Genomic DNA, 57,671 nt, shown 5'->3' with positions numbered 1-57,671 from the left:
ATCTGCACAAATGTCTGAGTATTTAGGCGGAGAAGCAGAAGTGCGCTTTTCCCAAGGGACTCAGTTAGAAGTGTGGATCCGTCCACCTCAAGCCACCTCGGTGTGGATTAAAGTACCGCTGACTGGCATAAACGAAAATGATTTATCGCCACTGACCTTATATTTATTGGTTATTGGCGCCTTAAGTGTCGCTGGAGGCTGGTTATTTGCTCGGCGTCTTAATAAACCACTTAAACGCCTACAGCGAGCGGCCTTTACAGTATCAAAAGGGGAATTTCCTGCGCCATTGCCCTTAAGCGGCTCTTCTGAAATCGTTGAAGTGACTCACGCCTTTAATCAAATGTCTCACAGCATGAAGCAGTTGGAGCAAGATCGCGCGCTATTGATGGCGGGGATTTCCCACGATTTACGCACACCACTGACTCGTATTCGCCTAGCATCTGAAATGATGGTGGAAGAAGATCAATATCTAAAAGATGGCATCATCACCGATATTGAAGACATGGACGACATCATTAATCAGTTTATTGCCTATGTGCGCCATGACCAAGAAAGCGCCCGGGAACCCAATGATATCAACCGCCTTATTCGCGAAATCGCCCAACAAGAAATGCATCGACAAGGTGATATCGAGCTGCAATTGCAAGAAGGCCCTATGGTGTCCTTTCAAAGTGTGGCCATTAAACGGGTATTAAGTAATCTTGTTGAAAACGGCTTTCGCTACGGTGGCGGCTGGATAAAAATTAGCTCAATCCATAAAGCCAAATACGTCAGCTTTATTGTTGAAGATAATGGCCCTGGTATTAATGAAACTAAAATTGATGAACTATTCCAGCCATTTACCCAAGGCGATAGCGCTAGAGGCTCTGTGGGTTCAGGGTTAGGGTTAGCGATAGTTAAACGTATTATCGATAGGCATCACGGTAAAATCCTCCTTAAAAACCGCCCAGAAGGCGGGCTGCATGCCCAAGTGTGGCTGCCTATTAGCCGTCATTAATACCCAAAAATAAGCATAAAAAAAAGCGACTCATAGAGTCGCTTTTTTAGTTAAGCCTCAGCCATTATAAATCAGCATGAGGGCCAAATACTTCATAATGCAGTTGTGATTCTGGCACATTAAGCGCTAATAATTGCTGCTTAACGGCTTTCATAAAACCAATAGGACCACAGAAGTAATATTGCCCATTGGGTAACATATGCTCAGCGATTTTTTCGAGTTCTACAGTACCTTCAAAATCAAAATCTTCTGCTGGTAAATCCTGTGCTGCTGGCTCACGATACCAAACATAGCTTTGCAGCTGCTCATTAGCGATTGTCTTTGCCTTAATTACCTCTTTAAAGCCATGTACTGCGCCATTATCACAAGCATGTATCCAAGTGATGTTATTTGCGTATTTTTGAGCAATAAGCTGGTTTAACATGCTCATCATCGGCGTTTGACCCACACCTGCTGAAATCAGTATCACAGGGCTTTCTTCTGCTATCAGCGAAAAATCGCCCGCTGGCGCAACCACCTCAATGACATCACCTTGCTGATAATGATCATGGAGCAGATTAGATACTTTACCGCCCGCTTCTCGCTTCACACTGATGCGATAAGTATTGCGATTAGGCGCATCTGATAACGAGTACTGACGAATTTCTTTAAATTCAAGTTCATCATGCTCAAGCGATACACTCAAGTATTGACCAGCAATAAAGTCGATCACTTCTTTACCATCTTCAGGCACTAACAAAAACGAAGTGATCAGCGTTGACTCTGGGGTTTTCGACTTTATGACAAAACGGCGAGTCCCTTCCCAGCCACCTTGAGCCTGTGCTGTTTGCAGGTAAAGCTGAGCTTCACGGTTGATGAAGATGTCGGCAAGAAAACTATAAGCCTTGCCCCAGGCCGTGAGTACTTCTTCTGTAACCGCTTCACCACCTAGCTCTTCTAAGGTAGCTAACAGGTGACCACCAACAATGGCATATTGCTCAGGTTTAATTAAAAAACCCGTATGCTTATGGGCAATGCGCTCCACTGCTGAGCCTAGCACAGCAAGATTATCGATATTTTTTGCGTATGCGGCCACCGCACTGAATAAGGCAAGCGGTTGTCCGCCAGAATGCTGATGGGTCAAGTTAAATACATCTTTTAACTCGGGATTATGTTCAAACATACGTTGATAAAAATGCGTCGTCAGCGCAGGACCAGCTGACTCTAATAAGGGAATGGTGCTTTTAACAACGTCAATCGTATGTTGATCTAACATAAACAACCTCTAATATGTATTTATAATGCATGTTTTGATAGATGTTAAACATGCATTTGATTTAGATCAATGTTTTTCGACTCTTTTATCCTTGAGTGATTAGAAAAATAGCAATTCAGTATAAGCCAAATAAAAAAACCAGCGACATCAGCGCTGGCTTCATTAATTGACGACTCATAGCTACAACTCAGGCATACAAATCAGCCAAGCTGATAGAAGCATTCTTACATGCAGTTTTACAGAGCGCTCAATATCGCTTCTGCAGTACTGACTTCAAAAGACTTTGGCGCTTCCACATTTAAGCTGGTTACCACACCATTATCGACAATCATCGCATAACGCTGGGAGCGAATACCGCCAAAGCCTGCGGTATCCATATCTAAACCTAATGCTTTGGTAAAACTTGCATCGCCATCTGCTAGCATCATGAGTTCACTGGCATTTTGCGCATCCCCCCAGGCTTTCATTACAAAGGCATCATTGACAGATACACAAGCAATGGCATCAACCCCTTTAGCTTTAAGTTGATCAGCAAGCACCACAAAACCCGGTAAATGCGCTTCTGAGCAAGTGGGTGTAAAAGCACCCGGTACAGCAAATAACACCACCTTTTTACCAGAAAATAACGCACTAACATCATGACTTACCATGCCTGTTGCGGTTAATTCGCCTAAGGTGCCTGCAGGTAACGTGTGTCCTTGTTCAATCATGGTAAATCCTTATTTATTGAATAATGTGCTCAACAGCATAGCGCTAAAGCAGCATTACAAACACTGAGTAACTGTATGGGCTTTAGCTGTTGTTCGCGTTGAGCTTATTGTGAGTTCACTTTAACCGATGTCGGTTTTAGTGCTCGATATGCATGTCGACAGCCTTTGCCACAACCCAGCAAACAAAGTTCACATATCAGTGATAATAAAAAACCGAGCACTAAACCTATGGTTATCGCCCGTGTATCGAGCATGATGGTATGGCTAAAGTTGTGCCATACCTCTTGGCGTATATCTTTCATTGGCTCAAATGCCACCTGTTCAAAACCACTAAAAGCCGTTTGATTGAACTGCATAAGTGCCCCATTTAGCAACTGATAACGTTGATAAATGGCTTGAATACTGTCGCCACCTGCACTAAAAACTTGGTCAGGGTTATGCTGATAATGGGCTATGAGCTGTTGAATATCACCAGCAAAAAATCGATCTGCATCTTGCTCAAACTCGGCTAAACTCAATTTTGCTTCTTGGGTATGAGCTTGCAATCGCTGACCATACTGATCAACAAAAGCAGGCACTTGCACGCCAAGTAATACCCCTGAGACAAATAGTATTAAGCGTAAATAATCGAATACAGATTTCATAATAGATCACGGCCTTTAAATGAGTATGACGGCTAAAACACTACAGTAAGTCGTTCGCGCTTCTATGTAGCAAACAGTAAGCTAAAAACTATATCTACCAGATTAGCCACAAATAGAAAGCGCTTTATCATTAAAAGCAGTTTACAGCCGCAAGCTTACCCGTGAAGGCACCTGCTCATGATCTTTGTTTAACCCGTAGGATTAATACGTCACTCAAAGCAAACCAACATTACATAATTTTATTGTTCCTATAAATATTGATAATTTTTCATTAAAACCTTGTCTGTATACAATTCGCTCATCAAATTTACACCAGTTAATGAGGAATGCACCATGAGCAACCACGATGACAGCAGCAATGCTAAAAGTAACGACTTAAACCTAGGCCGCAGAAACATGCTAAAAACAATGGGCGTGGGCGTTGCAGCCGCTGTTGCCGCCACTACTGCCGCATCGGTTATGGCAGCCACAGGCACTGAGCCAACCAAGCTTGCTGGCGCTATGGGTAATGATAAATTCAATACCAATAATCCCTACCCACGTACTTTTTCTCATATCGGGGTGTCAGTACCTAATCTAGAGGAAGCGGTTAAGTTTTATAGTGAAGTCCTCGGCTGGTACGTGATCATGGAACCTACCGAAGTAAAAGAAGATGACAGTGCAATCGGGGTTATGTGTACCGACGTATTTGGCGCAGGCTGGGAACGCTTCAGAATCGCTCACATGTCTACGGGCGATCGCATTGGCCTTGAACTGTTTGAATTTAAAAATCAGCAAAACCCTGAAGATAATTTTGAATATTGGAAAACTGGTATTTTCCACTTTTCAGTTCAAGATCCAAACGTTGAAGAATTAGCGGAAAAAATTGTTGCTGCTGGCGGTAAAAAACGTATGAAAGCACCACGTTATTACTTCCCGGGTGAAAAACCATACCGCATGATTTACATGGAAGATCCATTCGGAAATATCATCGAAATTTATAGCCACAGCTATGAACTACAATATTCTAGCGGTGCTTATAGCTAAATCGAGCTAAAAGCCAAAGCTCGGTAAAGGCTAAATCTAGGTAAAAGACAAAGGAGGCATTATATGCCTCCTTTTTTGATTTTTAGCTCACCGCTAAAGCTTAGCTTAGCTTAACAACAAGCCTGACTGTGACGATGAAAATCGATTACAGAAAACAGCATTTTGGTAGCTTTACTTTAAGTAAGCTTACTCGTGCTTTAAGCAATGCTCTATGGCTTTACCCATGGTTGACATTATGCAGTACAAATGAGCACCCCTAGTGACAGCAATGTTAACCATTAGATTGTGTCGATGTTTTTATAGTCAAGCAATTGCGTAACCTTGTAGCAATATCACACCTTTAGCAGCCCCATTGGCTAATTAACACCTTAATTTAGTTTAATAATACTAATGCCTGCCCACTTTTACTTTAATAACAACGACCCCTATGAAATCTTATTCATTAAAGCACAAAATACTTATACCTGTACTAATCGCATTATCGATGGTGATAACGCTGCTATCTTGGCTTAGTTACTCCAATCAAAAAACCATGCTTATGCAGACTAATCTTGAGCAAGTTCAGCGCTTAAGTGCTCAGCAAGCCCAAAGGATCAGTGAGTGGTTAGACAGCAGAAAAGATATCGTCAATGCGATGGGCGACAAAGCCAACAGCAACACACTTGATGCTTTGCTTCAGGCGAAGCAATCTGGTCGTTTTGAATCAACCTACTTCGGTAAAGCTTCAGGCGAAATGATAGATTCAGATCAAAGTATTGATTTCAGCGATTACGACCCACGTCAACGCCCTTGGTATCAGCAAGCTAACTCAGAACAACAATTAATAATAACCACGCCTTACCTTGATGCTTTTTATAATACTTTGGTTGTAACCCTTGCCACACCAACGATCAATGGTGTGGTAGCTGGGGATCTATCCATTAATGACTTGGTTAATGATGTCAAGCAAATGAAACTACCTTCGAACGGTTTTGCCATCATGATCCACCGAGACGGTACGGTTATCGCCTATAAAGACTCAAGTAAAACCATGGGCCATATCCGCGCCATTGATAACGACCTTGATTACAGCCTTTTGCAGCAAAATCGTCGCGCAAATGAACTCATGTCGATTCACTTCGCTCCTGAAGACAAAGATAAACTTATCTGGCTAGAAGCAATCCCTAATACTGACTGGGAACTTATCCTCGTACTTGACCAAGCAACCTTGGAAGCGCCACTTAAATCATTACTCCTGACCCAGCTCGGTATTGCTGCCATTATTTTACTGGTAAGCATGGTGTCTATTTCTTTGATGATGAGTCGCTTACTTGCGCCTTTATCAAAAGTGTCACAAGCATTAGCCCACATAGCTCAAGGCAATGGCGACTTAACCCAGCGTATTGAAATTGAGAGTAAAGATGAAGTAGGAACACTGGCTGAAAATTTCAACTTATTTGTACATAGTCAGCATCAGCTGATTACTCAAATCCGTCAGGTAGCTCATGAACTTGACCAAAAAGCGGATCAAAGCTTGGGCAATTCACATGAAGCAGCAAAAGAGCTACAAGTGCAGCAACAAGAAGTCACTATGGTTGCCACTGCCGTAACCCAAATGGCCAGTGCCACCAACGAAATTGCTTCAAATGCGGAAAATACTGCAGCTGCAGCGCAGCAATCAAGCACAAGTAGTTTACAAGGGCAAATTTTGGTTGATAACACTCGCCAGTCAATCAATTTGCTGGCAGATGAAGTCACTCAAGCCACTGATGTGATTGGCGATTTAAGCCGCCATGCTCATTCAATTTCAAGTATTTTGTCGACGATTCAAGGCATTGCTGAACAAACAAACTTACTGGCATTAAATGCCGCCATTGAAGCTGCCCGTGCAGGCGAACAAGGCCGAGGCTTTGCAGTGGTGGCTGATGAGGTCAGAGTACTATCTCGACGCACCCAAGATTCAACCCAAGAGATACATCAAACTATTGAAACCTTGCAAAAAACCACTTCAAGAGCAGTAAGCTTGATGCAAACCAGTCAATCCTTAGCCGCTAACAGTGTTACCGATGTTAATGAGGCCACTAACGCGATTGGTGAGATCACCCAAGCAGTAGCGTTAATTTCAGACATGGCGAGTCAGATTGCCACTGCTGCTGAAGAGCAAACCCAAGTCACCAATGAAATCACCCAAAATACGGTAGCGATTAAAGACGTCACCGATGAAATTAGCCTTGCTGCTGCAGAAAGCTTACAGCAAGCGCAAGATTTGAAGCTGCAAGCAAAGTCGTTAAATAATTTGGTGGCAACATTCATCCTGTAACAAGCCATTTGAGGATTAACACCAATACCTATAATGCTTGGTTATAGGTATTGGTCGGCGCCAATATTGGAGGCATTGATAAGTATTACTGACTAGACATATGCTCCACCAGCAAGTCGATAAAGCTGCGAACTTTTGGGGATAAATGCTTACGGCTGGGATAAACCGCATATATGTCGATTTGAGGTTGAATGTAATCTTCAAACAGTATGCTGAGCTGTTGCTTTTCAAGCGCTGCAGTTAAGTAAAATGAGGGTAATCGGCAAATACCGTGATGTTCGAGCACCATCGCCAGTTCCATATCGGCATTATTACAACCAATCACTTGCGCCACAGTTACCGTTTCAGAGCGACCATCAGCATGTTCAAACAGCCAGCGATCTGGCTGCTTTAAATTGCTATAGCAAATGCACTGATGCCTTGCTAACTCGCTGGGCACTTGCGGGGTTCCGTGTGTTGCAAGGTATTGCGGTGTTGCCACAACATGCGCATGAAATTGACCAATACGTTTACAGATTAAACTCGAATCAGTTAATTGCCCAGTGGCTCGAATCGCTAAATCATAGCCCTCTTGCACTAAGTCCACATGGCGATCGCTAAAATCAATGTCTAGCTTTACCTCGGGATACATGCGCATATACAAAGACAAAATGGGTTGTAAATATTGCAAGCCAAAGGTCACTGGGCAGCTAATCTTTAGAGTGCCGTTGGGGGTCATTAAGCTGCTATCGATCATATTAATTGCCGCTTGGGCATCGGCGACCATTTGCTGACATTGCTGATAAAACAGCTTGCCCTCGGCGGTTAAACTCAGCGAACGCGTGCTGCGATGCAATAATCGAGTATTAAGCCGCTGCTCTAATTTTGTGACAGTTTTACTGACATAAGAAGTGGAATGGCCGGTTTTTTCTGCCGCTAACGAAAAGCTCCCAAGCTCGATCACTTGGGTAAAAATCACCACACCATCAAATAGCTTTGTACCTTGATCCATCACGCTCGGCCATTGTTACTGCATTTGAGCCACTATAACGGCGTAATTCATTCCAATAAAGATTAAAATAGCTTAAAAAACCACTATTACGAGTCATTTGGAAACAATAAATATCCAACAACTAACTTAATCAATCCGCAAAAAAGCCGTACAGTAGCTGCATAAGTTAATAGCAAACACACTTTAGTCATCCATCGCTTTGGTTTTAGGTGTTTAAAATATCAGCGATTTAAATAAGGCAATAACATGAAAATATTAGCATTTGCAGCAAGCAGCAGTCGTCATTCAATCAACAAAACATTGGCACATTATGCCGCTAACTTAGCCGCTAACTTAGTCGATGGCGCGGAAGTAGAATTGTTAGATATTAACGATTATGAAATAGCATTATTTAGCGAAGATAGAGAAAAAGAGTTAGGCAAGCCTGCATTGGCACAAGCCTTTTTTGATAAAATCACCCAGGCAGATGCTTTAGTGATTTCATTTGCAGAGCATAATGGCTCTTACACTGCAGCCTACAAAAACCTGTTTGACTGGACATCACGTATTGATCAAAAACTATTTCAATACAAACCAACGCTATTATTAGCCACTTCACCAGGCCCTGGCGGCGCTAACACGGTATTAACCGCCGCAACCACATCAGCGCCCTACTTTGCCGCTGATGTAAAAGGCACTTTGTCGGTACCCAGCTTTTATCAAAATTTTGATGTAGAAACAGGTACATTAACGAACCCAGAACTTGCCGAAAAACTCACTCAAGCCGTCAGCCAGCTCGCGAGTTAACTCTAATTCAAGATACTCGATAGCGCTGTATTATTGCCGCAGCGTTATCTTGCTGATTTTTCTCATTGCTTTGAGTATCTAATTCAATTTCAGAATCAAGCACCCCACCATTGGCGATGATCATTTTTGCCGAGGCAAGATTGTGCTTATAACAATGAATATGCAGCTCATTGATGCCTTTACCCTTTGCCAATGCGATAGTTTGCGCCAGCAATTCAACCCCTAAGCCTTTACCTCGAAAACGCGGTCGAATACCGAGTCCAATATGGCCGCCACAATAACGAATATTATCATTGAGAGTTAAGCGTAAATTGGCGACACCTAAGAGCTCATCACCTTCCACTAACCAATAAGTTTCACTGGCCACATAACCTGCAGGTAAATTCTGCCCGCGGGCAAAGTCACTGATTTTTTCGAGCATTGCGCCAAAATCACTGTGGTCAAAATCAAGCGGAAACGGGTAGCGCTCTTCATCCCCTAGCTCGGTAATATAATCAATATAGCTTTGCTGGTAGTAGCCACTTGGCTTTACGAGTTGCAACAGGCTTCTCCTTGGATGATCTGACTGACACCAACAGCGCCTTATGGCTCTGTTGGTGTCGCCTTACTCGATTTTACTTACGACCCAGAATACGCAAAATTCTAAGGAACAAGTTAATGATATCCATATACAGGGCTGCAGCACTATCAATAGCATTATCTACTGTTTTCGGAATTTGATTGGCACGGCCCCAGTCATAGCCTATGTAGCCACAAAAAATCAGCACCACAATCCAATCTAATATGCCGTGATGAATACCAAACACGTATATTTCAATCAGCTCAACGATAATTACTAACAATAAAGCAATAGTTAGCGCACCAGCGATTTTGCTAAAAAACGCCGGAAATAACGTTCCTAGACACATCATGCCGATAGTCACTAGCCCTGTAATCCGAATGGCTTCTGATACTAATGCGGCATCATATTGGCTCACCACTAAATTAATAATGAAGCCAAATGGCACCACCACAAAGTTGTAGCCAGCAAAACTAACAATGGGTTTATCAGATGAGGAAAATAGATAAACACCCAAAAAGCATGACGCAAAATACCCGATAAAAAACACCCACGAATTAATATCTGCAATTGCTTGCGGTGAAATATTTGTCACCATCCACCAATTAACGCCAAAGCCCCAGCAGAGTGTTAAGCCAATAACAAGATTATAAAAAGTGGGACTGATCAGGGTGTCGTCTGTATTGCGACGGTCAAAAACATTACTTTCCACAACAATATCCTTTCGTTGTTAATAGACGTTATTGAGCCATTAATGGCTCAATAACTGACAGCAGATTTACTTAATTAATCGCAAAGTATATGGCACGCGAAAGTTATCACCTTTTGATGTGGCAATCGCGCCCATAATGCAAAAGACCAAATGACAAACGCCCAATACCAAGGTAAATAACACCCCAATTAAAATGAAAGTAAGAATGAACGAAATGAAATAACCAATGGTGGCAGTAATTGACCAGTTCAGCGCCTCTTTAGACTGCTCTCTAAGGTATGCATCATCTTCTTTGACTAGATACAACACCAACGAGGGGATAAACCCAAAAAAGATGGTACCAATCCAGCACAACAGCGCCATATTTTTACTATCTTGTGAAATTTCATTTATCACTACGTCGGTATTTTCGCTCATTATTCATTCCTTTATAGACACCCAATGAACCCACTAAAACTGGGTGCAAGACTTTAGCGGTATTTAGTATTTAGTATTTAGTATTTAGTTCGTAGCAAATAGAAAAAGTAATAAACACTATCCAGCAGATCTGAAAGGATATGATTGATATCCATATCAGGGCTTAAAATAGTTGTCCTTTACTATCTATATTGATACTTAATGCCCAATAACAGCTTGATTAAAGCATCACAGTGGCACTCAAGGTTTAAAATATAACCACGATTGATATTAGCAAGTCAAATTAACCTTTTAAAACAGAACGATATAAACCATATTATCGCTTTATGAGTTAATAATTTCAGCCTAGGTCATCGATACTGGGTAATTGATACTGGGCATTTAATACTACTGGGCATTGGATAACAGCATCATAGTTTGGCTTTTTACTATAAAAAGCTGGCGAAAAAAAATAAATATATTTCATTGATGCAAAAGGGAATACCGCCTAAAACGCTTGCTTTGCTCCTCCGCACAAAATAAACAAGATGTGATGTTAAAGTCTGCATAATTCAATTAATGTATCATCACTTATACCAAGTTATTTACCCCACTAAAAATAAAAAAGGTAAACAATAACAACGTGACCAATAATCAAATCAATAATAATAAAATCCACAATAATAACGTCGCAAAATCAGCGGCTTTAATGGACACGCCAACAGCACAACTATCCGCATTACGGCTCATTTATTGGCTATTAAAAATAGGCTTGATCTTATTTGCGACTCAGTTATTTGGCTTAACCGCCCCACCAATGGAACTCAACTTTATTCTTGCTGTTGAAGCTGTCTATGTCGCTATTGGCTTTCGCGTTCGTTACGCCATTAACCAAAACCAATTATTGTTTGCCACCTTATTGCTAGATACCCTATTTTGGATTATATGGCTGTATTGTACTGGTGGCTCAGCTAATGCCTTTATTTCATTGCTTTTATTGCCTATCGCCATCGCTGCTGTCATGTTGCCACAATGGGCCCCTTGGTGTTTGGCGCTTATTTCTACCGCCGCCTACAGTGCGATGATTTTTACTCAACCCGATCACAACATGCACCATGGTATGGACATGAGTTCCCACTACTTAGGCATGTGGTTTAACTTTGTTATTTCAGCATTAGTACTCACCACCACGGTGGCGTTTATTGCTAAAAAAATTCGCCAAAAAAACGCCCAATTACATTACTTGCGCGAAGCGCAAATGCGCCAAGAAAAGCTATTGGCGCTGGGCACAGTATCAGCACAAATGGCTCACCAATTGGCTACGCCACTGGCCACTTTAAGGCTATTATTAGAAGAGCTTGGCGAAGATAATCAAGCGGGTCACTTACAGCTTGAAATGAATAAGGCGCTGAATCGCTGCGAGAAAAGCCTAACAGATTTAAGGCAGGCCACCGAGTCTATTCGATCGGAAAAAATGCACTCGCAAACCGTGAATAATTTAACCAGTAGCCTGCAAGAGCAAGTTAATTTACTCATGCCTGAAATTCAGCTGTCTTTAACCCTGGCTGACAACGCTGACCGAGTAGAAATTCTCACCGATATGAGTCTATTACCGGCATTATTGGCATTAATTGAAAATGCCGCCAGAGCCAGTCAGGAAAATATTCAAACCCAAAAAGTAGCGATAAAAATCACCTTAGACAAACAAGTTGGGCTAAGCATTGGCATTTACGATTTTGGTGAAGGTATGTCTGAAAGTTTGCTGGAAAAACTTGGCCATAAAATGATTGAAAGCCCCAAAGGCTTAGGGATTGCAGTGTTATTAAGCCATGCCAGTTTTGAGCGCTTAGGCGGCAAACTAACCCTACAACCCAACCCAGAGCAAGGCATGATTGCCACTGTAACCTTACCCATAGAAAAATAGGCTTATTAGGTATGAATAACTTACTCATTATTGAAGATGATAGCGCCTTAGCCGCCGTGCTCGCCAGCCGCTTAAGCCGTCATGGATTTAACTGCGTGCAATGTAACAGTGCGGAGCAAAGCTTATTAAAAGCCCGCCAGCATGCACCGAGTCATATTTTATTAGACATGAAATTGGCCGATAAGAATGGTTTAGCGTTAATCACCCCGCTGCGCCAATACCTGCCTAACGCATTAATCGTATTACTAACAGGCTACGCCAGTATTGCCACTGCAGTTGAAGCCATCAGATTAGGTGCCGACAATTACTTAGCCAAACCCGTTGATACCCAAACCTTATTAAACGCCCTCAATGTTAGCCCCAATGAGCAAAATGAGCCGTTATTGTCTGAGCAGCCGATTTCGCCCAAGCTACTAGAGTGGGAGCATATTCAACAGGTTCTGACCGCCAATAATGGCAACATTTCTGCCACGGCAAGGCTATTGGGGATGCACAGAAGAACGCTGCAACGTAAATTACTGAAAAAGCCCATTACTGACACGCGATAAAGGCCCTAGTGGCTGCTATATACATTTTTCAGCCCCTAAAACTGTCACCATGGGATTTGACTTCAGTTTACTTAATTAATCGCAGGCTAAGGGCACGCGGAAACTGTCGCCTTTGGAGGTGGCTAAAGCGCCTATGGTACAAAAGACCAAATGACTGATAGCCAATACTAAAGTAAGCATGACTCCCATTAAGCTAAAGAAAAGCATAAACCCAATACTATAACCAACGACACCAGTGAGAAACCAATTCAACGCCTCTTTTGATTGTGCTTGGATATAGTCATCATCTTGTTTCACAAACAACAATACCAGCGCCGGAATGAAGCCGAAAAACAAGGTGCCAACCCAACATAGTCGCGCCATATTTTTCGCATCTTGGGTAATTTCATTGATGACTAATTCCGTGTCTTGGCTCATGGATAATTCCTTTATACACATCCAATTCGCACTGTGAGTGCTAGGTACAGAACTGGTGTATGAGTTTAGTGGCGTTTATTAAAAACATTAAAAGTGAATACAAGAAAACAGCAATGAAGGTCTGATAGGAAGTCATCGATATCCATATCTGGCTTAAAATAGTTATCCTTCACTATTTGTACTTTTATTTGTATTTGTGTTTGTGGCCTAATTACCGCTAGCGACAAAGTAAACCAGTAAAATTAAGTTTAAAATATAAGCAGCGCCGCTGGCAATAAGTCAAACTAGCGACTTTAAAACCCCATGATAAAATAACCATAATAAATATAAGATCTTAATTCCCCCTTCACTACAGCTTATCGACCATTTCCCCCCTCTGTTTTCAATCAGCTATAAACAACATTTTGATTAAACTTTTGCCGCCAATTGCCGATATATTTGTATGGCGCTTTCTTTTGAGAATGAAGTCATAAACCTAATGGTTTAATGCTGGGATCAAACGCAATTTATTCACCTTCAAATAACGTTGCGATTCTTTTTTATTTGTAAGAAATCCAGAATATGGCTTGCGCCGAGGATGTAACATGAAACAAATTAGCTTTCGCAAAGTCGATGCAGTACTAATTAAACTCAGCCTAAATGGTAAATTTTGGCTGGTATGTTCGCTCGTCACCTTACTTACCACCGCCATTGCACTGACAAATTACTTTAATAATAAGGCCCACATAAATCAGGCATCGCAACAATTTGCCCAAACAACTATTGATGCCTATGCCCACAGTGCCAATGCCCAAAACTTATCAGGCGATGCACTGGCTGATTTTGCCCGACAAATAAATGCCTCTGTCGGTTATATGAGCGCCACCAAACGCAGCGGCGATAACATTACTGTTAGCGCAGCTGTAGGTAATCAAACCCTAATAACCACCCTTAATGTCGCCCAATTCGAAAGCACAGCCAAGTCAGATGCCAGCACTATGTTAATGATGGCCTTGTTGAGCTTATTGCCCTTGTATCTTATTTGCTATTGGATTTCGACCTCCCTTGGTGGCGGCTTATGGGATATGTATATTGCCATTAAGCGCCTTGCAGATGGCGATTTAAGCCAGCGACTTAACTTTTTTGGCAGTGATGACTTTAGTTTAATCGCCCGTGAAATTGATCGCAGCGCCGATAATATGAGTGAAATGGTGTCAGCCATTGCAGTTAATGCTGAAACACTAGCTGGTGCTGCGGTTGAGTTTAATCAACAGGCGCAACAAAGTGAGCAGTTAACCCAGTACCAACATGATTTTTTAGATACGGTATCAGTTGCTATGGCGCAAATGACCGCAGCCATTGAGGAAGTATCCCACAATGCCTCGAATACCTCTGAGCAGACTCAGCTCAACTCAGCCCAAGCTAATAACAGCCAGGTGCAAATTACTGAAGCCGTTACCCGTATTAGCACCTTAACAGGCAGAATTTCAGAAGCCTCAAGCTCAGTGGCTGAGTTATCTACCGCCGCCGCTAATATCGGCGCTGTGGTCACCACCATTAACAGCATTTCAGAACAAACCAACCTGTTAGCCCTAAATGCTGCTATTGAAGCGGCTCGCGCCGGTGAGCAAGGTCGAGGCTTTGCCGTGGTTGCTGATGAAGTGCGCACCTTAGCCAGTCGCACCCAGCAAGCCACGGTTGAAATTCAAACCATGATTGAGGGACTGCAGCAAGACACTAATACTCTTTCGCACATCACCACCGATATTGTGGCGCAGGCAGATAAAGGCCGTAATGCCATTGAGTCTGTCGGTAACGATGTGGATCAAATGGTTGGCTCTATTAGCCATGTGTTTGATATGAGTAGCCAAATAGCAACCTCATCAGAGGAGCAAAGTGCGGCAGCGCGAGATATTGCTGGCCAGCTAAGGGATATTCGAGGCCAAGCAGAAACCATCAAGGATAGTGCCCAGCGCTCGGTCAGTCTCGCCACCAATTTAAATGACTCTTCGAATAGCTTGGAAGGTATTTTAAAGCAGTATACTTTAGCGAAATAACAGCACTTGAGCGAAATAACAGCACTTTAGCTAAAAAATAACGATATAAAAAGTGACCCTAAAGCAAGGTTAGCCCTTTGCTTTAGGTTGCTGATTTTAAGCAATTTATCTTTTAAGCGGTTTTTACACTAAGCCACGTTACTGATCCACACCGTTTGATAGGGCTCAAGTAACATCACTGCGTTAATGTCTGCAATCACCTCACCATCAATGAGATCAAACCAGGTTTCAGTGCCAATTAAATTCAGTTCAGCCAACGGCAGCTCCATCACTTGATCGGTAATATTACTGATACAAAAAATACTTTGTCGTCTATCACGGCTTTGACGCCAGAAACCAAATAACTGTAAACCTAAATGCAACGTAAACTGGGTCGCATTAGGGTTAAATGCTCGCTGCCGTGTACGAATACTAATTAGCTTAGTTAATGATGCCAGCACTTTACTGTGCTGATTATTATCATCGGCTAGTAATCGACTTAGCTCTTCATAGTCCCAGCGATGACGGTTAATAGCCCGGTTATGGGAGGTATTGGCTAGCTTTTCATAATCATTGCCAGTGCCTAACAAGCTATGAATATAAATACCTGGTATGCCCTCAAGCCCCAGCATAATCGCGTGGGCGCAGCTAAAGCGAGCTAAACCAAACTCATCTTTACCTTTCACTGTGCCTTGTAAGGCGTCAATTAAAGCAATGTTCATTTCATAGGGCTTTTGCTCCCCCTCTTCAGAGGTGCGGCTAGATATTTTGCCGCCAAATGACACCATGGTTTCCACTAGGGTGTTAATTTCATCCTCATCTAATAAGCCTTCAGCAGGTCTTAGCCCTACACCATCGTGGGAGGCAATAAAGTTAAAGTAAGTGGTGCCGTCCTGCGCGGGCGGCATACTCATCTGCCAACGTTTAAGGTATAAACAACTGCCAGTGATCAAGGTATTAATCAATAACGGCGGCAATGAAAAGTTATAAATACAATGGGCTTCGTTAGCATTACCAAAATAGGTTAGGTTTTGGGTATTGGGTATGTTGGTTTCGGTGATCACCACCGCATTATGTTCCGCATGCTCAATAAGGGTGCGTAGTAATCTAATCACTTCATGAGTTTGCACTAGATTAATCGATTTAGTGCCGACGATTTTCCATAAAAACGCCACTGCATCTAAACGGAAAATATTCACGCCTGCATCAAGGTATTGTCTGATGATCTTCACAAACTCCAGCAGCACTTGCGGGTTTCTAAAGTCAAAATCCACTTGGTCATGACTAAAGGTGCACCACACATGCTGCAGACCTTTAGCGGTATCTGTGGGCCTTAGTAAATCAGATGTCCGTGGCCGCACTACCGCAGATAAATCATCCTCAGGCTTAGCGGTAAAAAAGTAATCATGACCTAGGCCCTCACCTTTAATGAAGTTTTGAAACCACGCGCTACGGCTAGAGCAGTGATTAATCACTAAATCAGACATTAATCTGCGTTTGTTGGCAATTAACTCAATATCCGACCAATCACCTAAGGCATCATTGACACTTGAGTAATCAATTACAGCAAAGCCATCATCCGAACTATAAGGAAAGAATGGCAAGATATGCACCCCATTGATGCACTCAAGGTAGTTATCCATAAATTCTGCAAGAATGGATAACGGCTTTTGCCCCTCTTGAATAATGCTATCACCATAGGTGATCATGATGACATCGTGCTGCGACCAATGATTGGCATAGGGATGTGGCTCATCACAATCGACACTAATATTCATGGTGTTAATCAATTGCTCAGCAAGATCATCCACTGACACATCTAGTGTGATATCTTGATAAATACAACCTAACTGCTGAATTAGCTTTTGCTTAAGTGCATTAATGTCTGCCATTTTGACCTCTTCAAACCTGCGAGCTTGCCCTGCTCGCGGGTATCCTAAAATCTCACTCATAATTACATAAACTCTGCATTATCAGCCTCTACCGCTTCTTTGAGCTGCTCAAGCACATCAGGCATAGCGCTGATCACCCGGCTCCATGTTGGCATAAAAGGGGTTTCCATTGGGTTATCAAGAAAACGCTGCCCAGCGGTCACAATATTTTGGGCAAACATTTCTACGGCTTTTTCTTCAGTATGGATATCGGTGGTGAGCCCATTCATAAGCGCATCATTATGGTAAGTTTCCACATAATCGAGGGCGATACGATAATAGGTCGCTTTTAGGGTTCTAAAGGCTTCGGTACTAAAGGTTTCCCCTTGGGTAGCCAATTTACGATAAAACGCCTTGGTGATATCAATCGACATTTTTGATAAGCCCGCTTCCGCATTATCTAGGGATAAATCCTGATGTTTGTGATCGTAATTATCCGCAATGTCCACCTGACAAATACGGTTATGAGCATAGTTACGATGCATCTCACTCAGCACCCCAATCTCTAAGCCCCAATCACTGGGAATACGTAAATCGTTTAACACATCACGTCTAAATGAAAACTCACCGGCTAATGGATAACGAAAGCTGTCCATATATTCTAAATAATCATTATGACCCACCACTCTTTGTAAGGCTTTAATCAATGGCGTGACCAATAGTCGAGACACGCGGCCATTAATTTTGCCGTTGGACATGCGGGCATAAAAACCTTTACTGAACTCGTAATTAAACTGTGGATTGGCCACCGGATATAACAATCTTGCCAGCAGGGATTTTTCATAGGTGACAATATCGCAATCATGCAGTGCCACTGATTCCGTTTTGCCGGACGCCAAAATATAACCCATGCAGTACCAAACGTTACGGCCTTTACCGAGCTCTTTCGGCGCAAGGCCCAACTCACTTAATTTAGCATCAAGGGCTTGCAGTCTGGGGCCGTCATTCCAAAGTACTCTATGGTGTTGTGGCAGCTGATTAAAAAAACCCAGCGCCTGTTTATATTGCTCTTTATCGGCCCTATCAAGCCCAATCACAATTTCATTTAAGTAAGGCACGTCTTTTAATTTACTAATAATTGCAGGTAAGGCTTCACCCTCTAGCTCTGAATACAGCGAAGGTAAAATCAGCCCTAACGGCCGCGTTTTAGCAAATTTAAGTAAGTCCAGCTCCATCTCTTCATGGGTACGCTGGGTCAGATTATGTAGGGTAGTCACTATGCCATTTTGGTAAAAATCAGCCATGTTATGCCTCCTCAAGCTTCAATGATGTTGAAGAATTTGGGTTTAAAAACAAAGCTTCTAGGCATTCTGCCCAGCCTTTAGGGCCGTATTGGCTACTTTGAATCGGTGTTGATGTGGTATCGATTTTTGGAAAAGTATGAGTGGGAGATTTAATTTGAATGGCAATATCAGCCGCCTCTAGCATGGCGCTGTCGTTACCACTGTCACCGAGGGCAATGGTTTGCACGCTGGTTTGATAAGCATTGGCATATTGCTGGGCTAACCAGTCCATGGCGCGGCCTTTATCTGTATGGCCGCCAACATGTAAGAAACGCCCGCCTTGGAGCATATTCGCGCCTAGGCTATTCATATGGGCCATAAAGGCTTGCTTTCGAGTGTCATCACCGGTCCACAATAACGGCTCAGAGTAATGCCTTACCAAGGCCAGAGTGGCTTTTTCTGGGGTTAAATCCGTTAGCTCACAAAGCTCTTCGGCTGTCAGAGATGAAAAACCAAGGTAATCTTCTGTAAATGCTTTGGCCTCGGTTTCCAGTAAGGTTAACCAATGGCTTCTTGGCTCACAAAATTCTTTTACCCAATAATACCCTTGGGTAAAGGTGTCTTGAGGCTGAGTGTCAAAGTAACCAATGGGAATGTAGATCACTGCGCCATTTTCTGAAATAAACGGTGAGTTAAAACCAATGGTTTGCTGAAACTTTTCCATTTCGGCAAACGTTTTACTGGTATTAGGGATAATAGGAATTTGCTTTTCATTTAATCCTTCAATTACCGCTATTGCGCTGGAGAAACTGTAATCAAAGTGATCAAGTAAAGTACCGTCCATGTCTGTAAATATTAGCGGTCTTGTGGTCATATTTATTCCCTTCCATTACCTAAACAATTATTCAACTGCCTAAAAATGTTTCAGGTTACATGCCAGCTTTTGGCGCTTTGCACTAAAATGGTTAGAAACTAAACATTAGACACTGAATTTATTGATTAAATAATTTATCCGGAGGGAAAGAACACATTAAAAAAAACACAGAAATGGATCATAAATGCAGGATTTTGAAACAAACTTTGCACCATTACGGTGCAAAGAGAGCGTTAAAGGTTAGCTAATTACACTTGCTAATAGGACTGCATTAGCCAAGCTGTTTTTGGTAAGGGTTATGCGCACTCAGCAGCAAGGTGCACTTTATTTTTACCTGCATATTTAGCTCGGTACAGTGCTTCATCTGCTATTTTTGCTAAATCAAATAATGACTTAGTGCTATCAATATTATTTACCACTCCCATGCTCACCGTTAAATCAAGACTAATATTGTCAAAGTGAAACGCTCGAGATGCTATGCCGTGACGCAAACGCTCTGATATCGCAAAGGCTTGATCCATATTAGTATTGGGTAACACTATCAAAAACTCTTCACCGCCGATCCTACCTATCAAGTCACTGTTTTTTAATAAGGCTTTTGCTCTTTTTGACAGCGATTTTAGCGCAAGATCGCCCACATGATGCCCATAAGTGTCATTAATGGTTTTGAAGTTATCAATATCAAACAGGATCACTGCCAAAGGTTGCTGTTTTTTTGCCGCTTTTTCAACGAGGCTCTGACCTTGGGTAAAGGTTTGGCCACGATTATAAAGCCCGGTAAGAAAGTCAATTTCTGCACGAAATTTTAACGATCGCCGCGAGAGCAATAGGAAAATAATCAAGGTTAATAACACCACAGCAGAAACAAAAAGTAGCATCAGATTAAGCTGATAAATACGCTCTTTATCTTCAACTGCTACCAAGTTTAATTCATTAATAGCAAGCCTATTCGCCAGTAATTGATTTTCAAAATTGACCAATTGGTCATTATGACCAAGCGCAGAAATGATAACTTGGTTGCTAATGACGCTTTGGTGCGCCTCCCTTTCTAAATCAATGACATTAAGCAGCGTATTAACGGCCTCAATGGGCTTAGCCTCATCCATCGCAATTATGGCATCGGCCTGTAAAATCATGCTTTGCTGGTTTTGACTAAAGTGTTTATCTTGTTTGAATGCGCGCGCCATTTCAGCCGCTTTTACTGCATCACCAATTCTTAAATAAGCTAACGCCAGATATAAGTAATTGCTGGTTTTAAAATAACTTTCTTTGGAAGTGTGGTGTAATGCAACCGCTTTTTCTAAATGCTCAATAGCAAGGGGAAAATCATTCATTCTTAGCGCCACGCGGCCGCTATTTAGATGCGCGAAAAATAATAAATCTTTGTAATCTTTAGCTTCATTGGCCAAAGTGAACTGCACCGTCAGGCTTTTCTGAGCTTTATCCCAATCCCCTAGCTTTAATGCCTCGCTAAGCATATTGTGTTGCATATTGAACATGTCTTCTTTGTCATTAATACGCTGCCAAGTCAGGTAGGCTTTTTCAAAGTTTTCATACCCTTGTTGATGTAATCCCACACGCCGATAAAGATTACCTGTCGCATTATAAATCAAAGCTTTACGGTTTAAGTTTAGCGCACTACTTTTATCAACGACTGTCAGCGCTTCGCTTAATAAATCAATGCCCTGTTGAACCGTAGTAGGCTCTGTATAACAAAAAGCATTTTGAGTTAATGTCTTAGCGAGTAATTCTGAGTTGTTATGCTGACGAGCATAATGGAGCGCGAGTGTTCTATCTTCACAGTAAACCGCAGGATCGTTAGTTTGGAGATATTTAGCAAAGGAGCGCTCTAAGTAGCTATCAATTAAGATATCAGTCACCGCCAAAGAGCTAACCAGCGCGATACCTTTATCATAACTGGCTATAGCTAATTCCAACTGGCGAGTTTTTTCGTACTGCTGGCCATAAACAAAATAATACTTTGCTTGAGATTCAGCATCAAAGTTGCTGCCTGTAAGATCAAATTGGTCTAATAACGCAATCGATTCTGCAGCAGAAAGCCCTTTAATTGATTGTTCTAATTTGAGGAAAGCATCATTGGCAACAGCACTCAAGCTTGCTAAAAAAAGCATACTGCACAGCCATGGGATAAATCTTCTCATCTACAAACAATCCATTTTTCGTTAGCTAAATAGCACTTTTGTAGTATATCGACTTAGGCGTAATATGGAATGGCTTCGCAACAAAACTCACAACCACCTACAAATTGATACAAATAGACTGACAGAACTGATACACAAGTAACTTAAACCCGATAAGCCCTTAAAAAATGCACTAGGCATAACAGCAAGAGTTAACGATGAATAGAGTCTGGGTTTACTTAGCATTGGCTAATGCTTGAGATGAATTATCTAAGTTTTGCGAGAATCGTTTTGTGAGGCCGATAACAGCCATCACAAATTATTTTTTGCCATAAAAATAGTCAAAAATAACGATTTTAATGCTGTAAATTGGCGTTATTTAACAGAGCTTGGTTCGCACGATGAAGAGTAGCTGTCGAGTTCAATTAACCCTTTGAGGATAATGCCGTGATAGCGCGCTTTAATCAGTTGATAATCCATATCTGCAGCAAAATAGTAGGTGACATCTTCATCGCCAGTTTGCTCCACGGGGATCAAGGTTAACTCCCCCCAAGGTGCAAGTGTAACCGTTTGCTTTTGCTGCACATAAAACTGGTAGGGCTCGATGCCATCAGAGGCTTGCCTTACTAAGGCGAATTGCTGCCGACCTTGTAATAAATGCTCCCGAATTTGAATCGCCAAGGTATCCACATCGCGCAAAGGGAGTTCTTTTGACACATAGGTATCCACATCGCCATCAATATCGACCCGCGACTGTCGCCCTGCGTCATCAAAAGTGACTTGCATATCCCGTGAGCGAAATCCTGACACTTGTTGATGAAACTCATCCGTTAACCATTCATTAGTTGCATCAGACCAAGACAGTTCTGCCCGCTGCTGATATTGGGTGCCAATGCCTAAAATACTGGCTTCACTGTTTGACGTTACTACCGCTGATTTGCCTTGCCAATGCTCAGTTCTGGTCATTTCGCCAGTGTGTATCCCATTAAGATAAATGCTGTAATGAGCATTACGGCTGCATTGCTGGTCTGTTTCATTAGCAAGAGATTCACTAGCAAGGGCATCTTTGACGATGGCTTCATTGGCCAATGCATCACTAGCAGCTGCCGCATACAGTATGGCGAGCATCACCAATGACATAGCCACTGACTTAGATGACAGCGCCAATGACATGGCCAATGAGTTAGCCAAAGTTCGCCATCTTGTGGTGCTTATATGCAATTCAGAAATTGTGTTATTCATGCTCGCCTGTTATTGATACGTCAAACAGTAAATTAAAAAACTTCATTCACATTAAGATAGAAGTTAGTTTCATTTTCACCCACACCGACATCAAAACGCAGATTAATATTGTCTTTTATATTGAAGCGAAAACCGGTGCCATAGGATGTCATTAACTCATCAGATAATTGGCTCACTTTAGGCGCAACGCTGCCCACCGCGCCCCAAAAAACCATGCCATAACGCTGAAAAATCGGTAATCGATACTCAACTTGGCCCATCATCATTTGCTCGTCACGGTAACGCCCTTTGATATAACCGCGCATGGCGTTAGAGCCACCTAGATCTGGCAGTAAATTCCAAGGTACATCGCCATCAGTAAAGTGCCCTTGCAGTTGCCAAGCGATTAATCCTGGCGCAGACATAGAGCTTAAATCAATGTAATTGGCTAACTCGACATTGTAAGTTGAAAATGACGATGATTGATCGTTTTGATACAGGCCGGCATCCACTTGAAACAACCAACCTTTAGTGGCATTTAAACGGTAATCCCGCGAGTCGTAAATACTGGTGACGACCACGCCTGAACTAAAATTATTCGGCAATGTTTCAGTCGCATCTACGGCCATTTCAGGCTCAACTAAGGCTAAGTTTTCAGCACTGGCATAAATAAAATCTGCGCCAACACCAATAAAATAGTTGCTGGCAACTTCGGTCATCCACCGTGGCTTAAAACTATAAAGCTGCTCTTCAAACTCATGGTGATTTGCATCGATATTACCTTGCTCGATACCTTGGCCATAATAAACCGCCGCTTCGTTATGCAATTCTAATTGCAGCAATAAGCGCTGCTTTCCTTGATTGAAAAACGTCATGTTTTCCACTTCAACGCCGTAAGAATTATTCATCGATACAAATGAGTTCAGTACTAACGATGACGGCTGCTCCTCTGCCGCTGCGCCATCAGTTTTATATAACCCCACCATTAACAAACCTAAGCCAAACTTTTTCTCGGGGGTGTAATAAGCGGTGGGTAAATAGCTCATATCGATGGCTTTAGTGTCATCAAACTCACCATCGGCGCCAAAGACTGACAAAATATCATCAACCCATGTCGGCTGCATATCTTCTGGCGTTTCAAATAAAGGTTCTACTGCGACGCTTGCGTTAGAAAACGCCATAAATACTAGGAATAAAATCCGTTTCATAACAACTCTAATTAATGATGGGAATGGGGAGTTAATAAACACCTTGTATGCAGCCAATTGACTTGCCGAGTGCATTTTAACAGAGTTTGAGCAATAAAAATGCCGCTATCGTTGCAATAATAGCGGCATTTATTATCAATGATGGGTTTTATCTCAAACCCATTAACTCAGAGAGTTACTTACCCCAAGGGTTAGTTGGGTCTTGTGATGGCGCAGGTCTTTTGGCGCCCGACTTATCTGAGCTACGATTTTGCGCATAAGCATCTTGTTGTCTTGGCTTATCGCTACCATAACGAGGACGCTGATTTTTAGCCTTCATCGCTTCGTAATTCTCAGTCGCTTTAGCGCGCTGTTCATCTAACAACTCAACCGTTAACTCTTGTGGCTTACGTGGCACGATACCATCAGCAAACCCGCGAGCTCTTGGCTTTAGTTCAAACTGTTCAGCAGTACCTTTTGGCATTTGCTTAAAACGATAAAGATAGAAAGACTCAACTCGCTCTCTAGCCCATTCGGTTTTTTTAAGAAACTTGATACTCGCTTCCATACTTGGATTAAGGTTAAAGCACTCCAACCTCATTGCAGCATAAAGTACTTTCCAATCATAAAAATCAACAAGCTCAGTCATCATGATGTCTAAACTCAGGCCGTGAAGTGGATTATTCTGTTGCTTTTCAGTCATGTAAGGCTCTGTAAAAAATAGTCATTAAAGGAATGCAGCTACATTTACACTGCTGTGCACATTATAGCGTTTTTAACTGCCTATATTGAGATATTTTCATAACCAATACGAAAAATATTTGAGTAGCATTATCCGTTACCCTCGCAAACTCAACACCAGTACTTCAGTAAGCAAACAATTAACCATTTGCAACAATATAACCTTAAAACAATAACATAACAAACGTAACAGTGCGGAGTGCGCAAACAAATTGTCACATTATTTATCATCTTTTACGAACGAATTGATCATATATTAACATTGAAAAATTTCGTGATTATTAACTTAAAGGAAAAATAATGTATAACAAAAAGCTACTTTCCGTCTTAGTCTCTTGTGCAATTTTGGGAGGATGTGGAAGCTCTTCAGATGATAAAGCAGAAAACAAGGCCCCTACAATTCAAGTTAATGATGTGACATTAACTGAAAAAGCCAATTCAACACTTTCTGTCATAGCAACGGATGAAGATGGCACTATTGTTAGCTATAAATGGGTTCAAACTGCAGGGCCGAGTTTAGATATCTCAGGCGAAAATACCGATACAATTACTTTTGTAACACCTGCAATTGACGTAGACACCGCTATCAGTTTTAACATCACTGTTGTAGACAATGATGGCGCTGAAACAGCCATAGATTATAACCTTGTAATAAATCGCATTGAAACCGTTTACCAATTAACAGGTAAAGTAGCTGCAAATGGTTTTAACAATTCAAGTATTACTGCAAGTGTCGCCGCGGAATCAGAAACCACACAAACTAATGATGCTGGAGAGTTTAGCTTCACTCTGGCAATTGATGATGATGAGGACATAAATAAATCAGTCACCATTATGGTAGGTGAAACCAATGAAAAACAATTAGCCATTTTATACCCTTCCATAGAGTCAATGACCATAGCAGAACAATCTGATTCTTCAGCTATGTCGACGCTCAATCAAAACGTTCATACTCAAACAAACATAGATTCAACCAAGTTATCAATATCTGCAATTTCAACAGCGCAATATAGTTTATTAATAGCCAACAATAATGGTGAAATTCCAACTTACAAAGAAGAAGTTCAGCGACTTGAAAGCCAGTTAAACCCTGACTTGGTGCTTGAAGCCGCCGCAGTAATTAATATTATGGTTGAAAGTGAAGACGATATTTTAGAAGAAGGTATCGGCCTTATTAGTAGTATTACTAATCCCGAAAATTACAACACATTACTCGATAACATCGAAACATCGCTTCCAGGCGCTATAGAGAAAAACATTGAAGAGATAACTGAAAATCCTGAATTAACGGATCTATTAACACCAGAAAAAGTTGCCCCGATTTATTATCAAACTGATGCGGCAGCGCAAAGCTTCGTAGCACGCAGCGGTGAACGCTATGAATTTAACCAAACTGGAATCGGTAGCGTTACCAATTTTAACGGTTTATCAGAATTTGATTGGTCTGTGAATAACAACACCATCGAAATAGACTTTTCAAGAAACGCACATGGTTTGATAATCAATCAATATGTTGATTCTATCGAATCTTTAACCAATGAAGAAAAGGCACTTCTACGCTCTCATGGTTATGAACTTGTCCCTGTTGAATATAAAAATGTTAGCTCAAGCCTGACCCGCATTTTATCTGGATCTGTCATTGACACATTCCGTGAATCTTCCTTGCAAAGAGAAACTGTTCTAGCTATCAACGATGCTGATTTTCAATTCGAAGCCAAATCTTATGACTTTGAAATGGAAGATAGAAACATTTTAATGCGTAAAAGTGTCACCAGTGATAAAGCTTTTGACGCAGAGAGCATGGTTGGCCTATGGGGCTTCGAAGTATTTCGCAATAATGATCCATATAGCCCGAGTGAATTTGAAATTCTTGATTTCAACGTAAATGGCACGGGAGTCAGCTTAGATTCGGAAGATAGCTTCTCTTGGACTGTCACAGATGAGGGTTTATCGTTAAATTTTAGCGAATTTCAGCACAATATCAATTTGATTGATTACCTCGATGGGCAGTATGCAGTACTTAATGAAGTTGTAGATGTCAAAAGTGGCGATCAGATTGCTGTTGAGTTTGGTTTGGGCTTTCAAATTGAAGATGAAGTGACATTTACCGAAAACAGTGCCCTTACAGGGGAAAAGCATTATTTTCAAACCATGGTAAACCAATGGACAGCTGCATCATGGGATAACGATACATTAAAATATTGTGATAGCTACTCAACTGAAGCGCAATGTTATGCATATGGCGGCATCATGTTTGGCTTTCAAACACAGAGTGATAATATAGGAACAAAATACGCTTCACCAGTTGACCAATTCCCTCCAAATTTAACCGATTATTATAAAGAACCCCTAAATTGGGAAATTACCGAAAATGGTAATCTGCGATTCAATCATACTGGTTTGGGTTGCTATGATGATTACAGTCAAAATTGTCGCTACCGAGAATGGAACTTACTTAGCATTGTCGACGGAAAAATAGGTCAACGAATCTATGTTCAAGAAGTCGACATGAGACGCGAAGATAATCAGTCAACTGGTGAGTGGCAACCACTAATCTATCCTCGCTGGAACATGTATGAACTCATTGAAATTGAATATTTCAATAAAACTGCCGCGACTGTTGAGATGGTCGATATTGGCCAATTAGCTGTTGATTCAATTTACCAACCAGTAGCTAAAGCAACAAAAACAAACCATACGGTGTTATTTCCTTCAAAGTCTATCAATATAGAGAAATAACAGTTTGTGTCAAAAGGTGGCATTAGCCTGCCACCTTTTTATTTCATTGCTGCTTTCACATACACATCAAAACGATTTTTCTTGGTAGCAATCACCATACTGGGTTTTACCCCATCTAAATCTTCCGCATAATCAGGACGTTTAACGACTACCCGTTTTGTTGCCAACGCATGCGCGGGTTTAAGCAGTCCATCGGCATCAAGATCAGCGCCCACTAATGTTTGGAATACGCGCATTTCTTTTTTTACCAAGGCTGACTTTTCACGATGTGGATACATGGGGTCTAAATACACCACATCAATTTCGGTGCCCGATGTTTTAGCGGCATCAGCTAAGGCGCTAAGGCTCGAGCCGTGAAATAAACTCATGCGCTCGCGCATCCAGTCGCCGATTTCGGCGTCTTCATAAGCACGGCGTAGTCCATCTTCCAGTAATGCAGCCACAACAGGATGGCGCTCAACCATAATCACTTTGCAACCAAGGCTAGCCAACACAAAAGCATCGCGGCCTAATCCTGCAGTGCCATCAACCACGGTTGGGGTTACTCCTTGTTTAAGGCCTACCGCTTTGGCGATTGATTGACCACGACCACCACCAAATTTACGCCGATGAGCAACAGCACCGGAAACAAAATCGACACTTATACCATCTAATTTAGGTTCATCTCGTTTATGCAGGCTTAAGGTGTTGTGCTCAAAGCGTAATTCAAACTGCGCTTCTTTACTCCACTCAAAACCCCAACGCTCACTGATATCAACCAGTGACGGATATTGCTGATTAAAAAAAATCGGTATTTGCAAAAGTATTTCCAGATATTTAATAGACTCAAGCCTATTATGCCAAAAGCCCGCCAGAGTGAATACCTATACCTGCTTAGACTTAGCCCCTATAATGTAGCTATCTTGCAGCTTCGACTGCTTATTAATTTTCGGACACTCTCATGTTAAGTTACCGCCACGGTTTTCATGCTGGCAATTATGCCGATGTACTCAAGCACACTATGTTGCTGCAAGTGCTTAAACTGATGCACAAAAAAGATAAGCCAATGGCCTATATCGACAGCCATGCAGGTGCTGGCGGTTACTCGCTAACTGATGAGTTTTCAAAGAAAACCGGCGAATATTTAGATGGCGTAGCCAAGCTTTGGGGTAAAGATGATTTACCTGAGCCTTTGCAGCTTTATATTGAAGACGTAAAACACTTCAATCAAGGTGAAGAAGAACTGTCTTTTTACCCGGGTTCACCTGCTTTTGTTGATATGAACATGCGTGAAAAAGATCGCATGGTTTTACATGAGTTACACGGTACTGATTTTGCTTCACTTGATGAACAGTTTGCTGATGACAGACATGTTCGTGTCGTTAAAGGTGACGGCTTAAAAGGTTTGATAGCTGCAGTGCCTCCTCTTGAGCGCCGCGCGGTTGCCTTGATTGATCCAAGTTATGAAATGAAAACCGATTATCAAGATGTTGCCCATGCCATTATCAAAGCACACAAACGCTTTGCTACTGGTGTTTATATGCTGTGGTATCCGGTGGTTGATAGAGCTCAAACTGAGTCCATGTTAAAAATACTGGCTGATAGTGGTATAAAAAATCAGCTGCGGATTGAACAATCAATTACGCCTGATAATAATGTATTTGGTATGACTGCAGCAGGCTTATGGGTGGTAAACCCACCATGGAAGCTAGATACTACCGCGAAAGAAACCTTAGATTACCTAGAGCGCTGTCTTGGCCAAAGCGGTGGTAAAACCGTGGTTAAGTTAGAAGTGCCTGAATAATTTAAACTAACTGAGCTTAAGCCGCTCTTTTAATGGTTTAAGCTCAATAAAAAAGCCCATGTCATATTTGCATGGGCATTACTCAAGTTTATCAGCTTGTATAAGGTTTCAATTCGCATTCATCATCACTTGAACGAAAAATAGAACCAAAAATTGCAGAGATAACCCCCTCTTGAACATCCTTATTTTTACTCAAAGATGCTGTAGCCCCAGGCCTAGCTTCCCGCTCTTCACGTTCTTTAGCACTATCATGCGCTCCCTGAATAAAATCACAGGTTGCATTTTGTGCCGTCATTGATGAGCACCCGCTAATACCAACTAAAATAACCGATACTAAACTAGCTATGAATATCCTTTTCATATTTATCCTCAATAAATCATAAAGTTAAAAAGCACCAGCTGCTCCAGGGAATACCACTGGACTGGTATTACCGTTGTCGCCGACACTGGCAACACCGTAGACATAATTATCTATGACCATGTTTTTCATAATAAATTCATTCACGTTACCAACATAACGACTATGACTCCATTCAGATTCAGTCGTTGAGCGCCAATAGACCCGATAACCTAATATATTCTTATTCGGTTGTGGCTGCCATTGCAGTTTGGTATCGGGTTGCATAATACCTTCGATGTTCACCCCTTTTGGCGGCTCTGGTGCCCACGCCATTGAAGCCAAACTAATGGCATTAAGTGCGGTGAGCTTGGCATTAAAGTCAAAATCCACCCCAGCAAGCACATCACCATATTCAATAGCATTTTCAGTGCGAATATCTTGATGCTGGCGATCATAATGCTCATTAGCTTCCATCACTCTGACAGCTGGGTAACCCGCTTTATTAAACGGTAAATGATGGCCGCCACGGCCAAAGCGATCGAGACGATATACCAACATCACATCAAGGTTAGTCATGTATTGATCAACTAAGGATTTAATTTTTCGTGCCAGATTACGTGAAGCGGAATCATTTTCGCCACCGCTGAAATAACGCTGTTTGGCTTCCTCAGGAGTTTCTGCAATTCTGACCCCTTCAGAAAATACTCTTACAGTAGAATTGTTGATCACCCCGTTAATGCCAGCAATATTGCCAATCATGTCATTGTTCAACACCGCTTGGATTTGCCAGTCATGCTTTTTAGCATAATTAATCAGCACATCACCGCCATATAAACCTTGCTCTTCACCTGAAAGCGCCGCATAAACAATTGTGCCATTGAATTGATATTTCGACAGCACTCGCGCGGCCTCTAAAGCGCCAGCAACCCCAGAGGCATTATCATTGGCCCCCGGAGATACCGAGGTAAAATCCATCGGGTCGGTTACCCGAGAGTCAATATCACCACTCATCATTACCACGCGGTTAGGATCTGTTGTGCCTCGCTGAATCGCAAATACATTTACCACTTCAGTGGGTTCAGGAATGCGTTTACCACTAACCGTTTCGCCCACCATGACAACTTCTAAACAGCCACCACAATCAGCAGATATCCGTTCAAATTCAGCTTTAATCCAGCGCCTTGCTGCGCCAATACCTTGGGTATCAGATTGTGTTTCAGATAAGGTATGACGAGTGCCAAAGCTCACCAGCGTTTCTACATCTGTGCGTAAACGCTTAGCCTGCGGCGCTGTGGCAATATCATATAAACGCAGATCTTCTTCTGATGGCGCGAGATGACTTTGCTGGGCTGCAATCGCATTAAACCCAACAATATTAACGCTTAATAGCGATAGTACGCCAATAACTTGATAGCACTTTTTTATGGTTATTGTGTGTGTATCCCTGTTCATATCATCCTCTTAAATCTTTAGATTATTAGCTCGCTAATGCTGCTTGATAGCGTTTTAGCAAGATTTTTACCCGCTCAACATAGGCTTGAGTCTCTGGGTATGGCGGGATTCCTTGGTACTTAGTCACGGTTGTTGGGCCAGCATTATAGGCGGCGCAGGCAAGCTCAATATCATTATCAAATCGTTCAAGTAAGTACGCTAAATATTGGCTACCACCCAGAATATTCTGCCGCACGTTATAAGCATCGGTCACGCCCAACTCTTTGGCTGTGGCAGGCATTAATTGCATTAAGCCTATTGCACCCACTTTTGAGCGGGCTTTAGGGTTAAACGCCGATTCAGCATGAATAACTGCACGGATTAATGCGGGATCCAACTTAAACTGTTTGGCTGCATCATTGACTGACTCTTTATGCTTGAAAGCAAATATGGGAATAAGCAGCCAATCAACTTGGGAGTCAATTTGGCAGGCAAAGCAGTCATATAATAAAACGTCAAAGTCCTTAATGGTGGGCACTACATTTGAAAAGGTGGTAATGCCATTTTGCTCATACTGATAAATTTTACGCTTCGGTTTTTTAGTCTGGCTCCCTGCGGTCAAGGTGCTTTTTGTTGTTAACGCAGTTGAAACCATCGCTGTTGACGTTGCATTATCCAATGACGGCTTACGCGACAAAGAGGGCTTCTTAGCTGGGGGTTGATAACGCTCTACAACAGCCGCAGATTTTATCGCAGTTTGTTCAACAATCACTTTGGGCTTTAACACCATAGCAGGTTTTGCTGGCTGCTTAAGCGCCACGACCGGAGGGTGTAATACCTGTTGTTTCTTTGGTTTAACTTGAGAGCGGGGTTTAACTTGAGAGCCAGACTCAGCATCACCCGTGTCACTTGCTAAAGGTAATACCACAATAGGCGCATGCAAGACTTGTTGACGCTTGGGCGCTTGGGCTAGGGGCGTCGGCATAGTCGCCACTTTAATCACTTTAGGCTGCACGTTAGTGCTGGTTGCAAGCTGCTTTTGAGGTTTTATGCGCTCACTTTGCGACGCAGTAATTTTATCCGCTTGCGGCGATTTTTCAGTTAATCCTAACGACGCTGCTGTGGGAGTAAGTTTCTGATTCGGTTTGCTTTGCTCAATCTGCGTTTGTGCTTTGGCAATTATTTGCGGTTTAACTGGCGCAGTCATTGTCAGTTGAATTTTAGCTTTCTGCTGTGCCTGTATTTCAAACCCAGCTCCGGTATTGGCTTGGGTAACAGTTACGGAAGCGCTGAATAAGATCAGTAAACTTACACCGCAACCGCTTATTAAGGCGTTTGCGCAACTCTGCCTGAGTAATCGCTTTATGTATGTGTTGACCGTAAAAGCCAAGTTTGAAGCTAAAATATGTAAAGGTATTTTTATCATTATTATTATCACGTTTATATTGAGCACTGACTAGCTTGCCTCATCATAGCGAAGAATCAACACCCTGTTCACTAAACATACACTCAATGCAGATGTTGTTTTTTGCACGATTTTTTACAACTCATATAGAAACCCGACAAATACCATGGTTAAAACCATTAAAAAGCTTAACTTAACAGCAAGCTTTGACGCTACCATTCAAAAAGGTAAAAAATATAGAACAAAATGATTAAAAATATTTTTTAATTCTTTCAAAACAGTACTTTAAGTAAAAACAAGAGTGAGTGTTTTTTATACCAACTTACAACATCAGTACAACTAAATAGCGCTATTTTTCGATAATTAGTTGTTATTGAGTTAGACTCAATGAAAATTTGATGTTAACTGATATTTATCAGCTTTTTCCGCCTAGATTTAAGCTTATTTTAAAATAGGTCATATAGTCTGTAGATTGGCAAAATCTCAAACTCTAATAATTAAGCCTATTTAAGGGATATTCATGAACCTTGATCCATCTAAAGCTGTGCCTAATAAGGGTACGCCTCAGGACCTCGCCTCAAGTGGCACCTTTGTCCGTTTTCTTAATATTGTCGAAAGATTAGGCAATTTATTACCTCACCCAATTACCTTATTTGCCATGTTCTGCTTAGCTGTCATTGCCATTAGTGGTATTGCGGGTTATTTCGAAATGACAGTTGCAGACCCTCGCCCTATGGGCAGCTCAGGTCGCAGTGAGGATGGCTTAATCCATGTGGTCAGCTTGATGAATGCTGAAGGTTTGCGGATGATCGTATCCAACTTAGTGACTAACTTTACCGGCTTCACCCCATTGGGCACTGTATTAGTGGCCTTACTGGGTGTCGGTATTGCTGAGCGCTCAGGGTTATTATCTGCCGCTATGCGTTTATTGGTCATGGGCACTTCAAAGCGCCTTGTTACACTAACGATTGTGTTTGCGGGTATTGTGTCCAATACCGCATCAGAGCTAGGTTATGTGGTGCTGATCCCAATGGCGGCAATGATATTTCACTCCCTTGGGCGTCATCCTTTAGCCGGATTAGCAGCCGCTTTTGCTGGGGTATCCGGTGGCTACAGCGCTAACTTACTATTAGGCACGGTCGACCCTTTACTATCAGGTATCACTGAAGCTGCGGCGCAAATGATTGACCCAGATTATATTGTTGGCCCAGAGGTCAACTGGTACTTCATGTTTGTGTCGACCTTTTTAATCACTATATTAGGCGCACTGGTTACCGAAAAAATCGTTGAACCCAAACTAGGAAAATACGATGTATCTGAAGCGGCTGATGACTTATCTGAACAGAAAATGGATATTGTCACTACAGAAGAAAAACATGCCTTAAAGGTGGCGGGTTTCTCTGTATTGGTCTTATCAAGCTTATTGGCATTGACCATTATTCCTGAAGGCGCCCCACTACGAAATCCTGAAACCGGCTTAGTTTCAGGCTCACCATTTTTAAAAGGCATTGTGGCGTTTATCTTTATCGGCTTTGCTATCCCGGGCTTGGTGTACGGTAAAGTGGTCGGCAGCATGAAAAAAGACACCGACATCATTAATGCCATGTCTCACAGTATGAGTACCATGGGTATGTATATTGTGTTGGTATTTTTTGCCTCGCAGTTTGTGGCTTTCTTTAAATGGACCAATTTAGGCGCGGTATTAGCGGTAACTGGCGCGGATGCCTTGAGCAGTATTGGTTTAACTGGGCCATTAGTATTTGTACTGTTTATTATGTTGTGTGGTTTTATCAACTTAATGCTCGGTAGTGCTTCGGCGCAATGGGCAGTTACTGCGCCGATATTTGTACCTATGTTAATGCTAGTAGGCTATGCCCCTGAAACCATTCAGGCAGCGTATCGAATAGGTGATTCGGTCACTAACTTGATAACGCCAATGATGAGCTATTTCGGTCTAATTCTGGCGGTTGCAAGCCGTTATAAGAAGAATCTAGGTATCGGTACCTTGATTGCCACCATGCTGCCTTACTCAATCGTGTTCTTTATCGGTTGGACGCTGTTCTTCTTCCTATGGGTATTTGTTTTAGGCTTCCCTGTAGGTCCTGGCGCTGCAACTTATTACACGCCATAATGAATGTCGTTGTCATACCATAATGACTGAAACTGATTAGCTTATTAGCCCTGTATTTACAGGGCTTTTTATTGCGTTTTTGACAGTGACTCTTTCATGGAGGGGTATTCATTGATAGGTATTCATTGATAGGGATTCATTGATAGGTATTTATTGATAGGAGTATTTCATTGATGGCACTATTTCATTAATAACAGGAATTGGGTTAGTTGCATTTGCTAGCTATAACCGAGGTTCTGCAACCAAAGCATCGAACTCAACTTAACTGACTCGAGTTATTGCAATACAAGGTGTTGCCACTGATCCGGTCGTTCTTGTCATAGCGCCGTTAACCTGCGCCCATGCCATTAAGCATATCTCACTATGTTAGGTCACAGTAACGGCGCACTTCTCCCTGAGTCAGCTCATCAACTTAAGCGATAGCATGGCTGATTAAAGGCAATAAGCCTTAAATAACGAGCAACAAAAAGCCCAGCATCTGCTGGGCTTTTTAAGGATAACTACAGTGATTAGCGCTTATTCAGCTGAATCACTTTTCGTTTCAGGTGGTACATAACCTTTACGCTCTTTCTTATTGAAGATTTTCTCAACCACCACGAAGAACAGTGGGATTAAGAAGATACCAATAAAGGTAGAACTCATCATGCCACCAAGTACGCCTGTACCTAGTGCATTCTTACTACCAGAACCAACACCGGTACTAATTGCTAGCGGTACAACACCTAAACCAAAGGCTAGAGATGTCATCAAGATTGGACGTAAACGTACTCGCACTGCGTGCAAAGTCGCTTCAACCAGTCCTGCACCCTTGTCATAGAAGTCTTTGGCGAATTCTACAATCAAGATGGCATTCTTGGTTGCCAGCCCTACCGTCGTCAGTAGACCTACTTGGAAAAATACATCGTTAGGTAAACCACGACCATTCATCGCCAGCAGTGCCCCGATAACCCCTAATGGCACAACTAGGATTACCGCAAATGGTACCGTCCAACTTTCATAAAGTGCTGCTAGTACAAGGAATACCACTAAAATAGATAGTGCGTATAACGCTGGTGCCTGGTTACCTGATAATCTCTCTTCATAAGATAAGCCATTCCACTCGATACCAAACCCTGGTGGTAAATCTTGCACCATTCTCTCGAAATCAAGCATTGCATCACCAGAGCTATATCCGGGCATAGTTGCACCTTGAATATTGACCGCTGGTAAACCGTTAAAGCGTTGTAATTGTGGCGAACCAAATTCCCATGAACCAGTAGTAAAGGCCGAGAAAGGTACCATTTCACCTTTTGAGTTACGCACAAACCAGGTTTCTAAATCACTTGGTTGCATACGGTATTCAGCATCACCTTGTACGTATACTTTCTTAACGCGACCACGGTCGATAAAGTCATTCACATACGAACCACCATAAGCGGTTGCTAGTACACTGTTTACATCATCGATATCCACACCTAAGGCGCGAATTTTAGCTTGATCAACATGGATTTGGTACATAGGTGCATCTTCTTGCCCATTAGGACGTACGCCCACAAGGTTCGGATTCTGCGCTGCCATACCTAATAACTGATTACGGGCTGCAATTAACGCCTCATGACCTTGACCACTACGATCTTGCAGGTACATATCAAAACCATTGGCCGTGCCTAATTCAATTACCGCTGGCGGTACAAAGGCAAACACTAAGGCGTCTTTCATCTGCATGAAACGACCCATTGCACGGTTAGACAAGGATTGAACATCTTGCCCTTCACCACCACGTTCAGCCCAGTCTTCAAGACCGACGAAAGCAATACCCATGTTTTGACCAGAGCCAGCGAAACTGAAACCTGCAACACTAAATACAGATTTAACGATATCGCCTTCTTCTTCCAAGTAATAGTCACTCACATCCTCAAGCACTTTCATGGTGCTTTCTTGAGTCGAGTTAGTTGGCAAAATTGCTTGGGTAAACAAGATGCCTTGGTCTTCATCTGGCAAGAATGCTGTTGGCATGCGCATGAAAATCCAACCAGTCGCGATAACCAGTACAAGATAGACACCCATCATGCGCACAGTACGCTTAAGGATTTTTGCTACACCCGCTTCATAGCGCGAGGTTAACTTATCAAAGTTACGGTTAAACCAGCCAAAGAACCCAGTATTAATATGGGTATGGCCTTTTGGAATTGGTTTAAGCATGGTGGCACATAATGCCGGGGTTAAAATCATCGCGATTAAAACAGACAGCGCCATTGCAGACACAATCGTAATCGAGAACTGACGATAAATAACACCAGTTGAACCTGACATAAATGCCATAGGTACGAATACTGCTGACAGGGTTAAACCAATACCCACAAGTGCGCCAGTAATTTGATCCATCGATTTGCGGGTGGCTTCAAGTGGGCTTAAGCCCTCTTCAGACATAACACGCTCGACGTTTTCCACCACAACAATCGCATCATCTACTAACAGACCAATAGCCAGTACCATAGCGAACATGGTTAAGGTGTTAATAGAGAAACCAGTCGCTGATAAAATGGCGAATGTACCAAGTAATACCACGGGTACCGCAATCGTTGGAATTAGTGTTGCTCTGAAGTTCTGCAAGAACAGATACATGATCAGGAACACTAAAATCACTGCTTCGATAAGGGTATGCACAACACCTTCAATTGATTTCTCAACAAATGGCGTAGTGTCATATGGGTAATAAATCTCTAAGCTGTCAGGGAAATAAGTTTGCAAGTCAGCAAGCATTTCACGAACATTTTTTGCGGTATCAAGCGCGTTAGCACCTGTGGCTAACTGCACACCAATACCAGCAGCGGGTTTACCGTTAAAGAATGATTCCACTGAGTAGCTTTCAGAACCCAGTGCAACGCGAGCTACGTCGCTCAGGTAAACGTTAGCACCAGAGGTGTCAGATTTGAGAATAATCCCTTTAAATTGCTCAGGAGTTTGCAAACGGCTTTGGGCAGTAATGGTCGCATTTAATTCTTGGCCAGCAATTGATGGCGCACCACCTAATTGACCCGCTGAAATCTGCGCATTTTGCTCACGAATCGCGGCCATAACATCAATACTAGTTAAGTTGTATTGCGTCAGCTTTAACGGATCAAGCCAAATACGCATTGCATATTGGGCTCCGAATAATTGCAATTCACCTACACCAGCAACACGGCTTAACGGATCTTGAATATTGGCAGCAACATAATCGGCAATATCGGTTTTATCCAGCGAACCATCTTCAGATACAAACGCTGCAACCATCAAGAAACCAGCACTTGATTTAACCACGTTAACACCCTGAGATTGCACCTCTTGCGGTAACAAGGTCATCGCAGCTTGCAGCTTATTTTGCACTTGTACTTGAGCAATATCCGGATCGGCTTCAGCATTAAAGGTTAAGGTGATTTTTGCATTACCAAAACTATCACTGCTTGAGGCAATATAACGCAGATGGTCAATACCCGTCATACGTTGTTCAATAACCTGAGTTACTGTATCTTCCATGGTCTTTGCAGACGCGCCAGGATAAAACGCGGTTATTTCAACTGTTGGCGGTGCAATACTCGGGTACTGCGCCACAGGAAGATCTTTAATTGCTAAGACCCCTGCCAACATGATTAGAATTGAGATCACCCATGCAAAAATAGGGCGATCGATAAAGAAACGAGCCATAACGTTACCCTATTTAGTTGGAGTGTTTTCGGTTAAAACTTGTGGAGCAACTTCAGCGCCAGGACGAACTTTTTGCAGACCTTCGACAATCAATTTGTCGCCAGCCTTTAAGCCTTCAGTAATACGCCATTGGTGATTAATCACCTCTGCTGTTTTCACCACGCGCGCTTCAGCTTGATTATCAGCATTAACAATCATAGCTACCGCTTCACCTTTTGTGTTACGGGTAATGGCTTTTTGCGGCACTAAAATGGCTGATGGATCTTGTCCGGCATTTAAAATCGCGCGCACATACATACCAGGCAACAACACCCCATCAGGGTTAGGGAATTCAGCACGAATAATTACAGAACCTGTTGCTTCATTGACGCTTACTTCAGAGAACTGCAATGTACCTACGTTCTCGTAAATGCTACCGTCTTCAAGAATAAGGGTCACTTCAGCATTTTCGCTTTGCTGTAATTTACCTTGTCTAAGTTTTGACTTAAGACGTAATAATTGCGCACTTGATTGAGCAATATCGATATTAATTGGATCAAGCTGTTGGATCTTAGCCAAGGTATTTGACTGATTCGCAGTAACTAACGCGCCAGGAGTAACACTTGATGTGCCAATACGACCAGAGATTGGTGCACGTACTTCAGTATATTCAAGGTTAATTTTTGCAGTATTGATGGCGGCTTCAGCAACCGTTACATTGGCAATAGCTTCTTTATACGCAGCATCTGCCACATCAAAATCTTGCTTACTTACCGCATTAGTTTTTACCAGAGTAGCATAACGCTCTGCAGTCGACTTAGCTGAATACAATGATGCATTTGCACTGGCTAAATCAGCTTCTGCACTGGTTAAAGCAGCTTTGTAAGTTGCAGAGTCAATTTGATACAGTGACTGACCCGCTTCGACATCTTTACCTTCAACAAAACCACGGTTGGTGATGATGCCTGATACCTGTGGGCGTACTTCCGCTTCTAAAAAAGCACGACTACGACCTGGTAATTCAACATAAATGGCTTGAGATTGCTCAGTCACACTCATCACCCCTACTGGTGCGGGTGGTGCTTTTTGTTGGCCTTGGCCTTGTTCGGCTTGACCACAAGCGGTAATCCATAAAGCCGCAGTGATAACTGAGGCTATTTTCAGTGCTTTGCGCATGACTGCTCCTACTCCTAATGACATCATCAGTAAATTTCACCTTGTTTGAAGGGTAAATATTTGCTGGATATATATTTCAACGTTTTTCAACGTTTTAAGCTTGAAATTTTAATGGACGTTGTTATCCCATACACTTGCGAGCTCAACAACCATTACAACCAATTAAAAAATTATAAATTGTAAACAAATAATAAACTTAGACACTTTGTATACGCTTTGTTGACTTAGCTGTAGCAACAACAAAAAATACACACGAAAGTGTTACAAAAAGGTTAACTGGCAATTTACCTCGCATTTTACAAAGTGCGTAAATATACACCATTCTCATTAAAAAAGGTGTGCGCCTAGTATTAAATTCTAAAAAAATATCCTCATACGATATTAATTATTGCGCTTGCATTGCGACAGTAGGCTCTGTCAGCATATCACGCCACCAGTAGGCTGCCTGAGTAGGGAAATCAACTGAAACCGCCTCACCAAATATCGGTGTTAGCACTGGTATATTCGCTTGCTCGGCTAAGGTCGTAATACGCTCTAATGGCTCAAACCAGTCATGTAATGATAAATCGAAAGTACCATTATGGATTGGTAACATGGCGCTTTGCTGAAAATCTGCGCCGTTTAAATCAATATGCGCCTGTAAGCTCTGTTCAGGCATCATATGAATGTCACTCCATAATTCATTATAGGCGCCAGTTTCAATCATGGTGATATCAAATGGCCCATAACGCTCACCAATGTCTTTAAAACCTGAGAAGTAACCGCCATCACCACTAAAGAATAGTTTGTTTTTCTCGCCTTGGATCACCCAACTTGCCCATAACGTAGTATCACGATCGAATAGCCCACGCCCAGAAAAGTGCTGTGCAGGGGTAGCGACTAACGTCAGCCCCGCCAAATTCAGTTCTTGCCACCAAGCCAATTGCGACACTTTACTTGCGCTAATCCCCCAATCAATAAGGTGATCGCCCACTTTTGATGGCGTCACAAAATGCTCAACTTTCTTGTTTAAGGCCATAACGGCCGCTTTATCAAGATGATCATAATGATCATGACTAATAATGACCGTCTTAATAGCAGGTAATTGTTCAATACTTATTGGCGATTGATGAAATCGTTTTGGCCCAGCCCATTGAACTGGAGATGCACGTTCGCTAAAGACAGGATCTAACAAGATATATTCACCGTCCAAGCGGATGAGTAATGTTGAATGACCTAATCTAAATATTTGATCTTCAGTACTGAAGCTTAAGCTCAATGTCGTCAGTGGCAAAACAGGCACCGGCTTTACAGGTGTTGGGTGTGCTCTTTTGACGGTAAAATAACTTTTTACTATTTGCCAAATATCACTTAAACCTGATTGATAGTTAATCTCGGTATTTTGAAATTTCTCGTGAGTTTCTTGCGCATTTTTATCATAGCTGCACCATGCTTTTAAGCTAAACGACACCATCAACACTCCAACAATAAATAACCAATATTTCATATTAACGCCAAAAAAAGTAAACTACACGGTGCAGTTTATGGATTTGTTGTTGAAAAGTAAACTACTCAGTGTAATATACTTGCACGACTCCCAGCGAAGATTTGTAAACAGATATGACAATAACCAAGAAAACCCTCAGCCAGCAAAAGCATGAGGCCATAGTTGACGCAGCCAAGCGGATGTTCAAAAAACTAGGTGTAGCGGCGACCAGCATGGATAAACTGGCAGAAGAGGCACAAGTGTCTAAGCGCACTGTTTACAATCACTTCGCCACTAAAGAAGCCTTAGTCATGCACCTTGTAAGTGAGTTATGGTTTGAAGCCATGGCCAGCAATCAAGGGCAATATCAGCCGCAACAAGCGCTGTTTTCGCAGTTATCAGCCATCATTTTGACCGAGATTCAATTTATGAACTCTCGAGAGCATATTGATATGGCCCGAGTCGCTATTGGGCACTTATTTTACAATAGTGAAGAAATGGTTCGTGAAATTGAAAAAATGAAACAGCATGAAACGGCGATATTACGCTGGATTAAAGCCGCAGCTTTAGATGGAAGGATTCAAATAGAAGATGCGATGTTTGCCAATGAACAACTGCTGCATTTAATCAAAGGCCAATGTTTTTGGCCGCAAATTTTAACCTGTAACCCACTGTTAAATGATCAACAAAGACAGCATTTAGCCGATGAAAGCGCAAAAATGTTTTTAAGTCGCTACCAAATCACCCCTGCTTAAACCCGGTTATCGCCTACACTCAATGAAATGATACGACTAATTTCGGCAAGGGTTAACCCTGATTCTTGCTGCCACTGATTAAACGCAGCTTGGGATTGGCGCAATGCCGTTTGCGATGTAAAACCTGCATCAACGACATTAGTGGCTTTGAGATATGACTGCACATCAGTGGTTAATAAAAACGTATCCTTACCAATATTGCGTAAAAAATACGGCCCAGTATTACCGCCTAAACGGTTGCCTTTCTTTTTTAATACTTGCCAAAGCCCAGTGATATCTTCCGACGGCCAGTTGCCAATAAACTCAGCAAAGCTGCCATACTCAGCAGCTATCTGCTGCACCATATAGGCATTATCAACAATCGACTGGGTTTTCTTTTGATGGCGAATAAGCGTTGCGTCAGTGGCACGCTGTTGAATTTGATCAGGCGACAGCATCAATACTTTAAACGGCTCAAAATCAAAGAAGGCTTTTTCATACGCAGGCCATTTATTCTCAACCACCCGCCACACAAAGCCACTTTGAAACACTTGCTTGCTCATGGCAGACAAAAGTTGTGCATCAGAAAATTGACCAATCTCATCCGCTTCAAGGGTCAGAGGCAATAAATGAGCTAACGCCTTACTGCCACCTTTACGCTCACTGGCGCGGTCAAAAATATCGCTGAATTTTTCTAATTTGGCCACAAGCTAACCCCGTTAAATAAATGACTAGCGCTTATTATGCTACCTGACTCAGCTTAGGGGCAATATTCTGATCTTTTTTTACTTGCAGAAATTGTTTCCACTTAACCACTTCAGCAGTCATTACTGGCATAGCGCCGTCGTAGCCCGCTTCGGCAATTAACTTACTGATAGGCACTTGCTTACCTTTGCAAACAAACACACCACGCACATGGGCAATACAATGAACCCCACGATTAGATACAAAGCGCTGCTCAATATAGAAATATTTCTCATCCCAACCAACTATCTTGGTTTCAATGTCAAATTTCTCCAGCGGCTTAATATCTTTAATAAAGGTAAACTCAGATGCGTTTACAATGGGCAGCCATTTAAGTTTTAAAAATCGCTTCATTAAACCCATTTCAGCAATCATATAAGTACGAGCTAAATCTAAAAAGGCAGGATAGCGAGAATTAGTAAGATGCATATTGATATCGCAATCGAGCGGTAATGCGCGATATGAAATACGACTGGTACCTAAAAAATCGATGTGATTACAGTGACGAATACGCCAGACAAACAACCAAAACAGACGAAAATATAAATTCATGGGGCTACAACTCCTTTGTCAGCGGCAAAGGCTATCAGAGGTCATACCAGCGAGCAAGTTTGTTCACAAAATTATCCAGTCACCCCCTAAAACGCCCCACTCTTGATGACATTTTATATCTAAGACTGTGGGCATAAGCCCTTTTTTTATAGTCATTTTTGCCATAAAATGGCCGCGCTTAACTTTATTAAGCATCACAATTTAAATTCTCAGGGCGGGGCGCAATTCCCCACCGGCGGTAAATCGAGGCGACTAAATGCGCCAAGATGAGCCCGCGAGCGCTCGATATTTTTCGAGGTCAGCAGATCTGGTGACTTAGGCCATGTTTTCACATGAAGTACGCCTAACAGTCCAGAGCCGACGGTTATAGTCCGGATGAAAGAGAATAGAAAACACCACTACTTAGGTATGCTGGTGCATTTCGTTTGGCGTAAAGCCACTCTTCAAAGCCCTGATTCTGGTATTTTTTTAGGAGTAAACCATGAATCAGCTAACACTACTTTCGCCATTTGGTGATCCAATCGAACGTGTTGAAAAAGCCTTAGCCGCCTTACGATTAGGTAACGGTGTGTTATTACTCGATGATGAAGATCGTGAAAACGAAGGTGACATCATTTATTCAGCCGAGCACTTAACCGCAAAACAAATGGCATTAATGATCCGCGAATGCAGCGGCATTGTGTGTTTATGTTTAACGGACGAGCAAGCCAACAAACTTGAACTGCCGCCAATGGTGCAAGACAATAACAGTGCTAACCAAACTGCTTTTACGGTTTCAATTGAAGCTAAAGAAGGAGTGACTACAGGCGTTTCAGCTCAAGATCGAGTAACGACAGTAAAAACGGCTACAGCAGTAAATGCGAAAGCCAGCGACCTCGCTCGTCCGGGACATGTATTTCCACTGCGCGCGCGTGCAGGTGGCGTTATGGCTCGCCGTGGTCACACTGAAGGCACGGTTGATTTAATGCAAATGGCCGGTTTATCTCCTGCAGGTGTTTTGTGTGAAGTAACGAACGAAGACGGCACTATGGCCAAAGCGCCTGAAATTGTCGCCTTTGGTTTAAAGCACAATATGCCAGTATTGACCATTGAAGATATGGTGATGTATCGCTTGCAGCATGACTTGAAATTAGCCTAAGGCTTGTTTAATTTTATATAAGAGGCGCTCTATGCGCCTTTTTTATAGCCAATCAAAAGCTTTACTGCCACTTACAGATCAATAAACAGCTGATTAAGCAATGCTTTAATTTGTGGGTCGTCGTCTTCAAATTGAATACCTACATTGACTTTGCCATTTTCAAAACGGCTATTACATACTTTGGCTGGTATGGTGATATTCGTGTCATTGGCGTTGCGAATATTAACGAAAATGTCTTTCTCGTTAACTTTTAGGTTTTCATTGTCGGTCTTAAACAAGAAGCCACATCCCTTGGCAGAAATATCAGCAATAATCCCTTTGAGTTCAGAGCCGAGCTTACCTTCACTGTCTTCTCTTGCCTGTATTGAAGACGGTAAATGGGTCACAAAGCGTTGATGGGTGCGTAATTGACGATTCTCAATTTCTTTGGGATAGGTGAGAAATATGAATTTTTCAGGAAATTTAGTGATGTTTCTAATGGTGGTTTTAAATGCAAAACACTCACCTTGCTGGCCTTCCAACAAATAACGCACGACCACACCATTACCATGAGCAAAAACATCTTGATGGTTATTCATCTGAAGCGGAGCTGGATGTTTGAGAATAATATACTTACCAATCTCGTAGCCCACTAACGTGGCTTTAGTTCTAAATTTAACCGGGGAGTTTATTTGTAGATCAACCAAATTACCTGGCATTAAACTAAAAAATATTTGTTCAACTTGTGCGGTCAAAATACGACTCCATTCTAATTTTTATCAGCAACATTCTAGTGCATTCACAACAATAAATTAAGCATATTTAGTGACTTAAAATGAAACTGTGTGATCTTTAAATAATAAAAAGGTGCCCTAAGGCACCCTTGAAATAGTCATAACTCTCGAAAGCTTAACTCACTAGGCGTTAATACCTGAGTGACGCAATAGTGCATCGGTATTAGGTTCACGACCCATAAAGCGTACAAATAAGGTCATTGGCTCTTCACTGCCACCCATTTCTAAGATGTTATTTAAGAAGCTTTTACCGGTTTCAGGGTTAAAAATACCTTCGTCTTCAAAACGAGAAAACGCATCTGCCGATAATACTTCAGCCCATTTATAGCTGTAGTAACCCGCGGCATAACCACCAGCAAAAATGTGCGCAAAACCATGTTGAAAACGATTAAATGCAGGTGGAACATTCACTGCAACTTGGCTACGAACTTCATCTAAAATCCCCTGAATGTCAGCGCCTTTAGCTGCATCAAACTCATGGTGCATTCTAAAATCAAACAATGAGAACTCAAGTTGGCGTAACATCATCATCCCAGATTGAAAGTTCTTTGCTGCCAGCATTTTATCCAATAAAGCTTTTGGTAATGGCTCGCCGGTTTCAAAATGACCTGAAATTTTCGCTAATGCCTCTTCTTGCCAGCACCAGTTTTCCATAAACTGACTTGGCAGCTCTACCGCATCCCAAGGCACACCATCGATTCCTGATACGCCGCCCACTTCAATTTGAGTCAGCATATGGTGAATACCATGACCAAATTCATGGAATAAGGTGGTCACTTCATCATGGGTGAATAAAGCAGGTTTACCGTCTACTGGGCCATTAAAGTTACAGGTTAAATAGGCCACAGGCTTTTGCAAACCTGTGGATGTAACGCGGCGACCACGACAGTCATCCATCCAAGCGCCGCCGCGTTTGCCGCTGCGAGCGTATAAATCTAGGTAGAAACTGCCACGATGGACTTTATCAGCATCATAAATGTGGAAGAAACGCACATCATCATGCCACTTATCAAACTCATGTTGCTCTTCAATGGTTAAGCCAAACAGGCGTGACACTGTGTAGAACAAGCCTGATAGCACTGTGTTTTCAGGAAAATATGGACGTAGTAGTTCTTGAGAAACTTCGTACTTGTGGTGCTGTAATTTTTCTGCGTAGAAACTTAAGTCCCACGATGCCATTTCAGTCACATCATAATGCTCTTTAGCGAAAGCTTTTAACTCAGCAAGTTCAGCTTTGGCTTGATCTTTTGAGCGTAGGGCTAATTCATTTAAAAATGACAATACTTGACTAGGATCATTGGCCATTTTAGTTGCTAAAGATTTATCAGCATAGCTGTCAAAACCCAATAGCTGGGCTAACTCATGACGCAACGACAAGATTTCGTCCATATTGGCACTGTTATCAAATTCGCCTGCATTGGGGCCTTGATCCGATGCGCGGGTGACAAATGCGCGATAGCATTCTTCACGTAATTGACGATTTTCGCTGTAGGTCATTACCGGTAAATATGAAGGGAAGTCTAGCGTAAATAACCAGCCTTGTAGCTCTTTGGCCTCTGCCATTGCTTTAGCTGCCGCAATAGCTGAATCAGGTAAACCCGCTAATTCAGTGTCATCGGTAATCAGCTTAGTCCATGCTTGGGTTGCATCAAGCAGTTGATTTGAAAAATTACTGGTAAGCTCTGATAGGCGTTTTACTATTTCGCCATAGCGCAGTTTTTGCTCATCATTTAAGCCAATACCCGATAACTCAAAGTCACGTAAACTATGGGTCAGTAAGGTTTGCTGCGGGGTAGTAAGCTTTGCAAAACCGTCAGATTGTTGCAATGATTTATAAGCTTGGTATAACCCTTGGTGCTGACCCACAAAAGTGCCATATTCAGATAATAACGGTAAGCATGCATCGTGCGCTTCGCGCCATTCATCAGTGCTAACCACTGAGTTCATGTGTGATACTGGCGACCAAATTTTGCTTAATTGATCGTCCACTTCTTCAAGGGGGGCAATTAAGTTTTCCCAAGTGTAAACAGAGTTATTGCTTAGCACTTGTTCAATTTTACTTCGACAAGTTGCAATAGCCTGCTCAACTGCTGGCTGGATATGCTCCGCTTTGATTTTCGAAAACTGCGGCAGTTCAGTGTCACTTAGCAATGGGTTGCTCATCTTTGATTCCTCGGGAAGTCGATTCAATATCACCTTCATTGTTAATAGGGGTTAAAGTGGCGAATTTCAAGGGTAAGCAATCATCATAAGCAGGATAAAAGCATCATAGTGACCAACCATTGTTAACCCCTAAGTGCATTAACTAAATGCCAGCAGCGCAATTATCACTCACTAACTGAAAGCCAACACAATAACTGTGAATAAGATCTCAACCTCAGTCAGCCACTTTTATAAACAAATATTCGACAAGTTGATCACAAATCGTACTCGTTATCATTTTTATTTGAGAAAGTTAATGTATTCTCATTAAAAATTAATTCCTTTTGAGTCTGATACTAAATATGAAACCAACATTGTCATTGTTAGCTGTATCCCTATTGAGTATTTCCCCTTTTATGTCAGCAGCGAATGCCAGTGATGTTGCTGTCGCAGTTGATTTAGGTTGGGACTCAAAATACATCTCAGAAGGGCGTAATAACCTTGAAGATGGCGGCATCTATTGGGCTGGCGCTGCCATAGAAACGGGCAATCTAACCACTTATGCAGTTGTTGGCCGTGGTGACAGTGTTCATTACACTGAATGGAACTTTGGTGTTGAATATAGTTTGCAGCTCCATGATGACTTAGAAACCTTAATCGGCTACCAACGGCTTGAGTTTTATGGTGATGAGCGCGCTAATGATAATGAATTATTTGCTGAAATTGCCTACGTCGGCGTGCCTTGGCTAATTCCTTCACTGGCTTATACCTTTGCCACCGAGGCCAGTGGTTATTTTGTTGAACTGAGTTTACATAGCCCCTGGCAAATCAGTGAACGTTTCTCTGTTACGCCCTATGTGACTCAAGGATTTGATTTTCGCTATGCCAGCCAAGACAACGATGGTGCCAATCATTTTCAGTTCGGAGTTGAAGCGGGTTATGAAATCAGCTCAGAAATTGCTATTAGCGCCCATGTTAGTCACTCGATTGCAATGGAAGATATTAAGCAGCAAGCCCGCAATGAAGGCGTCACGGGCAGTTTAGATCAAACTTATGCAGGGGTTAATTTAAGCTTTAGTTTCTAAACCTTTAGTTTCTAAACCTTTATAAAAATAGCGTAAAAAACGCCATAGATTTATGGCGAAAGTCTACCGCATATTCTAAGCTAAGCGGGTGAACCATGACTCACTTGAAGCAAAGGAATGCTTATGACCATATTGAAAGGGATTTTCCCGCTTATTTTTGTGTTTATAATTAGCCAAATAGCGCCATTATTTATGACCATTGACTCACCTCAGGCCAACGAATTTGAGCAATTAGTCAGTAAACCGGCCAGCGAGAACAAGCAACCCAACCAAGCATCACTATCAATGAAGTCATTGCCGATGAATGTGGTACTTGATCATCAAGGTCAAGCAATCGAGCTACCCGCCACACAATCAGCGCTGGACTATTCTGCTGATGAGATGCTGCTAGAACCGTCGTCTACTCAGCAAGCAGTAAAGCGTGATACAAGCACCGCAAACAATAAAAAAGCCACCAGCAAAAATAAACCGCTCAGACTAGCAAAAAAGACCGCTAACGACCCCAGTTGTCGCTGGCTAGGTAATCGGATTAAACAACTGAGGGTGCAATTAAAAAGGCACTACTCAGAACATGTTGAAACTGAGCTATCTCATCGACAAACTGAGTGGGATTGCTTGCAATGCTCAACCTCAGGCCCAAGCCAAGAGCAATACTCCCAATGTCAGTATCGGCGCTAAACAAACCATAAAAACTTTTTAGCCACCGTAAAACCAATTCCCGACTTAAGCGGCCTAGGAGACTAGCTTGTGGCTGAATTCCGCCCTACAATGGCTGCAAATGAAATATTCTTATCCTAAGAAACCACTTGTTCGAGGTAAAAACCTCCAAATAACAAGCTGTAAAAATACAATTAGAGAGGGTTAACATGGCTCAACATTTTGACTATATCTGCCTAGGCGCAGGTAGTGGCGGTATCGCTTCAGCAAACCGTGCCGCACAGCGCGGCGCCAAGGTATTAGTAATTGAAGCCAAGCATGTTGGCGGTACCTGTGTAAATGTGGGTTGTGTACCTAAAAAAGTCATGTGGTACGGTGCTCATGTCGCTGAAGCCATGAACCTATATGCAAAAGATTATGGTTTTGATGTTACGGTAAATAAGTTTGACTGGAATACCTTAGTTGATAATCGCGAAGCATATATTAGCCGTATTCACGATGCCTATGGGCGCGGCTTTGCTAACAATAAAGTCACCTTAGTAAATGGTTACGGTCGCTTCATTAACAGTAACACTATTGAAGTGAACGGCGAGCAATACACCGCTGACCATATTACTATTGCCACTGGCGGCGCGCCGACTATTCCTAACATTCCTGGTGCTGAATACGGTATTGACTCTGACGGTTTCTTTGCTTTACGTGAACAACCTAAACGCGTTGCTGTTGTTGGTGCTGGTTACATTGCGGTAGAAGTTGCCGGTGTATTACACGCCCTTGGCAGCGAAACCCATTTATTAGTGCGCAAACACGCCCCGCTACGTAATTTCGACCCTATTTTAATTGAAACCTTAGTTGAAGCAATGGCAACTGATGGCCCTAAACTTCACACTCATAGTATTCCAAAATCAGTGACTAAAAATACTGATGGCAGCTTAACGTTAGAGCTTGAAAACGGTGAGTCACTCACGATTGATTGCTTAATTTGGGCCATTGGTCGCAGCCCATCAACTGGCAACATTGGTCTAGAAAATACTGATGTCACCCTAAATCCTAAAGGTTACGTGGTTACCGATGCACAGCAGAATACCACCGCAAAAGGTATTTATTGTGTTGGTGACATCATGGAAGGCGGTGTTGAACTGACGCCAGTTGCAGTTAAAGCTGGGCGCTTATTATCAGAGCGTCTATTTAACGGCATGACAGATGCCAAAATGGATTACTCGGTTATTCCTACCGTGGTATTCAGCCACCCGCCAATTGGCACTATGGGCTTAACTGAACCAGAAGCTATTGAGCAATATGGTGAAGCCAACGTTAAGGTATACAGCTCAGGCTTTACCTCTATGTACACAGCGGTTACCGCCCATCGTCAAGCTTGTAAAATGAAGCTGATTTGCGCTGGCGACACGGAAGTGGTTGTGGGGATTCACGGTATCGGTTTTGGTATGGATGAAATCTTACAAGGTTTCGGCGTAGCCATGAAAATGGGCGCAACTAAAGCTGACTTTGACGCCGTGGTAGCGATTCATCCAACTGGTGCTGAAGAGTTTGTTACCATGAGATAAGTCATCGTTCAATAATGATTTAAAGCAAAGCGAGAAGTCATTTCTCGCTTTTTTATCGCTTTTTTTAACTACAAAATCAAAATCGCTTATTTTTGACAGCTTAATGTGCAGTATGCACTTTGGTTTTCAGCCAGCTTTTAAAATCTTTTTCTGTGGGGATACGTTTTGCTGAGTGACCTAGCAATTGCGTTAACGCATAACTAAATTGATGATATAACTTAGGATCGTCATGCTGCTTATGGCCATCATCGATATTAATTACTGCGCCGCGTAAGTAATTCATCACCAACTCAACCCGGTCAAAGCCTGCCACTTCACCTATTTCACGTATGGTATTTTCATTCCAGCGATAAGACTCAGCGGTCAATTTCTCATAACGTTGACGATAATAATCGCTGCAATTATTCAGTAGAGTTTCATTGGGCAGAACCCGCTCAATGACAAAATGTTGCTCAGATAAAATACTAAACAAACGCTGGCAGTGATGGAAAATAAAACGTTGATAGGGATCGGGGTACATTGCTGTATCTGACTCAATTTGCGCTAACCACTGCTCGAACTGGGCACAGCCAACTGCCACTATCAAATCAGCCTCAGTGGTGAAGTGATTGTAGATTGTCCCTTTGGATATTTGACTTGCTTTCACCAAGTGAGAACGGCATAAATCAAAGATTTTATGTCCTTTTAAGCACCTTTGAGAAACCTCAACTAAATAGTCTCCCCGCTGATCCCAACTGCTCATCCTGACCTCGGTATACTTTATGTAAATTTATTGTTTCAACTTCACATTCAAACAATAACAAGCTTTAAGGAAACCCTATACTGAGTAATACTAATACCACTATGAACAATTGTAATAGCCAATGTTAAAAGTTGAATTGTTAGAAAGTTTTATTGCGGTTGCCGAGTGTGGCAATTTATCTAAAGCTGCAGAAAAAATTTGCCGCACCCAATCAGCTTTAAGCCTACAAATCAAAAAGCTTGAAGAAAGTGTCGGTCAAACTTTGCTACTTAGAGATAACAAAGGGGTGTCACTGACTGAATCCGGTGAAACCCTACTTAATTACGCCTATAAGATGATCCAACTCAATTCACAAATATTGGATGAACTTAAAGATAATTCCAACAAACAAACTATTCGCTTTGGCGTCCCAACTGATTACATTAAACGTTATTTAAATAGTTGTTTATTAGAATTTATTCGTGAATTTACCCGCATTGAATTAGTGATCGATACCGATGTTAGCGGCAACTTATATAAGCGGCTGCAACAGGGTGAATTTGATGTGATTGTGGCCACCCACTGGCAGGCTCCCGTTAATGGTGAGTTGTTATTTGAACGCCAATTTCATTGGGTCGCAGCTAAAAATGGCAATGCCCATTTGCACAGTACCATTCCAATGGCGCTGTATCCTGAAAACTGCCCAATTCGAGCGCAAGTTTTTGCTAATCATCAATTATCGATGCGACCAATCAATGTATTGCTGTCTTCACCCTCACCTAATGCGCTGTGCATGGCGGTGGAAAATGACTTAGCCATTGCCCCTATTGCTGAATTTCGCATTAACGATAAGATGCAAATATTGGATCCTATTGAGCATGGTTTGCCGCCATTGCCGGTATTTAATGAGTCGGTGTACGTTAATCCAGAAACTCAAAGCCCTGTCACGGAGCAATTAGTCAACTTGATCAAAGCCAATGTGGTATCACTGGCATCTGCAAAGGTTTAACCCTCTCTTAAAACGTCTTTTTAAACACCTGCTACCGAAATAAAAACATAAAAAAGGAGCGATAAACGCTCCTTTTGTTTGGGGATAACACTAAGCTGTAAGCTTATTCTTTATGCTTGCCGTACTCAAAGGTGTGACAATTACTGCACAGTGGCTTTTTCGCTTTATGCTCGCTGTGACACTCTTGGCAAGGTAGCTCTTTACCATAGTGCAGATTGTTATGCGGGTTTTGCCACTTATCTTCTTCACTGCGAGCAGTTTGTTCAGCTAAATCATCTACATTGTGGCACGCTAAACACGATTCATCAGATGGATATTGCTTCATGCCTTGGTCATGGCACGCTTTACAATCTTTACCGATAACGTCTTTATGGTAGTCACGTATTTCTACTGCTTGAGCTGATAAGCTGGCGAAACTAAGCATAGCCAGTGCAAGCATAATCTTTAATGTTTTCATCAATAATTCCTCTTGTTTACTTGCTATGTTAAGCATTCATCATGCTACGAGCGGCAGTCATACCCATCACCATACATTCAGGTATCGAACAACTTCCTAAACGGCTGACCCCATGGATCCCACCACACACTTCACCTGCAGCAAATAAACCTGTTATCGCTTGTCCTGTGAAACTGTCTTTCACTTCAGCTTTAGTAGTAATTTGCACTCCACCTTGGCAGTAATGCACTTTTGGCCATAAACGCACCACGGTAAATGGTGCTTCAATGTACTTACCAGCAGCCTTGGTCATGTTCTTACCAAACTGCTTATCCTCACCAGATTTAACATATTGATTATATTCTTTAATCTGCGCTTTGAGTGCTTTAAGTGGCACATTGAAATGGGTCGCTAATTCATCAACCGACTCAAACTTCCAACCGACGTTATACTTAATCACCTTCTTGGTATTTGGATGCTTTTTAGAATCCTTATAGCTGGTGATCAGCAATGGAGGATATGGATTACCTTGCTCGTCACGACAACTTAACTCAGCATCGGCGCGTGTTTTACGGTCCGCAATTTCATTCATGAAACGCTTACCGGTTAAGCGGTTTACCGCCATTGAATGTGGGAAATTATAAATTGAGTAGTTAGACACATAGCCAAAACCCCCTTCATCAGGAGATGCCCATGGGCCAGATTGAATATGAGCTAAATGAACTGGCACCGCGCCTAAGCGGAACATTTCGTACATGCCTTCACCTGTTGCGCCGGGTGCGTTGGTACAACCCACTTCAGCAGTAAGTGTTGGATCTTGCGCCATACGTAAATTAACATTTTGAGCAAAACCACCAGTGGCCATGATCACCCCACGTTTCGCTCTCACATTAATCACTTTGCCTGGTTGGTCTTCTTCAAAGTGATAGTTTTGACGCATTTTAACGCCTAATACTTCACCTTTTTCACCGACTAAGAAGCCTTCAAACTTCGAACGGTTGTGGGTGTTAACACCTAACTCGCGGCATTTTTTAAGTAATGGCTGAGTGATCCCCGCGCCGCAACTTACGGTTGTTTGATAAGTACGAGCTACTGAGTGACCACCAAGTTGTTGTAAATACGGATGATATTCAGAACCTGCATCTAAGGTCATTTGCAGTGCTTCAACAGCATGCTCTGCTACATGACGTAACAAGGCTTCATCTGCAATACCACGACCTGCTTTCATTTGATCGGCCACCATGCGCTCAACTGAATCGTCAACGCCTTCTTGTTGCTGCATTGGCGTTCCCGGCGCAGCAAACAGGCCGCCATTAATGGCGGAGTTACCACCAAAGTAGGACATCTTTTCAAAAATATGCACATCTTTGGCGCCAAGCTTTTTCGCTTCGATTGCTGCTGCTAATCCGGCAAAGCCCGAACCAATAATCACAATTTCAAATTCTTCATCCCACTTAACACCTGCAGCTTTTTCTGATACTGCCATCGCAGGAGCAACCATTGCCGCGCCAGCTGCTACGCCTAAACCCGTGATAAATTTACGGCGTCCCAATAAGTCTATTTTAGTCATCGGTCATCACCCTTTTGTTTTGATTGACACCGATATAATAGAACTGGAATCGATTCCAAAATGGGAACCAATGTTAAATTATGTCGAAAGTGGTTACTTTTATGTCACTAATCAATTGTAGGTAGAGTTTTCAGGAAAAATGTAATGAGTAAATCATTTTGGAATGAGTTCCAAAAAACATAACCTTTATTTCACAGCGTACTGAACTGGGCAGCTTGTAACTAAGCTGTTAATACTAATTGTTTTTAGGTAACATTGTCTTTGAGGACGACCTCAGCAATTGCGCACAAGCCACAATTGATACCATAAGGGGACGGCCCCATCTGATAAACACAGATAGGAGCCCAAGATGTTCAAACCTCATTTTATTCTCGCCATCATTACGCTATTAGTCAGTCTATTCAATCCAGCACAAGCTACTGAGCAACCATCATCCCATTATGGCATCCACGGTATGACGTTATTTGGCGGTGAAGATGGCCTGTTTGCCTCACACTTACCCATGTACCACCAACCCCACAACGTGCAGATGATCATGCAGTTTCACTTTGTCGACATTCAAGTTGATAACGCAGTAAAAAAACGGCTGCAACAGCAGGCAACCCAGCCGCAACAACTATGGACTATTGTGCCGCAGCCATTTGATTTGATGACGCTAAAACCCACCATCGATAATGCGTTACCTCAGTTAACCATTGACGTGGTTGAAGGCCACTTTGAACGTGGTGGTGTCAGTCAATTCTTCGAGCAAGCCATTATGATTGATAAAATCATGTTGTTTTCGACCTTAGATATGCAACAAGGCCAACCAAAATCCAGCATTACTGATTATCTTAATATTGCTGCAAGCCCCACTAGCCCCAACCAGTTTTTAATTAAACGCTTAGAAAGTAGGCCTGAAGCCGACCATTTATTGCGGGTAACCAGCCATGACTTATCTGATATATCTCAAATCACTGTAGCAACGAGCTCAATGCATCCATCTGTCACTGAGATTATTGCAGCGCTTAATGAGCAAACAAATCAGCCACAATTACAACAAGGTGATGTTATTGAAGTCTATCTTGAGACTGGCGAGTTACAGTAATGGCCGCATTATCACTAGCGGCGATCAAACACCACAGCGCTGAAGGCCCGGGGCGTATTCAAGATTGGTGTGACAGTCACGGCCATCAGCTAACCTGTTTTATGGCGCCTTTAGGCGCGCTGCCTAAGTTAACTAATTTTGATGGGCTAATTATTTTAGGCGGGCCTACGGATGTGGCAAATAACCCGGCATGGATGCAGGCCGAGCTTGAATTAATAAAGGATGCTATCGACATTGATATGCCGATTTTAGCCATTTGCTTAGGCGCGCAACTATTAGCCACAGCCCTGGGAGCCAGCCTGTATAAATTAGAACAGCCCGAACTCGGCTGGCATGAGGTTAAGCTGTTATCAAACGGATTAGTCTCTGAAACACTAATGGTGCCTCAATGGCATTTTTATGGGTTTGATTTTAATCAGCAAGCCCAAGAAAACAAGCCTATGAAACAAGTCAGTATTGAAGCCAGTTCAGTACTATGTCACCAGCAAGCCTTTCGCCACCAGCGTCAATTAGGGCTGCAGTTTCATCCCGAGTGGCATGAGCTACAAATACACGCCTTAATTGAACACTTTAAAGATGATTGCCCATTCGATACAGAAACTAAGCCGCTATTGCAGCAGCAATTAGCGCTGTGGTTTATGTCATTATTGGACTCAATGTTTAAGCCTAATGACCACTAAGATTTTGTCGCTAGATTCTGCATTAACGATACTAGCACTGGCTAATAGTAATGTTGGGTATTAGTGGCTTATCTTTTTTCTTTTCCTGTTTGTGTTTATACATTCGTTGATCCGCTAGTGATAAGCACTCTGATTGATTTGCTGTTTCAAAGCTTGTGGCAATACCAAAACTTAAACCTATATTCTTCCACCTAGTTCGCTGTAATTCCTGCTCTGTTTTGAGCAGTGCTACTGACAATTGCGAAATCACTGAAGCTGTTTGTTGAAGATTTGTAATTTCAGCCACCAAAATAAACTCATCACCTCCAGATCTGAAAATAGTTCCCAAACCTTGAAGTTTTTGTTGAATAAGATTGACTGTGGAAATTAATAATTTATCGCCTTCATCATGGCCAAATGTATCGTTAATCTCTTTAAAACCATCAAGATCAATAAATGTTAGACAATAGCCCCCAGTTAGCTTGGCGAGCTTTTCATTTTGAGCATAGCGATTGCCTATTTTTGTTAATGGGTCTATCCGAGAAATAGTATAACTGCGATGATAGTCCTTCTGTTTTATTTGCAACCATTCAGTCAATGATAACAAAATACAAATACAATCAATTGTTAATGCAACTTGCACAATCAATTCTGTAGAGATATTCCAATCAAGTTTTAGGGCATGAGATAAAACATAAGCAAACAGAGACAAGCCATATAACAGGTTACCTATTAAATAATATTTGGCTTTAAAATCCAAAGTGGTGAGCATAAAGATGCCTGTCCCGATACTTATTGGGATCCATACAGCTGCAATAATATGGGATATTAAGAAGCTGTTATTAAAGGATAGAAAAGGCATCAATAAGCCAAGAGTAACGCTGACTATTGATAATAAATTAAATAGCTTTGCGAATTTACTATGCTCCTGAGGGCAATTAAACAGTAGCTTAGTAAATTGACTTGCAGAAGCGATAGCAAACGGAAATATCATGATGCCAATATAAACAGGGTTAAAAGCGCTGACACTAAACAGCTGCCCGAAACTTCCAGAGGCAACAAGCCAACCTAAACCATGAAAACCAACATATCCGGCGCAGGCTAAGGTCACTAAATATCGGGTTCTGAAATAGATAAAACATGCAATTAAAGCGAGTGTAATCATCACCGAGAAAGCCATAGTATTAATGCTATTGGTAATAAATTGTTTGTTATAGAAAGCCGCTTTACTATAAATATTAACGTCTACCGGTGTGGCGAATTTTTTGGCTTGTATAAAAATCCACAGTACACCACGCTCTTGTTGACTCAACATCAGTGAGAAGGTTTGTGAATGAGCTAATTTAGGGTTTGTACCAGTTATTTGCCCAAAGCTTGCTAAAGCAACAACTTCACCTTGCTCTGACTGCCAATATGCAGTCCCTATGTCTAAGTAATTTGTATATAAATTCACAAACCGAGTGTGCTGAATATCACGACTATTGGCTAGTGGTATCCTTGCCACAAAAGCCCCGTTTCCTCCCAAGGTAGAAGTCACTTGCTTGGCATCGGCATATAAGAGCACTAGATCGGTAAATCGAGGATCTGAAATCAGGGGCGAAGTTTTATACCAGAGATTTTCCTCAACAATTTCAATTTTATCGCGTTCATCTAACGTAACATAAGGGCTAGCACTTACCGTACCAACGGCAAGTGAGATAAGAAAACAAACAAAAAGTGCGGTAATTCTTGCTATATTATTGATAAAATTTAGTCCTTTAAATTTATTTTTATTCCGCATAACATACGTGTTATTAAATTTAATTGTAGCTGCTAATTATATATTTCGTAGCGGAAACCTTTTACTTTGTTAAGCTCTAATAATGGTTTTATTCCTAATCAGTTAACTCTACGCTCTATGCCACCATGAAACGTTAGCCAGCTCAAAAATTAACAGTTAAATAAAACGCTCACAAACCAGACTATTACAACAAGCTCATCCCAAACAAAATTTGCGGTAGATCTTCACTTTCTATTATCTATTACGCTAAGCTAACTACCAACAAAATACTGAATTATAATGGAATAATATAAAAAGCTATTTTAGA

The 57,671-nt window shown here is 42.0% G+C and carries 47 protein-coding genes, 1 pseudogene and 1 riboswitch (1 of these 49 only partly in view); of the genes and pseudogenes, 18 read left to right on the top strand and 30 right to left on the bottom strand.

Going from position 1 to position 57,671, the window contains the following annotated elements:
* Nucleotides 1-997: the 3' portion of a two-component system sensor histidine kinase EnvZ gene (gene envZ, locus Q4546_RS05835; RefSeq protein ID WP_303445909.1), read on the top strand. The gene continues 326 nt to the left of window position 1, outside the view; the window shows 997 of its 1,323 coding nt (coding positions 327-1,323); its start codon lies beyond the left edge, outside the window; it ends in the stop codon at nt 995-997.
* A 64-nt stretch (nt 998-1,061) separates the two neighbouring features.
* Here envZ and hmpA read toward each other — a convergent pair whose 3' ends face one another.
* From hmpA to Q4546_RS05820, 3 genes are all read right to left on the bottom strand, one after another.
* Nucleotides 1,062-2,252 carry an NO-inducible flavohemoprotein gene (gene hmpA, locus Q4546_RS05830; RefSeq protein ID WP_303445878.1) on the bottom strand — a complete coding sequence of 397 codons (1,191 nt, stop codon included), beginning with the start codon at nt 2,250-2,252 and terminating at the stop codon, nt 1,062-1,064.
* A gap of 236 nt (nt 2,253-2,488) precedes the next feature.
* Nucleotides 2,489-2,962 carry a peroxiredoxin gene (locus Q4546_RS05825; protein ID WP_303445877.1) on the bottom strand — a complete coding sequence of 158 codons (474 nt, stop codon included), beginning with the start codon at nt 2,960-2,962 and terminating at the stop codon, nt 2,489-2,491.
* A 104-nt stretch (nt 2,963-3,066) separates the two neighbouring features.
* Complete coding sequence (locus tag Q4546_RS05820; protein ID WP_303445876.1) at nt 3,067-3,606, bottom strand: DUF2937 family protein; 540 nt, start codon at nt 3,604-3,606, stop codon at nt 3,067-3,069.
* Between the two features lie 501 nt (nt 3,607-4,107).
* On the opposite strand from Q4546_RS05820, the gene Q4546_RS05815 reads away from it, so the two are divergent.
* Both Q4546_RS05815 and Q4546_RS05810 read left to right on the top strand, forming a co-directional pair.
* The gene (locus tag Q4546_RS05815; protein WP_076538443.1) at nt 4,108-4,632 is read left to right on the top strand and encodes a lactoylglutathione lyase family protein; all 525 of its coding nucleotides are present in this window, start codon (nt 4,108-4,110) and stop codon (nt 4,630-4,632) included.
* A 427-nt stretch (nt 4,633-5,059) separates the two neighbouring features.
* A complete protein-coding gene (locus Q4546_RS05810; RefSeq protein WP_303445875.1) occupies nt 5,060-6,931 on the top strand; it encodes a methyl-accepting chemotaxis protein in 1,872 nt (623 codons plus the stop codon).
* Between the two features lie 85 nt (nt 6,932-7,016).
* On the opposite strand, the gene Q4546_RS05805 is transcribed toward Q4546_RS05810, so the two are convergent.
* A complete protein-coding gene (locus Q4546_RS05805; RefSeq protein WP_303445874.1) occupies nt 7,017-7,922 on the bottom strand; it encodes a LysR family transcriptional regulator in 906 nt (301 codons plus the stop codon).
* A 246-nt stretch (nt 7,923-8,168) separates the two neighbouring features.
* Here Q4546_RS05805 and Q4546_RS05800 point away from each other — a divergent pair, with 246 nt between their 5' ends.
* A complete protein-coding gene (locus Q4546_RS05800) occupies nt 8,169-8,708 on the top strand; it encodes an NADPH-dependent FMN reductase (RefSeq protein ID WP_303445873.1) in 540 nt (179 codons plus the stop codon).
* Between the two features lie 7 nt (nt 8,709-8,715).
* Here Q4546_RS05800 and Q4546_RS05795 read toward each other — a convergent pair whose 3' ends face one another.
* From Q4546_RS05795 to Q4546_RS05785, 3 genes are all read right to left on the bottom strand, one after another.
* On the bottom strand, nt 8,716-9,249 hold the full coding sequence (locus Q4546_RS05795; RefSeq protein ID WP_303411474.1) for a GNAT family N-acetyltransferase: 534 nt from the start codon (nt 9,247-9,249) through the stop codon (nt 8,716-8,718).
* Between the two features lie 73 nt (nt 9,250-9,322).
* Nucleotides 9,323-9,985 carry a Bax inhibitor-1 family protein gene (locus Q4546_RS05790; protein ID WP_303445908.1) on the bottom strand — a complete coding sequence of 221 codons (663 nt, stop codon included), beginning with the start codon at nt 9,983-9,985 and terminating at the stop codon, nt 9,323-9,325.
* 60 nt (nt 9,986-10,045) lie between these two features.
* A complete protein-coding gene (locus tag Q4546_RS05785; RefSeq protein WP_102439402.1) occupies nt 10,046-10,396 on the bottom strand; it encodes a DUF4870 domain-containing protein in 351 nt (116 codons plus the stop codon).
* Between the two features lie 622 nt (nt 10,397-11,018).
* Between Q4546_RS05785 and Q4546_RS05780 the strand changes: the two genes are divergently transcribed.
* Complete coding sequence (locus Q4546_RS05780; RefSeq protein WP_368506615.1) at nt 11,019-12,299, top strand: sensor histidine kinase; 1,281 nt, start codon at nt 11,019-11,021, stop codon at nt 12,297-12,299.
* A gap of 11 nt (nt 12,300-12,310) precedes the next feature.
* Nucleotides 12,311-12,847, top strand: coding sequence for a response regulator transcription factor (locus Q4546_RS05775; protein WP_102439401.1), 537 nt, complete (start codon nt 12,311-12,313; stop codon nt 12,845-12,847).
* 75 nt (nt 12,848-12,922) lie between these two features.
* Here Q4546_RS05775 and Q4546_RS05770 read toward each other — a convergent pair whose 3' ends face one another.
* Nucleotides 12,923-13,264, bottom strand: coding sequence for a DUF4870 domain-containing protein (locus tag Q4546_RS05770; RefSeq protein WP_102530981.1), 342 nt, complete (start codon nt 13,262-13,264; stop codon nt 12,923-12,925).
* Nucleotides 13,265-13,848: 584 nt separating this feature from the next.
* Between Q4546_RS05770 and Q4546_RS05765 the strand changes: the two genes are divergently transcribed.
* Nucleotides 13,849-15,300, top strand: coding sequence for a methyl-accepting chemotaxis protein (locus Q4546_RS05765; protein ID WP_102520293.1), 1,452 nt, complete (start codon nt 13,849-13,851; stop codon nt 15,298-15,300).
* Between the two features lie 128 nt (nt 15,301-15,428).
* Here Q4546_RS05765 and Q4546_RS05760 read toward each other — a convergent pair whose 3' ends face one another.
* From Q4546_RS05760 to Q4546_RS05730, 7 genes are all read right to left on the bottom strand, one after another.
* Complete coding sequence (locus tag Q4546_RS05760; RefSeq protein WP_303445872.1) at nt 15,429-17,171, bottom strand: sugar phosphorylase; 1,743 nt, start codon at nt 17,169-17,171, stop codon at nt 15,429-15,431.
* Nucleotides 17,172-17,233: 62 nt separating this feature from the next.
* The gene (locus Q4546_RS05755) at nt 17,234-18,454 is read right to left on the bottom strand and encodes a glycosyl transferase (protein WP_303445871.1); all 1,221 of its coding nucleotides are present in this window, start codon (nt 18,452-18,454) and stop codon (nt 17,234-17,236) included.
* A 1-nt stretch (nt 18,455) separates the two neighbouring features.
* A complete protein-coding gene (locus Q4546_RS05750; protein WP_102475956.1) occupies nt 18,456-19,307 on the bottom strand; it encodes a mannosyl-3-phosphoglycerate phosphatase in 852 nt (283 codons plus the stop codon).
* A 296-nt stretch (nt 19,308-19,603) separates the two neighbouring features.
* The gene (locus Q4546_RS05745; protein ID WP_303445870.1) at nt 19,604-21,439 is read right to left on the bottom strand and encodes a GGDEF domain-containing protein; all 1,836 of its coding nucleotides are present in this window, start codon (nt 21,437-21,439) and stop codon (nt 19,604-19,606) included.
* A gap of 384 nt (nt 21,440-21,823) precedes the next feature.
* Nucleotides 21,824-22,690 (bottom strand): hypothetical protein, encoded by an 867-nt coding sequence (locus Q4546_RS05740; protein ID WP_368501204.1) that lies wholly within the window; start codon nt 22,688-22,690, stop codon nt 21,824-21,826.
* Between the two features lie 32 nt (nt 22,691-22,722).
* Entirely contained in the window at nt 22,723-23,877 is a 1,155-nt protein-coding gene (locus Q4546_RS05735) for a BamA/TamA family outer membrane protein (RefSeq protein WP_102520291.1), read from the bottom strand.
* A gap of 175 nt (nt 23,878-24,052) precedes the next feature.
* Nucleotides 24,053-24,559: a VF530 family DNA-binding protein gene (locus Q4546_RS05730; RefSeq protein ID WP_102475959.1), complete on the bottom strand. Its 507-nt coding sequence runs from the start codon at nt 24,557-24,559 to the stop codon at nt 24,053-24,055.
* Nucleotides 24,560-24,897: 338 nt separating this feature from the next.
* Here Q4546_RS05730 and Q4546_RS05725 point away from each other — a divergent pair, with 338 nt between their 5' ends.
* The gene (locus Q4546_RS05725; RefSeq protein ID WP_303445868.1) at nt 24,898-27,336 is read left to right on the top strand and encodes a hypothetical protein; all 2,439 of its coding nucleotides are present in this window, start codon (nt 24,898-24,900) and stop codon (nt 27,334-27,336) included.
* A gap of 38 nt (nt 27,337-27,374) precedes the next feature.
* On the opposite strand, the gene Q4546_RS05720 is transcribed toward Q4546_RS05725, so the two are convergent.
* Complete coding sequence (locus tag Q4546_RS05720; RefSeq protein ID WP_303445906.1) at nt 27,375-28,142, bottom strand: class I SAM-dependent methyltransferase; 768 nt, start codon at nt 28,140-28,142, stop codon at nt 27,375-27,377.
* 134 nt (nt 28,143-28,276) lie between these two features.
* Between Q4546_RS05720 and Q4546_RS05715 the strand changes: the two genes are divergently transcribed.
* The gene (locus Q4546_RS05715) at nt 28,277-29,119 is read left to right on the top strand and encodes a 23S rRNA (adenine(2030)-N(6))-methyltransferase RlmJ (protein ID WP_303445867.1); all 843 of its coding nucleotides are present in this window, start codon (nt 28,277-28,279) and stop codon (nt 29,117-29,119) included.
* 91 nt (nt 29,120-29,210) lie between these two features.
* Here the strand turns inward: Q4546_RS05715 and Q4546_RS05710 are convergent, their stop codons facing one another.
* From Q4546_RS05710 to Q4546_RS05700, 3 genes and pseudogenes are all read right to left on the bottom strand, one after another.
* Entirely contained in the window at nt 29,211-29,480 is a 270-nt protein-coding gene (locus Q4546_RS05710) for a hypothetical protein (RefSeq protein ID WP_102439388.1), read from the bottom strand.
* Between the two features lie 24 nt (nt 29,481-29,504).
* Entirely contained in the window at nt 29,505-30,911 is a 1,407-nt protein-coding gene (locus Q4546_RS05705) for a M28 family metallopeptidase (protein ID WP_303445866.1), read from the bottom strand.
* A 25-nt stretch (nt 30,912-30,936) separates the two neighbouring features.
* Nucleotides 30,937-31,482 (bottom strand): annotated as a pseudogene (locus tag Q4546_RS05700) (lytic transglycosylase domain-containing protein); the annotation flags it as partial.
* Between the two features lie 1,333 nt (nt 31,483-32,815).
* Here Q4546_RS05700 and Q4546_RS05695 point away from each other — a divergent pair.
* Nucleotides 32,816-34,426: an AbgT family transporter gene (locus Q4546_RS05695; RefSeq protein ID WP_102439386.1), complete on the top strand. Its 1,611-nt coding sequence runs from the start codon at nt 32,816-32,818 to the stop codon at nt 34,424-34,426.
* Nucleotides 34,427-34,942: 516 nt separating this feature from the next.
* Here Q4546_RS05695 and Q4546_RS05690 read toward each other — a convergent pair.
* The 3 genes from Q4546_RS05690 to Q4546_RS05680 all read right to left on the bottom strand — a co-directional run bounded on the left by Q4546_RS05690 (nt 34,943) and on the right by Q4546_RS05680 (nt 40,733).
* A complete protein-coding gene (locus Q4546_RS05690; protein WP_102439385.1) occupies nt 34,943-38,092 on the bottom strand; it encodes an efflux RND transporter permease subunit in 3,150 nt (1,049 codons plus the stop codon).
* A 9-nt stretch (nt 38,093-38,101) separates the two neighbouring features.
* Complete coding sequence (locus tag Q4546_RS05685; protein ID WP_303445864.1) at nt 38,102-39,247, bottom strand: efflux RND transporter periplasmic adaptor subunit; 1,146 nt, start codon at nt 39,245-39,247, stop codon at nt 38,102-38,104.
* Between the two features lie 385 nt (nt 39,248-39,632).
* A complete protein-coding gene (locus tag Q4546_RS05680; RefSeq protein WP_102475964.1) occupies nt 39,633-40,733 on the bottom strand; it encodes an MBL fold metallo-hydrolase in 1,101 nt (366 codons plus the stop codon).
* A gap of 113 nt (nt 40,734-40,846) precedes the next feature.
* Between Q4546_RS05680 and Q4546_RS05675 the strand changes: the two genes are divergently transcribed.
* Nucleotides 40,847-41,467: a TetR/AcrR family transcriptional regulator gene (locus Q4546_RS05675; RefSeq protein WP_303445863.1), complete on the top strand. Its 621-nt coding sequence runs from the start codon at nt 40,847-40,849 to the stop codon at nt 41,465-41,467.
* Here the strand turns inward: Q4546_RS05675 and Q4546_RS05670 are convergent.
* Complete coding sequence (locus tag Q4546_RS05670; RefSeq protein ID WP_303445862.1) at nt 41,464-42,153, bottom strand: DNA-3-methyladenine glycosylase I; 690 nt, start codon at nt 42,151-42,153, stop codon at nt 41,464-41,466. The genes Q4546_RS05675 and Q4546_RS05670 overlap by 4 nt on opposite strands.
* A gap of 34 nt (nt 42,154-42,187) precedes the next feature.
* A complete protein-coding gene (locus tag Q4546_RS05665) occupies nt 42,188-42,742 on the bottom strand; it encodes a thioesterase family protein (protein ID WP_102439381.1) in 555 nt (184 codons plus the stop codon).
* A 201-nt stretch (nt 42,743-42,943) separates the two neighbouring features.
* Nucleotides 42,944-43,133, top strand: a riboswitch (FMN riboswitch).
* Nucleotides 43,134-43,223: 90 nt separating this feature from the next.
* On the opposite strand from Q4546_RS05665, the gene ribB reads away from it, so the two are divergent.
* Complete coding sequence (ribB, locus tag Q4546_RS05660) at nt 43,224-43,880, top strand: 3,4-dihydroxy-2-butanone-4-phosphate synthase (RefSeq protein ID WP_102439380.1); 657 nt, start codon at nt 43,224-43,226, stop codon at nt 43,878-43,880.
* A gap of 71 nt (nt 43,881-43,951) precedes the next feature.
* Here ribB and Q4546_RS05655 read toward each other — a convergent pair whose 3' ends face one another.
* Complete coding sequence (locus Q4546_RS05655; RefSeq protein ID WP_303445860.1) at nt 43,952-44,614, bottom strand: flagellar brake protein; 663 nt, start codon at nt 44,612-44,614, stop codon at nt 43,952-43,954.
* A 162-nt stretch (nt 44,615-44,776) separates the two neighbouring features.
* Nucleotides 44,777-46,816: an oligopeptidase A gene (prlC, locus tag Q4546_RS05650; protein WP_303445859.1), complete on the bottom strand. Its 2,040-nt coding sequence runs from the start codon at nt 46,814-46,816 to the stop codon at nt 44,777-44,779.
* Nucleotides 46,817-47,157: 341 nt separating this feature from the next.
* Here prlC and Q4546_RS05645 point away from each other — a divergent pair, with 341 nt between their 5' ends.
* From Q4546_RS05645 to gorA, 3 genes are all read left to right on the top strand, one after another.
* On the top strand, nt 47,158-47,880 hold the full coding sequence (locus tag Q4546_RS05645) for a hypothetical protein (protein ID WP_102439375.1): 723 nt from the start codon (nt 47,158-47,160) through the stop codon (nt 47,878-47,880).
* Between the two features lie 123 nt (nt 47,881-48,003).
* Entirely contained in the window at nt 48,004-48,558 is a 555-nt protein-coding gene (locus Q4546_RS05640; protein ID WP_303445858.1) for a hypothetical protein, read from the top strand.
* Between the two features lie 188 nt (nt 48,559-48,746).
* Nucleotides 48,747-50,102 carry a glutathione-disulfide reductase gene (gene gorA, locus Q4546_RS05635; RefSeq protein WP_102439373.1) on the top strand — a complete coding sequence of 452 codons (1,356 nt, stop codon included), beginning with the start codon at nt 48,747-48,749 and terminating at the stop codon, nt 50,100-50,102.
* Between the two features lie 100 nt (nt 50,103-50,202).
* Here the strand turns inward: gorA and Q4546_RS05630 are convergent, their stop codons facing one another.
* On the bottom strand, nt 50,203-50,844 hold the full coding sequence (locus Q4546_RS05630) for a TetR/AcrR family transcriptional regulator (RefSeq protein ID WP_102439372.1): 642 nt from the start codon (nt 50,842-50,844) through the stop codon (nt 50,203-50,205).
* A 121-nt stretch (nt 50,845-50,965) separates the two neighbouring features.
* On the opposite strand from Q4546_RS05630, the gene Q4546_RS05625 reads away from it, so the two are divergent.
* On the top strand, nt 50,966-51,832 hold the full coding sequence (locus tag Q4546_RS05625) for a LysR family transcriptional regulator (RefSeq protein ID WP_102439371.1): 867 nt from the start codon (nt 50,966-50,968) through the stop codon (nt 51,830-51,832).
* 103 nt (nt 51,833-51,935) lie between these two features.
* On the opposite strand, the gene Q4546_RS05620 is transcribed toward Q4546_RS05625, so the two are convergent.
* A complete protein-coding gene (locus Q4546_RS05620; RefSeq protein ID WP_102530965.1) occupies nt 51,936-52,289 on the bottom strand; it encodes a cytochrome c3 family protein in 354 nt (117 codons plus the stop codon).
* Nucleotides 52,290-52,317: 28 nt separating this feature from the next.
* Nucleotides 52,318-53,838 carry a flavocytochrome c gene (locus Q4546_RS05615; protein ID WP_102439370.1) on the bottom strand — a complete coding sequence of 507 codons (1,521 nt, stop codon included), beginning with the start codon at nt 53,836-53,838 and terminating at the stop codon, nt 52,318-52,320.
* 349 nt (nt 53,839-54,187) lie between these two features.
* Here Q4546_RS05615 and Q4546_RS05610 point away from each other — a divergent pair, with 349 nt between their 5' ends.
* Nucleotides 54,188-54,925 (top strand): hypothetical protein, encoded by a 738-nt coding sequence (locus Q4546_RS05610; RefSeq protein ID WP_102520416.1) that lies wholly within the window; start codon nt 54,188-54,190, stop codon nt 54,923-54,925.
* Complete coding sequence (locus Q4546_RS05605) at nt 54,925-55,605, top strand: type 1 glutamine amidotransferase (RefSeq protein WP_303445856.1); 681 nt, start codon at nt 54,925-54,927, stop codon at nt 55,603-55,605. Before Q4546_RS05610 ends, Q4546_RS05605 begins: the two co-directional genes overlap by 1 nt.
* Nucleotides 55,606-55,636: 31 nt before the next feature.
* Here Q4546_RS05605 and Q4546_RS05600 read toward each other — a convergent pair whose 3' ends face one another.
* The gene (locus Q4546_RS05600) at nt 55,637-57,364 is read right to left on the bottom strand and encodes a diguanylate cyclase (RefSeq protein WP_303445855.1); all 1,728 of its coding nucleotides are present in this window, start codon (nt 57,362-57,364) and stop codon (nt 55,637-55,639) included.
* Nucleotides 57,365-57,671 lie beyond the last annotated feature (307 nt).

Source organism: Shewanella sp. 4_MG-2023, assembly GCF_030548015.1.
Classification (GTDB): Bacteria; Pseudomonadota; Gammaproteobacteria; order Enterobacterales; family Shewanellaceae; genus Shewanella.
The sequence above is the reverse complement of the archived record's forward strand: the minus strand, read 5'-3'. Positions and strand labels throughout refer to the sequence as shown.

Excerpts from the sequence above, each read along its gene's own strand:
- hmpA (WP_303445878.1), bottom strand. The coding sequence starts at position 2,252 with ATGTTAGATCAACATACGATTGACGTTGTTAAAAGCACCATTCCCTTA.
- Q4546_RS05825 (WP_303445877.1), bottom strand. The coding sequence starts at position 2,962 with ATGATTGAACAAGGACACACGTTACCTGCAGGCACCTTAGGCGAATTA.
- Q4546_RS05820 (WP_303445876.1), bottom strand. The coding sequence starts at position 3,606 with ATGAAATCTGTATTCGATTATTTACGCTTAATACTATTTGTCTCAGGG.
- Q4546_RS05815 (WP_076538443.1), top strand. The coding sequence starts at position 4,108 with ATGGGTAATGATAAATTCAATACCAATAATCCCTACCCACGTACTTTT.
- Q4546_RS05810 (WP_303445875.1), top strand. The coding sequence starts at position 5,060 with ATGAAATCTTATTCATTAAAGCACAAAATACTTATACCTGTACTAATC.
- Q4546_RS05805 (WP_303445874.1), bottom strand. The coding sequence starts at position 7,922 with ATGGATCAAGGTACAAAGCTATTTGATGGTGTGGTGATTTTTACCCAA.
- Q4546_RS05800 (WP_303445873.1), top strand. The coding sequence starts at position 8,169 with ATGAAAATATTAGCATTTGCAGCAAGCAGCAGTCGTCATTCAATCAAC.
- Q4546_RS05785 (WP_102439402.1), bottom strand. The coding sequence starts at position 10,396 with ATGAGCGAAAATACCGACGTAGTGATAAATGAAATTTCACAAGATAGT.
- Q4546_RS05775 (WP_102439401.1), top strand. The coding sequence starts at position 12,311 with ATGAATAACTTACTCATTATTGAAGATGATAGCGCCTTAGCCGCCGTG.
- Q4546_RS05770 (WP_102530981.1), bottom strand. The coding sequence starts at position 13,264 with ATGAGCCAAGACACGGAATTAGTCATCAATGAAATTACCCAAGATGCG.
- Q4546_RS05765 (WP_102520293.1), top strand. The coding sequence starts at position 13,849 with ATGAAACAAATTAGCTTTCGCAAAGTCGATGCAGTACTAATTAAACTC.
- Q4546_RS05760 (WP_303445872.1), bottom strand. The coding sequence starts at position 17,171 with ATGGCAGACATTAATGCACTTAAGCAAAAGCTAATTCAGCAGTTAGGT.
- Q4546_RS05755 (WP_303445871.1), bottom strand. The coding sequence starts at position 18,454 with ATGGCTGATTTTTACCAAAATGGCATAGTGACTACCCTACATAATCTG.
- Q4546_RS05750 (WP_102475956.1), bottom strand. The coding sequence starts at position 19,307 with ATGACCACAAGACCGCTAATATTTACAGACATGGACGGTACTTTACTT.
- Q4546_RS05745 (WP_303445870.1), bottom strand. The coding sequence starts at position 21,439 with ATGCTTTTTTTAGCAAGCTTGAGTGCTGTTGCCAATGATGCTTTCCTC.
- Q4546_RS05740 (WP_368501204.1), bottom strand. The coding sequence starts at position 22,690 with ATGAATAACACAATTTCTGAATTGCATATAAGCACCACAAGATGGCGA.
- Q4546_RS05735 (WP_102520291.1), bottom strand. The coding sequence starts at position 23,877 with ATGAAACGGATTTTATTCCTAGTATTTATGGCGTTTTCTAACGCAAGC.
- Q4546_RS05730 (WP_102475959.1), bottom strand. The coding sequence starts at position 24,559 with ATGACTGAAAAGCAACAGAATAATCCACTTCACGGCCTGAGTTTAGAC.
- Q4546_RS05725 (WP_303445868.1), top strand. The coding sequence starts at position 24,898 with ATGTATAACAAAAAGCTACTTTCCGTCTTAGTCTCTTGTGCAATTTTG.
- Q4546_RS05715 (WP_303445867.1), top strand. The coding sequence starts at position 28,277 with ATGTTAAGTTACCGCCACGGTTTTCATGCTGGCAATTATGCCGATGTA.
- Q4546_RS05710 (WP_102439388.1), bottom strand. The coding sequence starts at position 29,480 with ATGAAAAGGATATTCATAGCTAGTTTAGTATCGGTTATTTTAGTTGGT.
- Q4546_RS05705 (WP_303445866.1), bottom strand. The coding sequence starts at position 30,911 with ATGAACAGGGATACACACACAATAACCATAAAAAAGTGCTATCAAGTT.
- Q4546_RS05695 (WP_102439386.1), top strand. The coding sequence starts at position 32,816 with ATGAACCTTGATCCATCTAAAGCTGTGCCTAATAAGGGTACGCCTCAG.
- Q4546_RS05690 (WP_102439385.1), bottom strand. The coding sequence starts at position 38,092 with ATGGCTCGTTTCTTTATCGATCGCCCTATTTTTGCATGGGTGATCTCA.
- Q4546_RS05685 (WP_303445864.1), bottom strand. The coding sequence starts at position 39,247 with ATGCGCAAAGCACTGAAAATAGCCTCAGTTATCACTGCGGCTTTATGG.
- Q4546_RS05680 (WP_102475964.1), bottom strand. The coding sequence starts at position 40,733 with ATGAAATATTGGTTATTTATTGTTGGAGTGTTGATGGTGTCGTTTAGC.
- Q4546_RS05675 (WP_303445863.1), top strand. The coding sequence starts at position 40,847 with ATGACAATAACCAAGAAAACCCTCAGCCAGCAAAAGCATGAGGCCATA.
- Q4546_RS05665 (WP_102439381.1), bottom strand. The coding sequence starts at position 42,742 with ATGAATTTATATTTTCGTCTGTTTTGGTTGTTTGTCTGGCGTATTCGT.
- ribB (WP_102439380.1), top strand. The coding sequence starts at position 43,224 with ATGAATCAGCTAACACTACTTTCGCCATTTGGTGATCCAATCGAACGT.
- prlC (WP_303445859.1), bottom strand. The coding sequence starts at position 46,816 with ATGAGCAACCCATTGCTAAGTGACACTGAACTGCCGCAGTTTTCGAAA.
- Q4546_RS05645 (WP_102439375.1), top strand. The coding sequence starts at position 47,158 with ATGAAACCAACATTGTCATTGTTAGCTGTATCCCTATTGAGTATTTCC.
- Q4546_RS05640 (WP_303445858.1), top strand. The coding sequence starts at position 48,004 with ATGACCATATTGAAAGGGATTTTCCCGCTTATTTTTGTGTTTATAATT.
- gorA (WP_102439373.1), top strand. The coding sequence starts at position 48,747 with ATGGCTCAACATTTTGACTATATCTGCCTAGGCGCAGGTAGTGGCGGT.
- Q4546_RS05630 (WP_102439372.1), bottom strand. The coding sequence starts at position 50,844 with ATGAGCAGTTGGGATCAGCGGGGAGACTATTTAGTTGAGGTTTCTCAA.
- Q4546_RS05625 (WP_102439371.1), top strand. The coding sequence starts at position 50,966 with ATGTTAAAAGTTGAATTGTTAGAAAGTTTTATTGCGGTTGCCGAGTGT.
- Q4546_RS05620 (WP_102530965.1), bottom strand. The coding sequence starts at position 52,289 with ATGAAAACATTAAAGATTATGCTTGCACTGGCTATGCTTAGTTTCGCC.
- Q4546_RS05615 (WP_102439370.1), bottom strand. The coding sequence starts at position 53,838 with ATGACTAAAATAGACTTATTGGGACGCCGTAAATTTATCACGGGTTTA.
- Q4546_RS05610 (WP_102520416.1), top strand. The coding sequence starts at position 54,188 with ATGTTCAAACCTCATTTTATTCTCGCCATCATTACGCTATTAGTCAGT.
- Q4546_RS05605 (WP_303445856.1), top strand. The coding sequence starts at position 54,925 with ATGGCCGCATTATCACTAGCGGCGATCAAACACCACAGCGCTGAAGGC.
- Q4546_RS05600 (WP_303445855.1), bottom strand. The coding sequence starts at position 57,364 with ATGCGGAATAAAAATAAATTTAAAGGACTAAATTTTATCAATAATATA.